Here is a 57,671-nt window from a genome sequence, read left to right as displayed (position 1 = left end):
AGGACGTGAGCGCCCGGCTCTGCAAGGACAGCGGGGAGGCGCTCGAGGTCTGCTCCGCGGGTGACGTCGCCGTGCTGGTAGACCCCGACGGCACAAGCATTCCCGTCCTGCGGCCCCAGGCCGTGGTGGACGCCATCCTGGCCAAGCGCAACCTGGGCACCACCAAGGACCTGGCCCCCATCGTCATCGGAGTGGGGCCCGGCTTCACGGCCCCCGTGGACTGCCATGCCGTGGTGGAGACCAAGCGCGGCCACTACCTGGGGCGCGTCATCCTGGACGGCTCTCCCATCCCCAACACGGGCGTGCCGGGAAACATCGGCGGCTTCACCACCGAGAGGGTCCTGCGCGCCCCCGCCGACGGGCCCTTCGAGCCCCTGGCAAAGATCGGCGACGTGGTGCATGCGGGAGACGTCGTTGCCCAGGTGGCGGGCGAGCCCATGCGCGCCACCATCGACGGGGTCCTGCGCGGCCTCCTGCAAGGGGGAGTGCCTGTTGTGCGTGGCATGAAGTCAGGCGACATCGACCCTCGATGCCAGCGCGAGCATTGCTTCTCGGCATCTGACAAGGCCCGTGCTGTTGGCGGCGGCGTGCTCGAGGCGCTGCTGGGGCTCTCGGGAAGGCTGGGGGACTAGCATGGAGAAGGACATCAAGCTGACCAAGCTGGCGGAGTGCGCAGGCTGTGGCGCGAAGGTCGGGGCAGGAGAGCTTGCCAGGCTGCTGAAGGACATCAGCGTCATCCATGACCCAGACCTGCTCGTGGGCTTTGACAAGAGCGACGACGCCGCGGTCTATCGCATCACGGACGACATCGCCCTTGTCGAGACCGTGGACTTCTTCCCTCCCATTGCGGACGACCCCTTCACCTATGGCGCCATAGCCGCCGCAAACGCCCTCTCGGACGTCTATGCCATGGGAGGGGAGCCCAAGGTTGCCCTCAACATCATGGCGGTGCCCGAGGACATGCCCAAGGAGCTGGTGCACGAGATTCTGCGCGGAGGCTACGAGAAGGTCTATGAGGCCGGCGCCTCCATCGTGGGAGGGCACTCCATCTACGACGAGGAGCCCAAGTACGGGCTTGCCGTGACCGGCCTGGTGAACCCTGCGCGCATGTTCACCAACTCGGGTGCGCGGGTGGGCGACGTCCTGGTCTACACCAAGCCGCTGGGCATCGGGGAGGTGGTCACGGCCGCCAAGGGAGGCCTTGTCGAGGGCGAGGCCGTAAGGCAGGCCGAGAAGGTCATGATGACCCTCAACCGCTACGCCCGCGACGTCATGGTCCGGCACGACGTCCACGCGGCGACCGACGTGACGGGATTCGCCATGATGGGCCACATGCTCGAGATGGCCCAGGGCGCGGGCGTCGCCATCGAGGTGGACGTGGACGCCTTCGAGCTCCTGCCCGAGGTGCGCTCCTGGGCGCGCATGGGCATCCTGCCGGCCGGCATGTACCGCAACCGTCGCTATGCCGAGTCGCAGGTGGACGTCAGGGACGTTCCGCAGGACATGGCCGACGTGCTCTTCTGTCCCGAGACCTCCGGCGGCCTGCTCGCCTGCGTCGCCGCAGACGACGCGGACGGCCTGGTGGACGACCTCGGGGCAGACGGCCGCGTGCCCAGCGCGCGCGTGGTGGGCAGGGTGGTGGAGCACGAGGAGGGAAGCCGGCGCATACGGCTGAACACGAGAGAGACTGCGAGGTAAGAGATGACGGATTCTCACGAGACCATGAGGGACCGCGCCTTCGTCGCGCGCCTGCTCGGCGAGCTCAGGGCAGGCCGCTCGTTTGCGCTGGTCTCCATCCTGGCCACGCGCGGTTCCATGCCGCGTGCTGCCGGTGCGCGCATGGCCCTGCTCGAGGACGGCAGCTTCCTGGGCACCATCGGTGGCGGCAACATCGAGTACATGGGCCAGGAGAAGGCCAGGAAGGTGCTCGCCGGCGAGGCTGGCAACACCGTCGAGTGGATCACCCACGCCAAGACGGGCATGGCCTGCGGGGGAGACGCCCTGGTCTCCGCGCGCCACTCCCTTCCTGGGGAGGAGGTGTCCCTGGAGCGCCTGTCGGAGCTTCTCGCCTCCGCCGAGCCCTTCGTGCTCGTGGAGCACTGGGGCCAGCCTGGCGACGTCCGCGTGGAGATGCTGACGCTGGACGAAATGGGCCCCATCGACCCGCGCGCCACCGCCGACACGCCCCTCTGGGACGAGGGCCAGAAGAGCTATGTGGAGCCCGTGGGGCCTGACCCCATCGCCTACATCTTCGGCGGCGGCCACGTGGGCTGCGCCCTGGTTCCGGTGCTGGAGAGCGTGGGGTTTCGTGTGGTGGTCTTCGACGACCGCGAGGGCATCGCCGTGCCAGAGCGCTTTCCGAAGGCGGAGCGCGTCATCCTCGGCGACTTCCGAAACATCGCCGAGAGGGTCAACGTCACCCGTCGTGACTACGTGCTGGTGATGTCTCACGGGCACGTCGCTGACATCGACGTGCTCGAGCAGGTCTATGCCGTGCGTCCCGCCTACGTGGGTTGCATCGGCAGCCGCGGGAAGGCGGCGTTCGCGCGCAAGACCCTGGCGGAGCGCGGCGTCTCCCGCGAGTGGCTCGAGTCCGTGCACCTGCCCGTTGGTGACGACATCCTGGCCGTCACACCGGGAGAGATCGCGATCTCCATAGCGGGCGAGATGATCCGCTGCCGTGCGGACCTGCGTCCCGTGAAACCTCATCAGCACCCCGTTCCCACCGACGCGACGCCCGGGAGGTGATGGCAGAGGGACTTTCTGAACAGAGCCACACGTCACCATGAAGCACGTTTTCGAAAAGGAGAGACGCACATGAGCCAGAACATCTCAAGAAGGAAGTTCGCCACCGCCTGTGTCGCGGCGGGGGCCGCGGCGGGCCTTTCGGCCTGCTCCGCCAATCCCCCGAAGGAGCAGGGAGGCGAGGGTGGTGCCCCAAGCGCCGAGACCAAGGCCTCCAAGCTCGTCGTGTTCGCCGCCGCATCCCTCACGGAGGCCCTCACGAAGGCATCCGAGTCGTATGAGGCCGAGAACGACGGCCTCACCATCGAGTGCAACTTCGACTCCTCCGGGACCCTCAAGACCCAGATCCAGGAGGGCGCTGACTGCGACCTGTTCATCTCGGCCTCCCCGAAGCAGATGAACGCCCTGGACGCACAGGCCAAGTCTGGCAACGACGGGCTTGACCTCGTCGACCACGCCACGCGGGTCGACCTGCTCGAGAACAAGGTCACGCTGGTGGTGAGCGCGGGCAACCCCAAGTCGGTCAAGAGCTTCGAAGGGCTCAAGGACCTGCTGGCGGCCAACGACGTCCTCCTCGCCATGGGCAACTCCGACGTGCCCGTGGGCCAGTACACCCAGAAGATCCTGGCCTACATGGGCCTGGACGAGGAGGCCCTCGCCCAGGCTGGCTGCATCACCTACGGGACCAACGTCAAGGAGGTCACCTCGCAGGTGGCTGAGGGCACCGTCGACTGCGGTGTGATCTACAAGACCGACGCCACCTCGGCCAAGCTGACCGTCGTCGACGAGGCAACCGAGGAGATGTGCGGGAAGGTCGTTTACCCGGCTGCCGTACTCAAGGGCAGCAAGTCGGCGGACGTGGCCAAGTCCTTCCTCGAGTACCTGCAGGGCCCCGACGGCTCCGCGGCATTCGAGGCCGTCGGGTTCACGCCTCTGGCAGCGAGGTAGGCAGGGCCTTGGACTGGTATCCGCTGATCAACTCGCTGAGGATCGCCGCCATCTCCGCGGCAATCGTCTTCTTCCTTGGCGTCTGGCTCGCCCGCGCGATCGTCAGGCTGCCGCACGCCTTCCGGGGCGCGCTGGACGTGGTCCTCACGCTCCCGCTGGTGCTTCCCCCGACGGTCGTCGGGTACCTGCTCCTCAGGCTGGTGGGGCCAAGGCGCCCTCTGGGGATGCTGCTCGCGGCATTCGACCTGAGGCTCACCATGGTGTGGCCGGCCGCCGTGCTCGCCTCCGTGGTGGTGAGTCTCCCGCTCATGTACCGCACGGCACGTGGCGCGTTCGAGGGCTTCGACGAGACGCTCGCCCATGCCGCGAGGACGCTGGGGAAGCCCGAGTCCTGGATATTCTGGCGCGTGACGATGCCCTGCTGCACGCAGGGCATCGTCGCCGGCGTCGTCCTCGCCTTCGCCCGCGCGCTGGGCGAGTATGGCGCGACCGCCATGGTGTGCGGCTACACGCCGGGGTCCACGGCCACCGTCTCCACCACGGTCTATCAGCTGTGGAGGACGGGGGATGACGCGGGTGCCCTGAGCTGGGTGCTCGTGAACCTCGCCATATCCGCCGTCGTCCTGCTGGCCGTGAACCTCATCGAGCGCAAGGGGGCCCGGCGACCAGCGCGGGCGGGGAGGGTGATCGCCTGATGTCTCTCGTCGTGGACATACGCAAGCGCCTTGAGTCGTTCGACCTTGACGTCTCGTTCGAGCTGCCTGCAGACCACGAGATCCTTGCGCTGCTTGGAGCCTCGGGCTGCGGCAAGTCCATGACGCTCAAGTGCATAGCGGGAATCGAGCGGCCGGACGAGGGCCTGATCGAGCTCAACGGGCGCGCCCTCTTCGACTCGGACCGGCGCGTAGACCTGCCGCCCCAGGAGCGCAGGGTGGGCTACCTCTTCCAAAGCTACGCCCTCTTCCCCAACATGACGGTCGAGCAGAACGTCATGGCGGCGGTGCGGCTCCCGGAGAGGGGTCGGAGGCGCGAGCGCGCGCACGACCTGCTTGCGGCCATGAGGCTCGAGGGGCTTGCCGCCCGCAGGCCGGCGGCCCTCTCGGGCGGGCAGCAGCAGCGCGTCGCGCTGGCGCGCGTCCTGGCCAACGAGCCCGAGCTCCTTCTGCTCGACGAGCCGTTCTCGGCGTTGGACGGGCACCTGCGCTGGCAGCTCGAGATGGAGCTGTCACGGACCCTGCGCTCGTTTCCGGGCGGGGTGCTCTACGTCTCGCACGACCGCGACGAGGTCTATCGCGGCTGTGACACGGTCTGCGTCCTGAACGAGGGGGTCTCTGACCCCAAGATGACCATGGGAGAGCTCTTCTCGGCCCCCGTGACCCTGGGGGCGGCGCTCATCTCCGGGTGTAAGAACGTCTCCCGGGCGCGCATGGCGGCGCCGGGGACGCTTCTGTGCACGGACTGGGGGGTGACCCTCGCGTGCTGCGGCGAGGTGGGCGAAGAGACGAGCCATGCGGGCATCCGTGCGCACCACCTCATGGTGGAGGGAGAGCGCGGCTGCCCTTCCGAGAACCCCCTCGCCTGCACGGTGGACCAGGTCATAGACAGCACCTTCTCGACCATCGTCATGCTGCGCACGCCCGGCGGCGGCCCCCTTCGCTTCGAGCTGGAGAAGGAGCGCTGGCGGGGCCTTGGGGTAGGGTCCGACGTCGTCCTGCATGTGGCGTCCGAGTGCGTCATGCCCCTGGTCGAGAGGGGCCGGGGAGGCGCGCGCGTTGCGTGACGCCTGCGGTCGTACCGTCAGCTACCTGCGCCTCTCCGTGACGGACCGCTGCAACTGCCGTTGTGCCTACTGCATGCCCGAGCACGGTGTCCCCATGCTCTCCCATGACGACATCCTCTCCTTCGAGGAGCTGCGCGAGATGGTCGGCGCGGCAGCGTCGCTGGGGGTGCGCAAGCTGCGCATCACGGGCGGCGAGCCGCTTGCGCGCAGGGGCATCGTGGGGCTGGTGCGCATGCTGTCGGGCGTAGAGGGCATCGAAGAGCTGGCGATGACCACCAACGCATGCGCGCTGGCGGCGCTTGCGCCCGCGCTGCGCGAGGCTGGCCTCGACAGGCTCAACGTCAGCCTCGACAGCCTGGACGAGGGCCGCTACGCCCGCATCACGCGCTGCGGGAGGCTCGAGGACGTGCTCGGCGGCCTGGCCAGCGCCAGGGCTGCGGGCTTCACCAACACCAAGGTCAATGCCGTGCTCATCGGCGGCGTCAACGAGTGCGACATCCGACCCCTGGCCGAGCTCGCGCGTGCGGGAGGCGACGGTCCCCTGGGCGTCTCGAGCGTCCGCTTCATAGAGCTGATGCCCATGGGCGAGTGCGCCGCCTGGCCGCGGGAGCGCTTCGTCTCCGTGGACAAGGTGCTCGAGGTCATGGGAGAGCTCGTGCCTGTTGGCCCCGACGGGGTCGCCGCGCTCTATGCGGCCCCGGGCTGGAAGGGCACGGTGGGGCTGATCCGCCCCATGAGCCACAAGTTCTGCTCGGGCTGCGCGCGCCTGCGCATCACGGCTGATGGGATGCTCAAGCCCTGCCTGCACTCGGGCGAGGAGATCGCCTTGCGTGGGCTGCACGGCGACGAGCTCCTCGACGCCCTGCGGCTGGGCATCTCTCACAAGCCGCTCGAGCATCACATGAGTGCGATCCTGGGCCGCGCGAGCGAGAGCGCGCGTGCCATGAACGAGATAGGGGGATAGGCCATGGCGCTTACCCATTTCAACGAGCAGGGACGCGCGCGAATGGTTGACGTGAGCGGCAAGGAGCCCACCCGGCGCATGGCGCGCGCGGCGGGCCGCATCCGCATGCGGCCCGACACGCTCGCCCTGGTGCGCGAGGGGCGCACCAGGAAGGGCGATGTGCTGCCCGTGGCCCAGGTGGCGGCCATCATGGCGGCCAAGCGCTGCTGGGAGCTGGTGCCCATGTGCCATCCCATCCAGCTGACGGGCGTGGACGTAACGTTCGCCTTCGAGGAAGGCGCCATAGCCGTGGAGGCGTCCTGCCGCTGCAAGGGAGAGACGGGTGTGGAGATGGAGGCCCTCACGGCCTGCTCGGTGGCGCTGCTCACCATCTACGACATGTGCAAGTCGCATCAGAGGGACATGGCCATGGAAGACATCCGCCTGCTCGAGAAGGACGGTGGGAAGAGCGGGCACTTCACAAGGGGGGAGAGGGCATGACAGGGAGAGACGGGACGAGGCCGGCGGCCGCGCGCGGGCGCGTGCTGGACTGCTGCATCAGCGAGCGCAAGGGGACGCGCAAGCACCACTGCGACGCCATCGAGCTCAGGGTGGGTCTGGGCATAGTGGGTGACGCCCACGCGGGCGCATGGCACCGCCAGGTGAGCCTGCTGGGCAACGAGTCCGTTGACTCCATGAGGGGCAAGGGGGTGGACCTCGCCGCGGGGGACTTCGCAGAGAACGTCCTCACCGAGGGCCTCTCCCTGTGCGAGCTGTCCGTGGGCAGCGTGCTCCAGGCGGGGGAGTGCCTCCTGGCCGTGACGCAGATAGGGAAGGCCTGTCACAACGACTGCGAGATCCGCCGCCTCGTGGGCACCTGCGTCATGCCCACCGAGGGCATCTTCTGCGTGGTGCTGCGCGGCGGCACCCTGCGCCCTGGTGACGAGATCCGCGCTCTCGATCTAGACACGCTTTGAGGAAGGCCCATGCGCCAGCTCGCGCGTGGGGGTCAACGCCATGAAAGGAGATGCGACACGATGAGACAGATCAGGACCGAGGATGCCGTGGGACAGGTGCTCTGCCACGACATGACCCAGATCATCCCCACGGACGAGGACGGCAGGAAGCGCTTCAAGGGCGTGCGCTTCCGCAAGGGCTACGTGGTGCAGGAGGAGGACATACCCGTCCTGCTCTCCATGGGCAAGCGCAACCTCTACGTCTGGGAGATGGACGAGGGCAAGCTGCACGAGAACGACGCGGCACACCGCCTGGCCGCGCTCTGCGAGGGCCCCGGCATCGAGCGCGTGGGAGAGCCAAGCGAGGGCAAGATCAACCTCCGTGCCACCCACGACGGCGTCCTCATGGTCGACTCCGAGCGCCTGCTCGCCGTGAACTCGGTGGAAGAGGTCATGGTCGCCACCAGGCCGTCCAACGCAGCCGTGAGGGCGGGGCAGCTGGTCGCGGGCACGCGCGCCATCCCCCTGGTGGTCGACCGCGGCGTGGTGGAGGCGGCTGAGGCTGCGGCGCAGGGTGCCCCCCTCATGAGCGTCGAGCCCTTCAAGCTGCGCAGGGCCGGCATCATAACCACGGGCTCCGAGGTGGCAGCGGGGCTCGTCAAGGACCGCTTCACTCCGGTGGTGGAGGAGAAGCTCGCGGCCTTCGGCGTCACCGCCAGCGAGCACGAGCTGGTGGACGACGGCATCGAGAGCATCCGGGCCGCCCTGGCCCGCCTGCGCGCGAGCGACGTGGACGTTATCGTGTGTACGGGCGGCATGAGCGTTGACCCTGACGACAACACGCCCGGCGCCATCAAGGGCTCGGGCGCGCGCATCGTGACCTACGGCGCCCCCGTTCTTCCAGGGGCCATGATGCTTCTGGGCTACTACGAAGGCGAGTTCGGCCATGCCGGCAGGACGGGCGCGCCGGGCCGTCCCGTGCTGGGGCTCCCCGGCTGCGTGATGTACAGCAAGACCACCATCTTCGACCTGGTCCTACCGCGCATCCTGGCAGGCGTCGAGCTCGCGCGTCGCGACTTCGTGGCGCTGGGCGAGGGGGGCCTGCTGTGACGGGCGCCCTGTCCTTCTCGGTGGAGGTCATCACGGTGAGCGACCGCTCTTTCCGCGGCGAGAGGGCGGACGCGAGCGGGCCTGCGCTTGAGGCGTTCCTCCGCGAGGCGGGCTATGACGTGGTGGGGTGCCGTGTCGTGCCCGACGAGCAGCCGCTCATAGAGGGCGCCCTGCGCGAAGCCGTTGGGGATGACGTGGCCCTGGTGGTGACCACGGGAGGGACGGGCTTCTCGCCCCGTGACGTCACGCCCGAGGCCACGGCAGCCGTCTGCGAGCGCATGGCCCCTGGCATCCCCGAGGCGATGAGGGCGGCGTCCCTGCGGATCACACCGCACGGCTGCCTCTCCCGCGAGGCCTGCGGGATCGCAGGCGCCACCCTGGTGGTGAACCTGCCCGGAAGCCCCAAGGCCGCCGTGGAGAACCTCTCGGCGGTCATCGACGCGATAGCCCATGGCCTGCGCATCCTGCGCGGCGGCCCCGCCGACTGCGCCGCCTCCTAGGCAAGGCCCTGGCAGGCGGGGCGCCCGCGACGCCCCGCCTGCCCATCCCCGCATCCCGGCGGGGTATACTGCTGGGGCACACCCAGGAGAGGAAGTCCCATGGCACAGAAGATCCAAGGCACGGAAGACCTGTTTGGCGGCTACATGCGTGCCTGGCAGCACATGCAGGACGTTGCCCGCGAGCTCTTTGGCTCCTACGGCTTCGACATGATAGAGACCCCGGCAATAGAGCAGGTGGATACCTTCGTCCATGGCATCGGCGAGTCCACGGACGTGGTTCGCAAGGAGATGTTCCGCGTCGTCTCGGGTGCGCTCTTCGAGAATCTCCTGGCGGCAGGCAGCGAGAGCGGCCTGAAGGCCAAGCAGCGCATGGCCATGCGTCCCGAGGGCACGGCGGGCGTGGTGCGCGCCGCGGTGGAGAACAACTTCGTGCCCCAGGGCGCGGCTCCGGCCAAGCTGTGGTACGCCGAGGCGATGTTCCGCGGCGAGCGCCCCCAGAAGGGGCGCCTGCGCCAGTTCCACCAGGTGGGAGTGGAGTGGCTGGGGGCGCCTGACCCGGCGGCGGACGCCGAGTGCATCATCATGCTCATGGAGTTCTACAAGCGCCTGGGATTCGACCTCTCCCAGCTTGAGCTGCGCGTCAACTCCATGGGTGACGAGGACTGCCGCCCCGCCTACCGCGACAAGGTGCGCGACTTCATCCTCGCGCACGAGGACGAGATGTGCGAGGACTGCCTGGAGCGCGCCCAGATCAACCCGCTGCGCTCCTTCGACTGCAAGAACGAGCGCTGCCAGCGGGTCATGAGGGACGCGCCCCTCGTCACAGACAACCTCTGCGACGAGTGCCGCTCCCACTACGAGCAGGTCAAACGTTACCTGGATGCTGCCGGCATCCCCTATGAGGAGGATCCCACGCTGGTGCGCGGCCTGGACTACTACACCCGCACGGTCTTCGAGGTCGAGGCGGTCTCGAGCGGCGTGGGGGCCATCGGCGGCGGCGGCCGCTACGATGGGCTCATGGAGCTCGAGGGCGGCAAGCAAACGCCGGGCATCGGCTTCGCCGTGGGCTTCGAGCGCATCGCGCTTGCCCTTGAGGCACAGGGCTCGAGCCTCGAGACGCCTGCCCCCAGCTGCGTCTACGTTGCCTGCGCCTCGCCCGACGAGCGCGCGGCGGCCTTCGACGTGACGCTGGCGCTGCGCCAGGCGGGAATCCGCTGCGAGGCAGACTACCAGGGACGCTCGCTCAAGAGCCAGTTCAAGCAGGCTGACAAGCTGGGCGCGCCCATCTGCGTCGTGCTGGGCTCCGAGGAGCTCGCCGCCGGTGCGGCCACGGTGCGCGACATGCGCACTCACGAGCAGGATCTGGTCCCTCTGGCAGCCCTGCCCGAAACGGTCGGGACGCGCCTGGCGTAGGGCTTCTGTCGCCCTGCGGCCCTCCGCGCCGGTCTCGTGCGGCTGCAAGTGGTCCGAACCTGCTGGCTTGCGCCCCTCTTGGCACGAAATGAGGTGTTGGCCCACCTGCACCTGCGAGGTTCTGGCAGGTGGGCCAACACGCGCTTCTGGGCTCCGCGTTGCCGAGAAGGGCGCGTTCGCTCACCCCGGCGTCACCTCTCGCCTGCCCATCGCGACTTCCCCCGCTCCGTTCACATCTTGAGTTAGTTTGCCATCAGCACGGCTCCACGGCCTGAACACGGATATTTCAAGATTGCTTAAAAGTGTTCCCCCTTTTGTGCTGATGCCTCCACCGCACCTTTCGCGCAATCTTCCATCGCCATACTGCGGCTCGAAGCCCACCGATGGAGGAAGCCCATGGGTATGAGTGCCAGCCGCGACAGGTCCAGTGAGGGGAACCGCTTTCTCGAGGCGGTGCGCAACCACGCGCTGAGCAACCCGCAGGCGATCGCCTATCAGGTGGATGGCGCATCTGACGTGAGCTATGGCCAGCTTTGGGAGCTTGCCGGCAGGATTGCCCAGGAGCTGGCCGTCGCGGCGCCAGGCCGCATGCCCGTGCTGGTGTATGGCGAGAAGTCCGCGCTCACCGTTGCCGCCTTTCTGGGCTGCTTGCGTTCGGGTCACGCCTTCGTGCCCGTCGACCGAGAGCTGCCCGCCGCCCGCGTGCGCGACATCGCCGCGCAGATCGAGGGAGCCACGTTCCTAGCCTGCGTTGACGTGCCTGCTGACCTCGTCTCTCAGCTCTCGGGCTGCGTCGTGCTCGATGCGAGGGGCGCCGTCTCCAAGGACGTCCCTGCCCCAGGGCCCGCGCCCGAGCGTTGGGTGGGCGGGGAGGACACCAACTACGTCATATTCACATCGGGATCCACGGGCAGGCCCAAGGGCATCGAGGTCTCGGCAAGCAACGTCGCCCATTTCATGGACTGGATGCAAGGCTTTCCGGTGGTGTCGGAGGGCGGGCGCGTCTTTCTCGACCAAGCCCACTATTCCTTCGACCTCTCGGAATACGAGCTGGTCGGTGCCCTCTCGACGGGCGGTTGCCTGCACGCGCTCTCGCGCGAGGTCTCCGAGGACCACCGCTCCCTCTTACGGGACCTGGCAGGCTCTGGCGTGGAGGTCTGGGTCTCCACGCCGTCCTTCGCGGACTTCTGCCTGGCTGACCCCAGCTTCACCGAGGAGCTTCTCCCGCAGCTCCGCCTCTTCCTCTTCTGTGGCGAGGAGCTGCGTCCTGCCACGGCTCGCCGCCTGCGCGAGCGCTTCGGCAGGGCCCGCATCGCCAACAGCTACGGTCCCACGGAGTCTACGGTTGCCGTGACCTACGTGGAGATAGACGACGGCATGCTGTCGGCGGGCACCCCGCTTCCGGTGGGCAGGGCACGCCTTGGAACCGAGCTGCGCATCGTGGACAGGGACTCGGGTGGCCACTGCGCGCCGGGCGTCTCCGGGGAGATCGTCATCGTGGGCGACACCGTCGCCAAGGGCTACTACAGGAACGACGAGAAGACAGCCGCCGCCTTCTTCGAGGACCGCATGCAGGACGGGGCCGCCTGCCGTGCCTACCGCACGGGAGACCGCGGGCGTATCGGCGCGGACGGCATGTTGTACTGCGAGGGTCGCTTCGACTCATACATCAAGCTCAACGGCTTTCGCATGGAGCTGGGCGAGATAGAGGGGGCGCTGGAGAAGGACCCGCTGGTGAGCAGGGCCGTTGTGCTTCCGCTGGAAAGGGATGGGCGCGTGCATAGCCTGCGTGCCTATGTGGTGCCCGAGAGGGGACAGGACCTCACGGGCATGGACCTCGTCAAGGAGCTCAAGCTGCATCTCTCGCTGCGCGTTCCCTCATACATGGTCCCGCGCTCGTTTCGCCTGCTCGAGAGCCTGCCCCTGACGCCCAACGAGAAGGTGGACCACAAGGCCCTGAGGGGGCTCTAGCCCATGGGCTTCTACACGACCCCCAGCTTCTTCGCCCTTTCGGCGCTCGTCGTCCTGGTGTCTGCGGTGCTCGGCCTGCTCGAGCTGCCCCTCATGGCGTGGGGACTCTTCGCAAGCATCGCCATGCTCGTCCTCATGTTCTGGGGAAACCTTGCCGCCGCGCTCTCCTTGGCGCTGTTCCTGTCCCTGTCCATCGGGTCCACGCTCTGGTTGCTGGGACGTCCAAGGAGCCTGTGGCGCACCACGGCGGCGGTGCTTGTCTCCATAGCGCCCCTGGTGGTCTACAAGCTTACCGTCTCGCTCTCTGGGTCGGGGCTCCTGGGTTTCGCGGGAATCTCGTATGTCACCTTCAAGGTGGTTCAGGTGCAGCTCGAGGCATATGACGGGCTGATCTCCAAGAAGGACTTCAAGCTCTGGGACTACCTCTACTTCCTGCTCTTCTTCCCCAGCTTCGACTCTGGTCCCATAGACCGCAGCCGTCGCTTTGGGGAGGACCTGGGAAGACGCATCCCGCGTGACGAGTACGCGGGCATGCTTGCCCGTGGAATCCTGCTCTTTATGGTGGGAATGGTGTACAAGCTGGTGATCGCGGCGCTCGCGTATCGCCTCTACCTGCCCTCTGCCTGGGGAGACGGGCCCTTTCTCCAGGAGCTGGGAAAGCAGCTGGCCTGCGCCTATTCCTACGGCCTCTACCTCTTCTTCGACTTCGCCGGCTACTCGCTCATGGCCATGGGGCTTGCCTTCTGCCTGGGCGTGAGGCTCCCGCGCAACTTTCGCGCGCCCTTCCTCGCCAGGGACCTCACGGACTTCTGGAACCGCTGGCACATCACCCTTTCCACCTGGCTGCGCGACTTCGTCTTCATGCGACTCGTGAGACTCCTCATGAAGAGGAGGCTCGTGAGGGGGCGCCTGCGCACCGCGCAGCTGGCGCTACTCGCGGACATGCTGCTCATGGGCCTCTGGCATGGGGTGACGGTGGACTATGTGGCCTATGGCCTCTACCACGGCGTCCTCATGGCGCTTACCGAGGGCCACCAGAAGAGCGCGTTCTATCGCAGGCACCGCAACGACCCCGCCTATCGGCTGATGTCGTGGTTCGTCACCCTTCAGCTCGTCTTCTTCGGCTTTGCCCTGTTCTCGGGGCAGATGTCCCTGCTCGTGAAAGGAGCGCTCCATGTCTGATACGCACGATGCCAACGAGGTCCTCTCCCGCGTCCTTGACCTGGTCGAGGAGGTGAGCGGCGAGGACGGCCTTGGAAGCCACCTGGACGATGACCTCTTCTCGCTGGGATTTCTCGATTCCATGGCGGCAATAGAGTTGCTTGTGGGACTCGAGGAGGAGTTTGGGGTGTCCATTGCCCCCACGGAGCTCCCGCGGGAGGACATGAACACCGTCGGCAAGATCGCCACCCAGGTGGCAGCGAGGATGTAGGTGGTGGCACGGGGACAGGTGCAGGGGTCAAGGGGCCTGGGAGCCGCTCGCCGGCTGGGACCTGGCATGCGGCTGCTGCGTGCGGTTGCCCTGGGGCTCCTTCTTCTTGCCGCTGGCTTCGTGGCGTTCGAGCGCCTGCTGCTCACGGGCATGGGGCCGGCCGACCAAACGCGCCTGTACGACTACGTCTATGCAAGCGGGAAGTCCGAGAGCAGCGGCTTCGTCACCAGTAACGCGTCTGCCGACGGCCTGCTCTGCTTCGGCTCCTCCGAGTTCTACATATCCAAGGACCTGGTCTCCATGTGCCCCCAGGCGGTCTTTGGAGAGGCCTCCCGTGGCGTGGACATGACCTACGTGGGGGAGGCGTACGACCAGAGCCTCTGGCAGGCCATCGCCGCCGGGGCATACGCCCAGAAGACGGGGAGCAAGAAGGTCGTGATCATGGTCTCTCCCCAATGGTTCTTCAAGGGTAACGGCGATCAGAGCAAGTTCAGCTCGAAGTTCAGCTACTCGCTCTACCAGGAGTTCTGCAATAACCCCAACATCAGTGACGAGACGCGCGCCTATGTTCGCCGCCGCGTCACGGCCCTAGGCGTGGACTCCTCGAAGGTGGCTGCGGCAAATGGGGACAGCCTTGCCGACAGGGTAAACGCCTTGGCCTACTACCAGGCCGATCAGCTGCAGCTGCGCTCCAAGCTGTCCAATGTCATCTCCCTCGCTCCACGCAAGAGCGCCGCGCGCACGGACGGGACGGCTGCGGGCGAGCCCGACTGGCAGGCCCTTCTTTCTCAGGCAGACGCCGAGGGCTCCTCCCGGGCAACCAATAACGACTACGGCGTGTACGACGCGTTCTGGGCAAAGAACTCAAAGTTCCTTCCGGAGCTGAACCAGAACTTCCACGAGGCGGACGACGAGTATGCTGACCTGGCGTGCTTTCTCAAGGTATGCCGCGAGTGCGGCCTTGAGCCCCTGGTGTGCATCCTGCCCGTGCACGGCAGCTGGTACGACCGTGCCAACGTGAGCCAGCAGGAGCGTCAGCTCTACTACCAACGCGTCCGTGACATTTGCAACGACAACGGCAGCGCATACGCGGACTTCTCGAGCTGCGAGTACGAGAAGTACTTCCTCTGCGACACCGTGCATCCGGGGTGGCGTGGTTGGGTGTGGATAGAGCGGGCGGTGTACGACTTCGCGCGGGGCCGCAAGAGCGGCTTCCTGGGAGGCGCGGAGGGGCTCGCGGGCTCCCAGGACGGCACCTCGAGGAAGGAGCGGTAGATGGCAACGGATGAGGAACGAGCCCTGGGGCTCGCTGGCCGGATGGGGAAGGGCATCGACTCCCTGGCGAAGAGGCGCCCGGCCTGCGTGGGCGCGGCAGCGCTGCTCTCGGTAGGCATGATGGGAGCCCTGCTCATCTGGTTTACGGTCTTCTCGGGCCTCACCGGCCCCGCGCAGTTTGTCTATGCGAGCTTCTAGGTCACATGAGGCGAGCGGCCCGCAGGTGGCACGCTCCCGCGCGAGGGGGCTTGCGCTCCTGATCGCCTGCGTGGCGTTTTGCCTTGCGCTCCCATCCGTCTCCGAGGCCCTGCGGAAGACGGGGCTCGCCCTCCATCAGGTGCCTGGCGAAAGCTCCGCGGAATCGGCGGCGGAGGACGGCGGGCAGGACGAGGAGCCGCAGGACCATGGCCTGGAGGAGCTTGGCCTTCCTTTGAATCCGTCCCTGCCGGGGCTGGAAGGTGACGGTCTCGCCCTGCGGGAGCGCATGGACGAGTTCCTGGACGAGGCCTTCCCCCAGACGGGCGTACCTGGCCTTGCCGTTGCCGTCGTGAGCGGTGACGGGGTGCTCTTCGAGCGCACTATGGGGGACTGCACGGGCGCGGACTCCAGCTTCATCATCGGCTCCCTCTCCAAGTCCATCACGGCGGCCGCCATCATGCAGCAGGTGGAGCGTGGGCGCATGGACCTGGACGCTCCCGTGACGAGCTATCTGCCGGAATGCGGCCAACCCCAGGACGTGACCCTGCGCTCGCTGCTCAACCAGACGAGTGGCTTTGGCTACTACGACTCCCTGGCGAGCGCGAAGCCGGGAGCCAGCTCGGGGAGCTTCTCGTACTCCAACGCCAACTACGACCTGCTGGGCTGCGCGCTCGAGGCGGTGACCGGCCAGAGCTATGCGGACTACCTGCGCGGTTCTCTGTTCGAGCCTTTGGGCATGAATGACGCCTCGGTGGATCCCAAGCTCGTCGGCGCCTCCACGCGGGGGCACAGGAACTGGTTTGGGCTCAATCTGCAGGACGGCTACGTGCACAGGGACGGTCCCGACGCCTGGGGAGGCCCATCCTCGGGATATGTCCGGGCAAGCCTCTCTGACATGGAGGGCTACCTGAGGATGTACCTGCAGGGAGGTGCTGGCGTGCTGAGCAGCTCCTCGGTGAGGAGCATGACCGCGCTGAGGGTGCCGGACCCACAGGGGGAAAGCTACTACGGGCTGGGCTGGACCACCTTCCACTGGGACGACGGGGAGCTGGTCATGAGCCATGACGGTCAGGTGGAGAACTACGTGGCGCGTATGGTGGTGCTGCCTGCCCGTGGGCTTGCCCTGGTGGTGCTGGGCGACGCCAGCGACTATCTTGGCGGCAACGAGGCCTTCTGGAACCTTGCGGATGGCGTCACGGCCATTTCGGTGGGCGCTGACGCCGACGCGGGCCTGGTGGACAGCGGCCATCGGGTGGGCGAGCATCTGGCGCATGATGGCGTCTACCTGCTCATGCTGGGCTCGTCCTTGTGGGGCGTGGTGAGCTGGCGACGCTGGCTCAGGCGCCTTGGCGACTCGCGCGCCGCAGGTAGAGCACGCGACCTGGTGGTGCCTGCGCTGGTGGCCCATGGCCTTGCGCCCGCCTGCCTGCTTTGGGTGCCCTCGCTTTATGGCGCTCCGTGGAGGGACTTCGCCACCTTCGTGCCCGACGCCGCCCTGGTGCTGCTGCTGACGGTGGGGCTTCTTGCCTTGGGGGGCCTCCTGCGCCTAGGGGGAGCCTGCACGCTGACTCCCTGGGCCAAGCCGCAGGTGGGCTAACACGCCGTTCTCGGCCCCTCTCGGCTGATAGCGGCGCATCTGCTCACTCCGCCAGCCGTCCCCGCGCCCCGCAACGCCCAGGTGTCCTTTGCGCCCGACCGCCCCTCTCGTGCAAAATGGCCCTGAGTGAGACGAGAGGGGAGGGGCATGGAAGGGCTGGGCGTCATATACCAGGACGAGTGGATCGTGGCGGTGGACAAGCCCCAGGGCATCCTCGTGCACGCGGACGGCACTGCGGCCCCCACGCTCACGGGTCGTTTGCGCCAGCGGCTGATGTCCCAGGGAACGCCCGCCGCCGAGCTGCAGCCCCTGCAGCGCCTGGACGTCGACACCTCTGGCCTGGTGCTCTTCTCGCTCAGGAAGGAGGCTCAGCCCCGGCTAGACGCCTTGGTGGCCTCGCATGCCCTGCGCAAGAGCTACCTCGCCGTGGTGGAGGGACGCTTCCTGGCGGGCACGCGCACCATTGACCTGCCCCTGGGCCGCGACCGCCACGACAGCCGCCGCATGCGCGTGAGCAGGACGGGAAAGCCCTCCCAGACGTGCGTGACGCTTCTGGGCGAGAGCGGGCCTCGCTCGCTTCTGCGGGTTGAGCTTCTCACGGGACGCCGCCACCAGATCCGTGTCCACCTCTCGTACCTGGGCTTTCCCTTGGTGGGAGACAGGCTCTACGGCAGGAGGCCCCGCGGCTCCCAGGCCGGCCTCATGCTGCACGCCCTCGAGGAGGAGTTCACGCACCCCCTGACGGGGGAGCGCCTGAGCCTGCGCACACCCTGGCCCGAGCGCTTCGAGAGGCTCTGGCCGGATTCGTCGGAGCTCTGGCCGGATCGCTGATGCTGGCGTTGCTACATGCTCAGCTGCCCGCCGATGCCCGCGAACAGCGTCAGGCCAAAGATGACCAGTACGGTCACCTTGTTGTTCGCCAGGATGCCAAAGAACTCCCGTACCTTGGCGCTCGGCCAGAAGTAGCGTGCCGTCCTCGTGCCCAGCGCATATCCGTCCAGCCCTGCCTTGCGTATGAACATGGCCGCGCGGAAGGCGTGGTAGTCGGAGGTGGCAACCGCCACCCGGGGATTGAAGCCGAGCCTCTCGGCCGTGAATGCCGCAGAGTACGCCAGGTTTTCCTCGGTGGTCGTCGAGAGGTCCTCGACCACGATCTCCTTGGGAGAGACGCCTTGCGCGATGGCGTAGTCCGCCATCGCGCGGCCCTCGGACGTGGGTTCGTCCGCGCCCTGGCCCCCCGAGCACACCAATAGGGTGGGGTGCCCGGTTGCCTGGGCCTTGCGCAGCAGCCTGATGCCCAGGTCGACGCGACCCCTGAGCAGAGGGGGAATGCTCCCGTCCTCGAAGACATGCGAGCCCGGCACCACCACGGCATCGGGAGTGCCGCCAAAGCGAGAGAACCAGAGCTGGTAGAAGCTGGTGTAGGTGAGGTAGCAGAGAAACGCCATGCCCAGGGCCACCATCGAGGGAAAGAGCCCCATGGTCATGTGCAGCAGCGGCGTGTTCCCAAGCTCGCGCCAGCTTGTCGCAACCATGACGAGCAGGACGATGTAGGTCAGCACGAGCGCCCCGACCGCTCCCGAGGCCAGCGCCTGCGCGGAGCGCCCCTCTCGCCGGAGCATCACGAGCATGTTGTAGATGAGGAAGACGGAGAGGGCCAGGGGGGAGAGCGCGATGGACCCCAGGATGATGGCAGCGAAGCCCGAGAAGGCAAGGTCGCCGAAGGCGATGAGCACTCCCGCAGTGAGCAGGGATAGGAGGTCGGACGCGATGCCGATGAGCCCGAAGGTGAGGAAGATGCCCGGCCAGATGGAGCGCGGCTCCCTCGCGAACAGTACCGCGAAGAGGGCGAGGAGCAGGAGGGCAAAGGGCATATGGCACGGCTTTCTCGTGGGCGTCCGGTCAATGTCAATTGAGTATAGCAACCCGCGGGGCGGCCCAACTCTTGTCCGCCCGTGCCATCCTCAGGCAGAACCTGTAATGACATTTGAGGCATACTGGCATGAGTGATGTCGGCTGGGGGGCCGGCGCAGACGAGAGAGGTACTTATGGCTGGCACCATGCGAGGCGTCTACACCAACCTTACCGAGATTCGCCGCAACGTGTTTCGCGAGGTGGCGAAGGTCTGCTATGCCATGGGTGATGACACCATCAGGTCTGACAGCGATGTGGACGACGCCTTCGACGAGCTGCCGTTCAAGATCCTGCCTGGAGACGTTGCCACCTACCGCGAGAGCGTCTTCCTGGAGCGTGCCATCATCGGGGAGCGCATCCGCCTGGCCATGGGCTTGCCCCTGCAGGGCGTGGACAAGCCCGCGCGCATCTCGGATGGCTTCAAGGAGGCCGAGACGGCAGACCTCGCATACTACGAGCCTCCCCTGATCAATGTGATCAAGTTCGCCTGCAACGCCTGTAAGGATGACGTCTACGAGGTCACCAACACCTGCCAGGGCTGTCTTGCCCACCCCTGCCGTGAGATCTGCCCCAAGAACGCCATCTCCTTTGTGGACAAGCGCGCCTACATTGACCAGGAGGCCTGCATCCACTGCGGCCTCTGCGCGAAGACCTGTCCCTACCAGGCCATCCACCATCACGTGCGTCCGTGCGCCGCCGCCTGCGGCATGCATGCCATCGGCTCTGACGAGCATGGCCGCGCGGACATCGACTACGAGAAGTGCGTGAGCTGCGGCCAGTGCCTGGTGAACTGCCCCTTTGGTGCCATTGCCGACAAGAGCCAGATCGGTCAGGTCATCTGGGCGATTCTCTCGGGCACCGAGGTCATTGCGGCCGTGGCTCCCTCCTTCGTGGGGCAGTTTGGCGGCAAGGGCAACGTGGGCAAGCTGCGCGAGGCCTTCAAGCAGCTTGGTTTCTCGGGCGTCGAGGAGGTTGCCCTGGGGGCGGACCTCTGCACCGTGCAGGAGGCGGACGACTACCTGGAGGAGGTGCCCGAGAAGCTCCCGTTCATGGGCACCAGCTGTTGCCCGGCCTGGTCGGTCATGGCCAAGAAGGAGTTTCCGGAGCACGCCGCGTGCGTGTCCATGGCGCTCACGCCCATGGCGCTCACGGCCCGCATGATTCGCACGCAGCATCCCAACGCCAAGATCGTCTTCGTGGGGCCCTGCGCCGCAAAGAAGCTCGAGGCCATGCGCAAGAGCGTCCGCTCGGAGGTGGACTTCGTCCTCACCTTCGAGGAGATGGCCGGCATGATGGAGGCCAAGGGCATCGACTACCTCTCCCTTGAGGATGACAACAAGAGCGACTTCGACGTGGCCAGCGCGGACGGGCGCAACTTCGCCGTGGCAGGTGGCGTGGCAAACGCCGTGGTCAACGCCATCCATCGCCGCTACCCGGACCGTGAGGTCAACGTGGTGAACGCGGAGGGCCTCGAAGAGTGCCGCAAGATGATGAAGGACGCCGTCAAGGGCAAGTACCCCGGCTACCTCCTGGAGGGCATGGCCTGCCCCGGCGGTTGCGTGGCGGGAGCCGGCACCCTGGCCGCCATCAACAAGACGGCGGCTGCGGTCAAGCGCTACGCCAAGCGCTCCCCGCACGTGAACGCCACCGAGAACGCCTATCGCATGCTCATCCCGATGCTCGAGAAGGGCTTCACCAAGGATGACGAGGACACCGAGGTGGCCGAGACCTTCGAGGCACAGAAGCCCAAGAAGTAGGGCCCGCTGCGATACGTAGGCAACATGAGAGCGGGGCGGCCAAGGCCGCCCCGCTCGTCTCCTATGAAGCTTGCGCTCTTGTTGTACCTAGATCAGGGCTGCTTCTCCCCCTGCACGGATGCGTAGAAGCTGGCGTGGGGGAAGACGTCCTGAATGGTGTGCCCGTTCACGAAGGGGAGGGCGAGAAACTCATCGACCGTGGGGACGAGGTCGCTGCAGTCGACGAAGTGGTTCTTCGCGTTGCGGAGGCTGGTGTCCTGTGCGCGCCATGCCTCGTAGTTGACGTCGGTCAGGTAGTAGACGTCGCTGTCTACCTTCATATAGACCGAATGGTTCTTGTGCAGGTATTCGGCCAGGTCATCGTAATTGATTTCGAGAGCCTCTGCTGCTTTCTTGCCCATATCGCGTCCTTTCGTCGAAGGAAACTGGCTCCTGACAATGCGATTTTACCGCCCCCCAACGGCCGCTATTCAGTCTGCCGCCCACCATTAGGCAAGCGTGGGCAAGTGGCATGTGGGTGGGTGACCAAGTTCGCCGGCCCTACGGCAGAACGAGCCCAGCGAGCTCTGCGGCGGTATCGGCTATGCGCGTGGCGCCGTGGGTCACCAGGAAGCCCCTGTCCCTGAAGCCCCAGCTCACGGCTATGCAGTCCACCCCCGCAGCCCGTGCGGTCTCGAGGTCCACCTCTGAGTCCCCCACATAGACGACATCTCGTGCAGCGAGGCCCAGCCCGTCCATCACGGCTAGAAGGGAATCGGGGGCGGGCTTTCGCCTCACGCCCGCGCGCTCGCCCACCACGGCGTCAAAGAGGCCGGGGAAGTGGGCCGAGACAAGCCCCTGCACCGCGGAGTCCATCTTGTTCGAGACCACCGCGCAGCCCAGCCCCCTCCGGGAGATCGAGCGAAGGAGCTCCTTCACCTGGGGGTAGGGGGCGGTGTGGTCCGTGCTGTGAAGGGCGTAGCGCTCCTTGAAGGCGTCCAGGACCTGGGATGCAAGCTCCTCCGGGCAATCTGCGGGCACGCTCAGGCGCACGAGCTCCGTCACCCCGTTTCCCAGAAACGAGCGTATCTCCCGAAGGGAGCGCTGCGGGAGGCCGTGTTGCGCAAGGGCGTGGTTGACGGAGGCGTGCAGGTCCTCGAGGGTGTCCAGCAGCGTGCCGTCCAGGTCGAATATGACTGCCTTGTAGGGCATGGATCCCTCCCGTGAACGAGATGAAGAAGGCGGTGGAGGGAGAGCCCCTGCCACCGCCTGAGTATAGGCCAGTCCCCCGTGCGCCCAGGTCACTGGAAGTGCAGCGACTCCACGGGGTCGAGGCGGGCGGCGTGACGGGCGGGGTAGTAGCCGAAGGCAACGCCGATCGCCACGCAGATGCCGCTGGCGAGAAGTACCGCCGCAGGCTCAATGACCGGGGTGACCGGGGCGCCGTTTGTCATGCCGGACGCGAGGCCTGCCAGGCCGAACGACCCCAGGTAGCCCAAGACGATGCCGATGATGCCACCGGCGAGGCAGAGGCAGACGGACTCCAGCAGGAACTGCATGGTGATGTCCGAGCGCCGGGCGCCCAGGGCCTTGCGAAGGCCGATCTCCCGGATGCGCTCGGTGACGTTGGTGAGCATCATGTTCATGATGCCAATTCCACCCACGAGCAGCGAGATGCTGGCAACGGTGGTCATGAGCACCTGGAAGGCCAGCATGGTGGAGTTGAGCTGCTGGGCTATGGACTTCATCGAGTAGACGGAGATTGCCCCGCCGAAGAAATCGCCCGACTCCTGGCCTTGCTCCTGCTGGGGCTCCACCTGGTAGTAGCGCTCCAGCCAGCTCTTGGTGCTGCTCACGAGCTCGTCCACGTCGGCGTCCTCGTTGGCGTAGCCGATCATCTGGTCTATGGTCTGGCTGCCCGTGATGCGCGCCATGCTGGTGGTGAGGGGTACGAAGACGGTGGTGCCACCGCCCATGGCGGCACCCTGCGCAGGAATGATGCCCACGATGGAGTAGTCGTCGTTGTTCATGCGGATGGTCTTGCCCACCACGTTGGCGTCAACGTCGCCGAAGAGCTCCTTCACGGTGTTCTGGTCAACCACGCACACGCAGCTCATGGAGCTGACGTCTTCCTCCTGGATGAGCCTTCCGGAGCCGGGCTTCTTGCCTATGGCCTCGAAGTACTCCGGACGGACGCCCACCACCTGGGCGTTCTTCTGCTTGTTTCCGGTGGTCACCGAGGCGGAGCCGTAGTTGTAGCCGGTCACGAACTTGTAGCCGCTCACCTTCTCCGCCACGCGGTCCGCGTCTGCCTGGGTGACGCTGTTGCCCGAGTAGACGCCAATGTAGATGGCACGCGCCTGGTTCAGGCCCAGGCTGCTCACCAGGGACTGCTTGATGCCACCGATGAGGGCGGTCATGGTGATGACGGCGCTGATGCCAATGACGATGCCCAGGATGGTGAGGAGGGAGCGTCCGCGGTTGGCGTCCAGCGCCTCCCAGGTCTCGGTGGCGAGGTCTGCGATTCTCATGTGAGCCCCCTTCCGCGGGTGGTGCTGGTGCGGATGACTTCCCGTTCCTCCTCGTCGGTGAGCAGCCGGCCGTCACGGATGTGCATGGTGCGGTCTGCCCAGCTGGAGACCTCGGGGTCGTGCGTGATGAGGACGATGGTCTTGCCCTCGTTGCGCAGCCTCTGGAAGGTCGAGAGGACCATCTCGCCCGTGGCGGAGTCGAGGTTGCCCGTGGGCTCGTCCGCCAGGATGAGCGCGGGGTCGTTCACCAGGGCGCGGGCGATGGCGACGCGCTGCATCTGGCCGCCAGAGAGCTCGTTGGACTTGTGGTCGAAGTACTGCTCGGGCAGCGAGACGGAGTTGAGGGCGCGAATGGCGCGGGCCTCTCGCTCCTGGACGGGGCAGTTGTTCGAGTAGATCAGCGGCAGCATCACGTTGCGCAGCACGGTGGAGCGCGGGAGCAGGTTGAACGACTGGAAGACGAAGCCGATGCGCGTGGCGCGAATCTCCGCCAGCTCGTCGTCGTCCATCATGGAGACGTCCATGCCCTCGAGGTAGTAGGAGCCCGAGGTGGGGGTGTCGAGGCATCCCAAGGTGTTCATGAGCGTGGACTTTCCCGAGCCCGAAGGCCCCATGATGCAGAGGAACTCTCCGCGCCGGACGCTCAGGGAGACCCCCCGAAGCGCGTGCGTGAAGCCCGCCTCCGACTCGTAGACGCGATGGATGTCGCGTATGTCGAGCACCAGATCCATGACCGCCACCTAGAGCACCATGCCTGCGGAGGCGTCGCCGTCTCCGCCACCGGGGTAGGACATGCCCATGAACACCACGTCGCCCTCGCTCAGGCCCTCGATGGCCGCCACGGTGGAGTTCTTCGCCAGGACCTTAACGGCCTTGGTCTCGAAGGAGCCCTCGTCGAGCTTGCCTTCCTTGGTGGTTGCCACGCGCACGTGGCTCGCGCCGGACTCGTCGGTGGTCACGGCGTCGGCGGGCACCAGCAGGGCGTCCTTGATGCTCTCGGTGGTGATGGTTGCGTTTGCGGTCATGCCGGGCTTGAGGCTGGGGTCGGGGTTGGGGATGAGCAGCTCGACGGCATAGGTGACCACGCCGCCAGCGCCGTAGGCGCCGCCCTGGTCCGACTCTCCCGACGCGACGGTGGCGATGCGGGTGACCGTGGCCTTGACCGAGACGCCGGGGAGCGCGGAGAAGGTCACGCTTGCCTCCTGGCCCACGGCGAGCTTGGAGATGTCAACCTCGTTGACCTGCGCGGTGACGGTCATCTGGGAGATGTCCGCGATTTGGACGAGGGGGCTGCTGCCGGCCTGCCCGCCCGCGCCCGCTGCGCTTCCCCATGCGGCGCCGGAAACGGCGTTCATGGCAACCACGCTGCCGGAGCACGGGGCGACCACGGTGCGCTTGTCCGCCTTGGCCACGGCGTCGTTGTAGTTGTCGCGCGCGGTCTCGAGTGTGACCTTCGCCTCGTTGATGGGGCCCAACAGGCTGTCGGGGTCCTGCATGGCCTTCTGCTCCTCCTCGCTTGTGGCGGAGTTCCATCTGTCTACAGCCTGGTTGTAGGCGTTATAGGCGCTGTCGAGTGCAGTCTGGGCGCTCTTGACCTGCTGGTTGGCGTTGCGCACCGCCTTGTCCAGCTCGTCGTTTCGCAGGGTGAAGAGGACGTCCCCCTCGCTTACCGTGGAGCCCTCGCTCACGCGGATGTCCTGGATGATGCCCTCGACCTCGGGCGTCACCACGGCGGACGAGAGGGGAGCGGCCTTGCCCGAGGCACCGACCGTGGAGCTGTAGTCCCCACGGCTGACCACGTCGGTGAGCACGACGCCCTTCGACGCCTCCTGGTTGGCAACGAAGCCAGAGTAGGCGCAGCCTCCCACCACGACCACGGCCAGCCCTGCCGCCACGGCGATCTTGATGAGGCGCTTGCGCCGCTTGGCCCTCTTGCGCTCCTGCGCCACGCGCACGGCCCTCTCGGCCATGTCCTCGTCGCTTGCGGCCTCCTGGGCGTCCGCGGCGGAGATCACGTCGAAGGACCCCTGGGGTGCGGCGCTCCCGTCAAATCCCTCGGGTGCCATGGGGCTGGGCGCCTTGCTTGGGCCTTGGCCTTCGGGCCGTGCTTGCCTGGTGGTGCCCTGAGGGCTGCGTTCCATGTCTGTCATGCTGTGCTCCCGTTGCCAATGGGTGAACTCTTGTCGATATAACCCGATTATCATCGGGACAGGGCAAAGCTTATATGACTATCGGCCCCTCCTAGGCGAATTCAAAATTACAGTTTTGTCACTAAGGGCCTGGCGAGCGGGGCTGGTATCATTGTTCGCCATCTGTGCCTTCGCGGTCTACGGAGGCATGGGGTCTGCTAGGGAGCCGCCCGCACACGGCACGGGGCGGCAGAGACGAGAGGAAGCACATGACCGCACACAGCATGCATACCCACAGCTGCGGAGAGCTGCGAGCGTCCGACATCGGCAAGGAGGTCACGCTCACCGGCTGGGTCTGGCACCGCCGCGACCACGGTGGCCTGATCTTCGTGGACCTGCGCGACCGCGAGGGCGTGACGCAGGTCTCCTTCGACCCCGAGCACTCCGGCGGAGGCGCCTTCCGCACCGCCGAGGCCATCCGCTCCGAGTGGCCCATCAAGGTCGTGGGAGAGGTGCGCGAGCGTCCCGAGGGCCAGGACAACGAGAAGCTCGCCACGGGTCAGGTCGAGGTGCTCGTCTCGCAGATCGAGGTGCTCAACAGCTCCAAGACCCCTGCCTTCCAGATCGAGGACCACGTCGAGGCGGCGGAGGACGTCCGCCTGCGCTACCGTTACCTCGACCTGCGCCGCCCCAAGATGATGGCCAACCTCAAGCTGCGCTCAGACTTCACCCACGCCCTGCGCGAGGCCTTGCACAGCCGCGCCTTCATGGAGGTGGAGACCCCCGCGCTGTTCAAGTCCACGCCCGAGGGAGCCCGTGACTTCCTCGTGCCCAGCCGCACGCAGCCCGGCCACTTCTACGCCCTGCCGCAGTCGCCGCAGCTCCTCAAGCAGCTGCTCATGGTGGGCGGCGTGGAGCGCTACTACCAGGTTGCCAAGTGCTTCCGCGACGAGGACCTGCGCGCGGACCGTCAGCCCGAGTTCACGCAGGTGGACATAGAGATGAGCTTCGTCGAGCAGGACGACGTCATGTCCAACCTGGAGGAGGTCTTCGCGGAGACCTTCGCCAAGATGGGCGTTGACATGCAGCTGCCCCTGCGTCGCATCTCCTACTGGGACGCGATGGACAGCTACGGAAGCGACAAGCCGGACACTCGCTTCGGCATGGAGCTCCACGACGTCACCCCCATCTTCGCCAACTCCAAGTTCAAGCTCTTCGCCAGCGCCGCCGCCGACGAGAGGCTCTTCGTGAAGGCCATCAACGCCAAGGGCGCCGGCGCCTGGCCGCGTGCCAAGATCGACAAGCTGGCAGACGTCGCCTGCGGCTTCGGCGCCAAGGGCCTGGCCTACATAGCGTTTCGCGAGGACGGCAGCGTGACCAGCCCCATCGTCAAGTTCTTCTCGGACGAGGAGATGGAGGGGCTGCGCGTCGAGATGGGCGTGGAGCCTGGCGACCTGGTGATGTTTGCCGTCGAGAGCCGCCTTGTGGCAGATGAGATCCTGGGCGGCATGCGCAGCCACATGGCGCAGGCCCTGGAGCTTCCCCGCGAGGGGCATGACTTCCTCTGGGTGGTCGACTTCCCGCTCTTCCACTGGGACGAGGACCGCAAGGCCTTCGCCGCGGAGCACCAGCCCTTCACGCAGCCCCTCGAGGAGGACATCGAGCTTCTGGGCAGCGACGACCGCGAGAAGGTCCTCTCCATGGGGTCTCACACCTACGACTTCGTGATGGACGGCTACGAGGCCGGTGGCGGGGGCATGCGCATCCACAACGCCAAGCTTCAGATGAGCGTCCTGGAGAAGCTGGGCTTCACCGAGGAGGGCGCGCGAGAGCAGTTCGGCTTCCTCATGGATGCCCTCGAGTTTGGTGCGCCTCCCATGGGGGGCTTCGCCCTGGGGCTGGACCGCGTGTGCATGCTGCTCACCGGCTCGGACTCCATCCGCGAGGTCATGGCCTTCCCCAAGACCAGCTCCGGCAGCGACCTCATGAGCGCGGCTCCCAGCGAGGTGGGAAGCCGCCAGCTCAAGGAGGTCTCCCTGAGGCTCCTCTAGGGCCTGCGGCTCTCTTGCAGGCGACACGGTGATGGGATGGGACGGGACGGGCGGGCCGTCCCGCCCCTTTCTGATGGAGGTGGGCATGGATCTTCTCGCGGTTGGGCTGGGAGGCCTCCTGGGCAGCGTTGGGCGCTGGCGGCTGGGCGTATGGCTGAGTGACCTGCTACCTGGCCTTCCCGCGGGCACGCTGGTTGCAAACGTCCTGGCTGCCCTGCTCATTGGCTTCGTGGGCGGGTTGGGGCTGGCGGGCGGGATGCCCGAGCGGCAGCGCCTCTTCTGGGCGGTGGGGCTCTGCGGCGGGCTCTCCACCTTCTCCACCTTCTCGAGCGAGACCTTGCAGCTGCTGCTGGCGGGAAGCTGGGCGGGTGCCTTGGGCAACGTGACGGCAAACCTGCTCAGCTGCCTCTTGGCCGTGGCGGCGGGGATGTGCCTGGCACGGCTCGTGTCCGCGTAGCGTCGAGGGCGTTTGGGTATACCAGACGCATCTGAGGCCGCGCCATGGCGCACAAGCGAAAGCGAGACATCATGTCCGAGAAGAACCTCGAGCTTTACGTCAAGACCACCTGCCCGTACTGCCACAAGGTGCTCTCCTTCATGGAGGAGAACGGCATCGAGCTCCCCCTCCGCAACATCGAGACCAGTGACGCGGACCGTGACCGCCTCATTGAGGTGGGCGGCAAGCGTCAGGTGCCCTGCCTGTTCATCGACGGCAAGCCCCTCTACGAGTCCAGCGACATCATCGACTTTCTGGGCCAGGAGTTTGGCGTGAGCGCCAAGGGCGGGGAGGCTTCCGAGATGCCCTCTGGCTCCAGCTGCACCATCGGCGGCGGCTGCAGCTTCTAGGCTGGCGTCTCCTGCAGGGCAAGGCCGCCGAGAGACCGCCTCCAGCGTCTCTCGGCGGCCTGCTCCTTTGTGCCTTTCCTATGCGGCGGAGCCCAGGCTGAAGCTCAGCAGCACGGGGTTGTGGTCGCTGTAGGCAAAGCCCGTGTCTATGTTCCAGGCGCGCGCGGACACGTTGTCAGAGACGACGAAGCCGTCAACCGTGACGGTGTAGGTGACGCCGGGCTGGTAGGGGATGTCATCGCCGCGGCAGCTGGCGACCTCCTCCAGGTTGTCCGGGCGGACCACCGAGAAGCCCTCGGGAACGCTGTCGTCCTCAAGCGTGGACACCCAACCGGGCACCTGCTGCTCGCTGGGATAGAGCTCTAGGGAGCCGCAGAGAGCGTGGTTCCAGTCCCCGCCGGCAATGACGTAGTTTCCCTTGGAGCGCTCGGAGACGAGCACGTCGGTGAGCATTGCCAGCTGCTTGGCGCGCATGCTGCCGCCCGCGTCGTAGGCGGACATGTGGCTGTTGACGAGCACGAGTTCGTGTCCGTCCGAGACGGGCAGGCGCGTGACCTCGAAGCAGCGGTCAAGGTCGAAGAACTTGGTGGGGAAGCTCTCGTCTATGGGATAGCTGCGCCTCACGGAGGAGCTGGCGCGCACTCCCGTGAGGGTGAGGATGCCCGAGTTCACCTTGCCGTGCGGCTTGGTGGGGGGGTAGGCGAGGAACCCCGAGTGGAAGTTTGAGGCGAAGATCGACTGGTAGCTGGGGAAGGCCTTCTCGAAGGCGTCCTTCTGGTTCACGTGCCAGCTGCGGTCCGAGTCCGTGTCCACCTCCTGGAAGAGCATGCAGTCTGCGGGCGCGCCGCCGTTGACCGTCTTAAGGACGTCGATGCCGCCCTGGGTGCAGGCCTGCACGGACTCCTGGCTTGCTGCCACGGAGCTGCTGCCGCGTGTGGGGGTGCCGTCTGCCATGGCGCCCTCGTCCATGAAGAAGGTGTAGTCGGGCGTGTAGGCCCCAAAGCCAATGTTGTAGGTGGCGGCGGTGTAGGTCTGCCCCGCCTGGAGCTCGTTTGCCACGCTGGTCTCAGGTCCCTGCTCGATGGTGAGCAGGAGCTTGTCGGCGATGCGCGTGTAGTGGCTCTCGAGGTAGATGGCGTATCCGCCGAAGGCCGCACCGGCCACCACCGCCAAGGCCAGCACCGTGCGCATCAGGTAGACAAGAAAGGTCGCGAGGGGGCCCCTCCTGCGGCCTGGACTGGTGTGTGCGCCAGATACCTGGTGTCGAGCTGAGCGCGCCATGTGTCTCTCCTCTGTCATCAAGATGCTTCATCACAGCTTAATTTGCCTTGGACGTTGGCGCGGCGTGCTTTCGGCAAGTGCGTGGCCGATGCTGCCGCGGCTGTGCCGGCCGCCCCGCGGGCTGCGCTGGGCGGCCTGAACTCGGCGGGAGGTTCGGGCAACAACAAGCTGCGCACCTCTCAGCAAAGCCCCAGCTGGGTGGCATTGGCCAGAATCTTGCTGTCATTTATCGAGCAAATGCGACAACAAAACCGAGAGGCCACACGTTCTCCCAGTTAGCTGACGCCTGTCAGAAACTTGCTGTCATCGGCGCCGCGTGGCTTGCTAGCGCGTGCGGCCCAGGCGTATGCGCAGGTACTGCAGGGCAAGCAATGCCATGAGCAGCGCCATGGACGTGAGGTAGGCCAGGACCGCCCCGAAAAAGCCCACGGTGGGAATCAGCGCCAGGCTGAGGACGACTGCCGAGGCAAGTGCCACCAGGAAGGCACGGACGATGAGCCCCTGGTACCTGAGCACGGTGATGACCTGGTAGAGGAAGTCTACGAAGGCCGCCATGCCTCCTGCGAGGACCATGAGGTAGAGCTGCGTGCGATAGGGGCCGAAGTCGAGGCCGTACAGGACGCCCATCAGCGGTATGCCCACCAGGGCGTTGAGGCCCAGGGTCGCTGCTGCTATCGTGGCCGCGGCCAGCGCCATGGCGAGCGTGACGAGGTCGAAGCGCCTGCGGTGCCTTGGGTCGGCCCATATGTTGGCAAGGCGCACCAGCTGCGGCTTGTACACCAGTCCCAACGTCATGGCTATGGCCTGGGACGGGAAGTAGATGGCGTTGAAGTAGAGCTGGCTCTCGTAGGGCAGTACTCCCTCCATGACGAACTTGGGCACGGCCTCGATGAGGGCGAAGAGGAACTGGCCCAGGAAGGCGGGGGCGCATTCCACGAAGAGCTCATGCAGCTCCACCAGCTCGAAGCTGCGCGAGCGCGGCGTCTCGAAGTAGGCGAGGGGCACGCTCACCAAGACCAGGCTGGCCAGGCTGGCTGCGGCAAGGGCCCTGCTTGCGAGGGCGACGTTTCCGCTGAGGAGGAGCGCCAGGACGAAGCCCACGATGCCAAGGCCGCAGCGCAGCGACTGGGATATTCCCGCCAGCCAGAGCTTGTCGCACTGCTGAAGCCGCCCCTCGAAGACGTCCGCCAGGGCGTCCGTCGCGCGAAAGACGCTCACGGGCCAGAAAATGGAGAGCATCTCGGCGCTGTAGCCGCGAAGCGCGGCGTAGGCCCAGCAGCTGGCCAGCATGAGCGCGCAGCTGAGCAGGCGCTGCAGCTGGTAGGCGGCAAACGAGTCCGACTCGTCCACGTCTGAGACCTGGTAGGTGCGGATGCCGTAGGTGCCCACGAACTGCAGGAGGCTTGCCACCACGAAGGCCATCGAGAACATGCCGGCCCTCTCGGCGCCAGCAAGCTGCGCGCAGACGATTGCGAGCAGGGGGAAGAGAGAGCCCCACAGCGCCAGGCCCAGGCTGTTGAACAGGTAGTCCCTGTGGGTCCGGTGGGCGGCGTAGCGGGCGGTCTGGTCTGCGAGCGAGCCGGACCACACGGCCGAGATGAGGCGCTCCCACCAGTTGTTGGCAAGCTCCGCCACGACGGGCGTGCGATGCTGGCCGGGACGTGCGCTGACGCGGTGGGACATGAGAAACCCTTTCGGCAGGTCAAACGGTGGCGTGCGAACTTGGATTGTAGGCCTGCGGCGTGGTGGTATGGCGTTGGGGCCGGGCACTTTGCCGCCGGGGCGTCAGGTGACAACGACGCGGCGCGGCAGCGGCATTGCGCCCAGAGACAACAACGTGTGCCACTCTCGGCAAGTTCCCAGCTGGTGTAGACGAGCTCATGTCTTGTTGTCACATTTGGGGCCTATTTGACAACAAGACGATGCTTGCGTCGCAAACCAGCAGCCAGCGGATTCGAGGCGGTGTCTTGTTGTCAGAGCCCCTCGCCCGATCGGTGGGTGAGCGTCGGCGCGGCCACAAGGTCCCAGCTGGAGAGAGGCCCGAGGGGCACGAAAGTCCACCCGTCAGCCACCTGCCGCAGTGCAGGGGCCGCTCCCTGGCGCCCGTGAAGATTGGGTTTCGCGAGCTGAGGGACACCACTGCCGCACAGCGAGGCGGCTATCGTATAAAGAGCTGTTTGTTATGACGGCGCCAGGCGCGCCGCCCAAGGCATGGCAAGGAGGTATCGTGTCAGGGCAGATTCGCTCAAACGACAAGGTCGGCACCGGTCAGACTGGTGCTCGCGGGGTGGCCCAGGACGAGCTGGCTCAGGCCCGCTCCATGCTCTCCCGGGTGGACATCCCGGATGCCCTCAAAGAGAACATGGCCCTCTTCCTGCGGCTTGTCCGCAAGGTGCTCGGCGAGTACGGTACGGAGCTCCTCTCCGCCTTTGATTCCCTTCTCGCAGACGCCATCAGGGCAAACGCCGACGAGGTCCTCTCCACCGAGGCGGAGCGCGCGGCCTTCGCCGACGCCGTGTCACTCATAGACGCCCTTCCCTCCGAGCAGGCCCGCCTGGTCATGCGGGCCTTCACCGCCTACTTCCACCTGGCCAACATCTGCGAGGAGAACTATCGCGTCTCGTCCCTGCGCGCCCGCGAGCGCGCGGTTCCCACCACGGAGGCGGTAGACCCCATCAACGACCTAACGGTTGCCTACAACCAGCTGGTGGAGGAGTGCGGTCGTGCCAAGGCCCTGGCCCTCCTCGGCCGTCTGGAGTTCCATCCCGTCTTCACCGCGCACCCCACCGAGGCGCGCCGCCGCGCCACCGAGGGCAAGATCCGGCGCATCTCCCTGCTCCTGGAGGAGCGGCTCCAGCTCGCCGGCATCGAGCTCGCCGAGAACGAGCGCCGAATGCTGCAGGAGATAGAGGCGCTACTGCGCACCTCTCCCATTGCCATCAAGAAGCCCACTCCCGTCCAGGAGTCGGACACCATCATCGACATCTTCGACAACACCCTCTTCGACATGGTGCCTGCGGTCTACCGCCGCTTCGACGACTGGGAGCTGGGCGAGAAGGCCGGCACCGTCGCGCCCGTCTGTCCCGCCTTCTTCCACCCCGGCAGCTGGATCGGAACCGACCGCGACGGCAACCCCAACGTCACCGCGAAGGTGAGCCGCCAGGTCTCGGAGAAGTTCCGCGTCCACATCCTGGAGCGCCTGCGCGACGAGACCAAGCGCGTGGGCACCAACCTCACCCTGGACGACGGATTCACCAGGCCCTCCCGCGACCTGCTCAACCTCTGGAGCCACCAGGTCGAGATGAGCGAGGCGCTCTCGGCTTCCGCCGAGCGCGTCTCCCAGAGCGAGCTGCACCGGGCGACCATGATAGTGATGTCAAACCGCCTGCAGGCAACCATCGACCGCACCACGGACATCATGTACGCAAGCGCCGAGGAGTTCATCGCGGACCTGCGCTGCGTGCAGGCCTCCCTTGCCGCCTCGGGCGCCGTGCGCTGCGCCTGGGGCCCGCTGCAGAAGCTCGTGTGGCAGGCGGAGACCTTCGGCTTCCACATGGTGGAGATGGAGTTCCGCCAGCACTCCCTCGTCCACGCCCGTGCCCTCGCGGACATCCGCGAGCACGGTCGCTGGGAGGAGCGGGGCCGACTTGACCCCATGACGGTGGAGGTGCTCGAGACCTTCCGCGCCATCGCCTCCATCCAGCGCCGCAACGGCGTCAAGGCCGCCAGGCGCTACATCATCTCGTTCACCCAGAGCGCGCGGAACGTGGCTGACGTCTACGAGCTGGCCCGCCTCGCCTTCGCCCATGAGCAGGACGTGCCCACCCTTGACGTGATCCCCCTGTTCGAGCAGGTGGAGGACCTCGAGAACGCCGTGGACACCCTGAACCAGATGCTCCTCCTGCCCGATGTCCAGCGCAGGCTGGCCGAGTCGGGCCGCAGGATGGAGGTCATGCTGGGCTACTCCGACTCCTCCAAGGACGCGGGGCCCACCTCGGCCACGCTCGTGCTGCACGCCGCGCAGGAGCGCATCGCCCGGTGGGCCGAGGACAACGGCATAGACCTCACCCTCATGCATGGCCGCGGGGGCGCCGTGGGCAGAGGCGGAGGCCCTGCCAACAGGGCGGTCCTCTCGCAGCCGAAGGGCTCTGTCAACTGCCGCTTCAAGCTCACCGAGCAGGGCGAGGTCATCTTCGCCCGCTACGGCAACGCCACGCTGGCCCGCAGGCACGTGGAGGAGGTGGCGGGCGCCACGCTGCTGCAGAGCTCGCCCTCCGTGGAGTACGTGAACACCGAGGCGACGGACAAGTACGCCGACGTCGCCTCCGCGCTCGACCGCAGCTCTCGCGAGCGCTACCTGGACCTTCTCAACGCAGAGGGCTTCGCCGAGTGGTTCTCCACCGTGACGCCCCTGTCCGAGATAGGCCTCATGCCCATAGGCAGCCGTCCCGCCAAGCGTGGGCTGGGGGCAAAGTCCCTGGCGGACCTGCGCACCATTCCCTGGATCTTCTCCTGGTCACAGGCGCGCACCAACCTTGCCGCGTGGTATGGCCTGGGCAGCGCCTGCGAGTCCTTCGCCGACCTGGGACGCCTGAGGGAGGCCTACGCGGAGTGGCCCCTCTTCACCACCTTCATCGACAACATAGAGATGTCGCTGGCAAAGACCGACGACCGCATCGCCCGCATGTACCTGGCGCTGGCCGACCGAGAGGACCTCAACCGGAAGGTCATGGACGAGATGCACCTCACGCGCAGGTGGGTCCTGGCCATCACGCGCCACGAGTGGCCCCTGCAGAACAGGCGCGTGCTGGGGCCCGTGATTCGCATGAGACTCCCCTTCGTCAACGTGCTCTCGCTCGCCCAGGTGCGTGCGCTGGATGCGCTGCGCAACAAGGGGCAGGACCTGACGGCGGAGGAGCGCGAGGGGCTCACCTACCTCATCCTGTGCACCGTCTCAGGTGTGTCTGCGGGCCTCCAGAACACCGGGTGATGATCCATTCGGCCGTTGGTCTGCTCCAATGCGCCGCTTGTGGGGTCGGAACGCCGCTGGCGGGCCGACCCCTTTTGCGGTGGAAAAATATGTCAACTTCGGTTGCCTTTGGTTGGGACAGAACTATACTGGGCCTGTTAGATTGCGGAAACTCAGCCCATGACCCATGGAAATCGGGAGGGTCATGGGGTCTTGGAGAGGGGGTGGCGGACGAGATGCATGAAGACGGCATGGACGATGAAGCGGCGGTGGGCACGAGTGGCGGAGCCCAGCTCCCCCTTTCCATGGTGAGCGAGGGCCAGACCGTCCTGGTGTCTCGCGTCAGGGGCAGCCAGGAGCTCAGGCAGCATCTCGCGGAGCTCGGCTTCGTGCAGGGCGCCAGCGTCAAGGTGGTCTCGCGCGTCAACGGGGACGTGCTCGTGAGCGTCAAGGGCGCCACCTTTGGCATAGGCCGTGACATGGCCCAGAAGATTGCCACCTGCTAGGGGGTTATGAGGTCGCTGCCTTCGGGCGGCGAAGGAATAGTGAGGAGGAGAGCAAGTGTCAACGCTTCGAGAGGTGAGGGTGGGGCAGAGCTGCACCGTCACAAGGCTGGCGGGTGTCGGGGCCATCAAGCGCCGCATCATGGACATGGGCCTGACCAAGGGGACCGAGGTCCTCGTTCACAAGGTGGCGCCGCTGGGTGACCCCATAGAGGTCACCGTGCGTGGCTATGAGCTCACGCTGCGCAAGGACGAGGCCGAGTGCATCGAGGTCGAGGGCATCCACTAGGCCCGCGACGTCATTCGACTGTGTCGAGAGGGAGTCGCGAGGCTCCGTTTTTTCGACCGAACAAGTTACTTTTATCTAACAAATGGTACACGCAAGGCAGCAAATAGTGAACCATGGGTAACCCGCGGCCGGGCGGGCTACCGAGCAGAAAGGCAAGGAATGGGCGACAAGATTAACATTGCCTTGGCTGGCAACCCCAACTGCGGCAAGACCACGCTGTTCAACGAGCTCACGGGCTCCAACGGCTATGTGGGCAACTGGCCGGGCGTCACCGTCGAGAAGAAACAGGCGGACTGGAAGGCGGACAGGAATGTCAGCTTCGTAGACCTGCCGGGCATCTACTCCCTCTCCCCGTATTCCCCCGAGGAGGTCGTCTCGCGCGACTACGTGATCAACGAGCGTCCCGACGCCGTGATCAACCTCATTGACGTGACCAACCTCGAGCGCAACCTCTACCTCACCACCCAGGTGCTGGAGGCGGGGCGTCCCGTCGTGGTGGGCCTCAACATGTGCGACCTGCTCAAGGAGCGCGGTGACGTCATCGACTCCGCCAAGATCTCCTCCATGCTGGGCGTGCCCGTCATAGAGGTCTCGGCCCTGCGCAACACCAGGGTGGACGAGCTGGTGAAGGCAGCGATTGACGCTGGCAAGTCCGGCTCCGTCAGCTCTGGGGCCAAGTGCTTCTCGCCCGAGGTGGAGGACGTGCTGGGCGAGATCGCCGAGGCCCTCGCGGGCAAGTGCGTCCCAGAGCTCGTCCGCTGGTACTCGATTAAGGTCTTCGAGCGCGACGCCGAGGCAATCAAGCCCCTGGGGCTCTCCGCCGCGGAGCTTGCCACCCTCGAGGAGCTCATCCGGGCCATCGAGGAGGACCGCGACGACGACAGCGAGTCCATCATCACCTCCGACCGCTACGACTGGATCGCCACGGTCATGGACGCCTGCGTCAAGAAGGCCCCCAAGAAGCTCACCACCTCGCAGAAGATCGATCGCGTCGTCACCAACCGCGTGCTGGGCCTTCCCATCTTTGCCGTGGTCATGGTGCTGGTGTACTACATCGCCATCTCGACCATCGGAACCGCTTGGACCGACTGGGTGAACGACAACCTCTTCTCCGATGGCTTCTTCCTGAGTGGCCAGTCGCAGGCCGCCTTCGACGAGGCGAAGGAGGAGTGGTCCTCCAACCACTACGACGACCAGATTGACGGCTACATCGCCGCCGCGGAGAAGGCTGGCGTCGACACCGAGGGAGTCGCGGACGCCATCGCGGCCGAGGATCCCAGCGAGGAGGACGAGGCCGCGATCGCCAGCTTCCAGGAGGCTGCCAAGAAGGCCAAGGTCGTCGCTACCGACGTTCCCGTGCACGACGAGGACGGCAACTTCGTAGACACCGACGACGAGGCCATCACCAAGGAGACGAGCGGCGGCGAGCCCGAGCTCGAAGAGGGCCAGGAGCTCCAGGTGATCGACAGGGTGGACGCCGCGGACTTTGCCGCCGCCCTCGAAGGCAAGGCCGCCGAGCCTGACGAACACGACTTCGGCAGCTTCGTAGACTCCATCCCCACCGCCGCGACCAACGCTCTCGATGCGGCCGGTGCCTCCGACCTCGTCAAGGGCCTCGTGGTCGATGGCATCATCGGCGGCGTGGGCTCGGTCCTGGGCTTCATTCCCCAGATCTTCGTCCTCTTCGTGATGCTCTGCTTCCTCGAGGACTGTGGCTACATGAGCCGTGTGGCCTTCGTCATGGACCGCGTCTTCCGTCGCTTCGGCCTCTCCGGCAAGTCCTTCATCCCCGTGATCGTCTCCTCCGGCTGCGGTGTGCCCGGCGTCCTCGCCACCAGGACCATCGAGAACGAGCGCGACCGCCGCATGACGGCCATGCTCACGACCATGATTCCCTGCTCCGCCAAGCTGCCCATCATCGCACTGGTCATGGGCGTGCTCGCCGGCGGGTCCGACATGTGGTGGGTCGCCCCCATGTTCTACTTCATGGGCATCGTCGCAATCATCGTCTCGGCGATCATTCTGAAGAAGACCAAGCCCTTCCAGGGCGAGCCCGTCCCCTTCGTGATGGAGCTCCCCGACTACCACTTCCCCAGCATCCGCTCCTGGGCCCTGCACGTATGGGAGCGCGTCGCCTCCTACGTGAAGAAGGCCGGAACCATCATCTTCGCGGCTGCCGTGGGCATCTGGTTCCTCTCCAACTTCGGCGTCGCGGGCTGGGACGGCGGCGACGGCGCGTTCGGCTTCCTCTCCGGCATGGAGGCCGTGCCCGAGAACTACATGGATTACTCCATCCTCGCCGGCGTGGGCGGCGCCCTGGGCTGGATCTTCCTTCCCCTGGGCTTTGGCAACTGGCAGGCGACGGCTGCGTCCATCTCTGCCCTGATCGCCAAGGAGAACCTGGTCTCCACCTTCGGCGTGCTCTACGGCCTGGGTGACGCCACCGAGAACTCCGTCTCCATGTGGCAGGGCTTTGCGGGTATGTTCACCCTTGACGGCACGCTGCACGTTGGTGCCATGTGCGCCTTCGTGGCCTTCAACATGCTCTGCGCCCCGTGCTTCGCGGCCATGGGTACCATCCGCCGCCAGATGAACTCTGCGGCTTGGACCACCTTTGCCATTGCCTTCGAGTGCGTCTTCGGCTGGGTCATCGGCCTCTTCATCAACCAGTTCTACGAGCTGGTCGTCTTCGGGAGCTTTGGCGTCTGGACCGTGGTGGCCTTCGCCCTGCTGGCCGCCATGCTCTTCCAGCTCTTCCGCCCCATGCCCAAGTGGGACGCGAAGGACGAGAAGATTCTCTCCAAGCTTACCGAGGACGTCGCCAAGTCCTAGAGCCCAGCCCCTCTTGGCTGCCCGTGCAAGAGGGTGCGCAGGATCTTGGGTTCAAGATCGGTGACGGGCGTGCCACCTGCCCAGCGCGGTGGCACGCCCCTTTTGGCACGTACGCAACGAGGAGGTGTGCTCCATGAGGGGGTCCCAGGCAAATGCCGGCAGGGAAGAGGCGCCGCTGGGGCTGCCCCTTGAGCCCCTTCTGGGCATACGCCTGCTGCTGTGCGATGGGAGCTTTGGCCTGAACGGCCTCCAGGACTGGCTCGACTTGGGTCCGCACCAGCTGCTTTTGGGCTACTGTCGCGGAGGCTCGCTGAGCCTGGTCTGCGAGGGCCGCCGCCTTGAGCTTGGCCGCGGCTCGGTCTTTGCCTGCAGGAGGCCTGCCGTGGGGTCGGGCGTCTTCTCGGGGGCGCTGGTGCTCCTCTCCCTGGACGAGCTCACCGAGCCGGCCATGCGCACCCTGGCAGGCTTTGGGGTGGACATCGACCTCCTCTCGGAGGTCGTCCATGCGGGGGAGCCGCTGCAGAACCTGGGGGCCTATCCTGCCCTCGCACACGTCTTCGCCGAGATGAGCTCGCCCCCGTTGAGCGCCGAGCTGGGATATCTGCGCCTCAAGGCCATAGAGCTCCTGAGCGCATCCTGCGCGCTGATCGCCCCGCGGGCCCGGCAGGCAGCTGCCGCGCAGCTTGGCGGGGAGCCCTCGGACAGGCGCAGGAGCCACGACAGGCTGGCGCTCGAGGCGCAGGCCCTCATGATGCGTGACCTCAGCCAGCCCGTGACCATCTCCATGCTCGCCAAGGCCACGGGAAGCTCCCCCACGGTGCTGAAGCAGGCGTTCCGAACGGTCTTCGGCGTCCCCATCTATACCTGGTATCGCTCGTATCGCATCCATCAGGCAGCAGAGCTTCTGATTTCCACCAACTGCTCCATCGCCGAGGCGGCTGCAGCGGTGGGCTACTCCAACCCCTCCAAGTTCTCGAAGGCCTTCGTGGACTGCATGGGGCAGACTCCCAGCTCATGGCGCAAGCAGATCTGCTAGGAGGCCTTCTCTCTCGGTGGCGCTTCTTGGGGGCCCACATTTAAGGGCGTCCGATTGGAGCTTTGAAGTCTCTTGGAGTTGTGGGCGCCCAGGGGCTCCCTTACTTTTTAGGGAACGTTCACCGCATCGCGAGGGTGCAGGTTCCTGCGCCCCGCCTAGGAGAGGGGTTCTCATGGCTGTTCATCACGCTTGGTGTGCCGTTGCCGGTGCCGCCGTCGCCGGGGCCGTTGCCGGCCTTGCCCAGACGGGCCTTCTGCACAAGGCCGCAGTTGCCGTCACCACTACGGGCATGAGGGTGTCCGACGCAATCAACGCCGAGTCCCAGTCCATCGTCGATGACGCCAACGACGCGGCCGCAGAGGCCCGCCGCCAGGCGAAGATCGACTCCGCGGTCCGCGAGCGCCTCGCCGTCGAGGAGGAGCGCATCCGCCAGGAGGTCACGGCCAAGGTGGACGCCGAGGGCGTCGAGGCATAGCGCAGCGCCCACATGCATTACACCATAGTCTCCGATCTGCCCGGCCGTCTCAGGCTCAGATGCGCTGCGGGCCTCTTCGACGAGGAGGAGGCACGCGGCGTCTCGTATGCCCTGATGCGTCGCGAGGGCGTCCGCCATGCCGAGGTGCATCCCGCCAACGGGTCCATTCTGGTCTCCTTCGAGCCAGCCTATCGCCAGCGGTTGCTGGACGCGGTCTCTGGCCTGGACGTGCTCGACCTCCCGCGCGAGCAGGTGGGCATGGAGCCCTTCGCCGGGCAGATAGAGCTTGCCGCAGAGAATAACCGCTTTGCCACCTCCCTTGTCAGGCTTGTGGCTTGCAGGCAGCTGCGCAAGCTCCTTTTGCCCGCGCCCATTCGCATGGCGTGGACGCTGCTGTGCTCCCTGCGCTTCGTGCTGGATGGCCTCCGGCATCTCGCCCGCGGGGAGCTCACCGTTGAGGTGCTGGACGCAACGGCGATAGTCGCCTCCCTCCTGCGCGGGTCCTTTGCCGAGGCAGGTACCGTGATGTTCCTCCTGAACGTCTCGTCCCAGCTGGAGCGGCACGTGCAAAGCCGCGCCCACTTGGCCCTGAAGGAGGGGATGGTCACTCGTCCCGCTGCGGTCTGGGCCATCCAGGACGGCAAGGACGTGCGTGTCTCCATGGAGGACGTGCGCCTGGGCATGCTGCTGCGCCTGGGCGCCGGCTCGGTCCTTCCCGTGGATGGCTGCGTGGTCAGTGGCGAGGGACAGATCGACGAGGCCCCCATGACGGGGGAGAGCCGCCTGGTTTCCAAGCGCCCGGGGTCCACCGTCTATGCGGGAACCGCCCTCGAGGAGGGTGACCTGGTGGTGCGTGTCACGGCGGAGCCGGGGAACTCTCGCATAGATGGCATCGCCACGCTGGTCGAGGAGTCTGCGGGCCTCAAAGCCACGGTCCAGGGCAAGGCCGAGAAGCTTGCCGACCGCCTCGTCCCCCTCAACCTCCTTGCCTTCTTTGGCATCCTCGCCCTCTCGCGCAACGTCGAGAAGGCCATGGTCGTGCTCATGGTTGACTTCTCCTGCGCCATCAAGCTCTCCACGCCCGTTGCGGTCATGAGCGCCATGAACGAGGCCGCAAGTCGCGACACGGTGGTGAAGGGCGGCAAGTACCTTGAAGCGTTCGCGCGGGCAGACACCATAGTCTTTGACAAGACGGGCACCCTGACGCATGCGACGCCCAAGGTGGAGCGCGTGCTGAGCTTCCACGGCTGCGAGGGCGAGGACGAGCTTCTTCGCTATGCGGCCTGCATCGAGGAGCACTTCCCCCACAGTATGGCTCGCGCTATCGTGGCCGAGGCGGACCGCCGCCAGCTCGGCCATCGAGACGAGCTGCATGCCAAGGTGGAGTACGTGGTGGCGCACGGCATTTCCACGCTGATAGACGAGAGGCGCGTCATCATTGGCAGCGGGCACTTCGTCTTCGAGGACGAGGGTGTTCCCAAGCCTGCCGGCCTTGACGAGCTCCTGGAGCGCGAGGCCCCCACGGCGTCAGTCGTCTACATGGCCTTTGACGGCATTCTGGTGGGGGCCATCTGCATCTGCGACCCCTTGCGCAAGGAGGCGCGCTCCGCCCTCTCTCGCCTGCGCGGCCTTGGCGTGAAGAACATGGTCATGCTCACGGGAGACTCCGAGAGCTGTGCCGCCCACGTGGCGTCTCAGCTGGGCATCGACAGCTACCATGCCCGGGTCCTGCCCGAGTTCAAGAGCTCCTACGTGAACGAGCTCAAGGCGGCCGGGCACACCGTGATCATGGTGGGGGATGGAATCAACGACTCTCCGGCCCTTGCAGCGGCGGACGTCTCCGTTGCGATGTCAGACGCCAGCGACATCGCCCGTGCGGTGTCAGACGTCGCCATCCAGGATTGCTCGCTTGAGTCCCTGGTCACCATGCGCGTGCTCTCGCAACGCCTCATGGCGCGCATTCGCACGGACTATCGTCTCATAGTGGGCTTCAACAGCTCGCTGATCGTTGCGGGCGTGGCGGGTCTCATGCCGGTCGCAACGGCAGCCTACCTGCACAACGGCTCGACGCTGGCGGCCGTGGCGCTCAACACGCGCCGCCTGCTGCGTGACTGAAGCTGCCCGCCGGGCAACTGAAGCCCCTCAGGAAAAAACATCCTGAGGGCCTTGGGCGCAAACGCCCAGTTGAATTATGGAGATGCCACAGGAAAATTCTTCCTGTGGCATCTTGCCCAGGCAAAGAGGTGCCTTCGCCTCTCTCCGCTGGCGGCAGATGCCGCTCCCGACACAATTTGCCTACGTTCAGGCAGATAACCTTTGGCCCTAAAGTTAGCTCGTATACACTCTATGTTTGAGTAAGTTTGAGCTAACAGGAGCGGCGTAAGGCGCTGGGTCGTCCCGCTCTGGAGCGGAGGCGGAATGTCTGACCAGGTGTACCTGAGGGTTGACGCGCTGCGCAAGAGCTATGGCTCGGGAGGCGCGCGCCTTGAGGTCCTCAAGGGCGTCTCGGTGGAGGTCGAGCGCGGGGAGGTCTGCGTGCTCTTTGGCCCCTCGGGTTCGGGAAAGTCCACCTTCCTCAACCTCCTGGGCGGGCTGGAGCCGGCAGACAGCGGCAGCATCGCCGTGGCTGGCCAGGACATCTGCCAGCTCAGCGGCAGGCAGCTGGTGGAGTACCGCCGCCGCGAGCTGGGCTTCATCTTCCAGTTCTACAACCTGGTGCCAGACCTCACTGTGCGGGAGAACATCGAGGTCTGCCGACAGCTCTCCAAGAACCCGCTGCCCGTTGACGAGCTCCTGCATTCCCTTGGGCTTTGGGACCATCGCGGCAAGTTCCCCAACCAGATTTCCGGTGGCCAGCAGCAGCGCTGCTCCATAGGCCGCGCGCTGGTGAAGAACCCCGGCCTGCTGCTCTGCGACGAGCCCACAGGAGCTCTGGACTACAAGACCTCCAAGGAGATCCTCGAGCTCATGGAGGAGGTCAACCGCAAGTTCGGCTGCACCATGGTCATCGTGACGCACAACGACGCCATTCGCCACATGTCCCACCACATCCTGCGCCTTCGCGATGGCGAGCTGGTGGAGGACGAGAGGAACGAGCACCTCGTCCCGGCGTCAGAGCTTGAGTGGTAGGGGTGCCCATGTCTGCCCTCGATAGGCGCCTCCCGCGCGAGCTCGTGCACAACCTAGGCAGGTACCTGGGTCTCTTCCTGCTCATCGGCCTGACCGTCTCTATGATATCGGGCTACCTGGTGGCCGCGCGCTCCACGCAGCGCGTCATAGCCCAGACGCGTGCCAGCTCGAACGTGGAGGACTTCTCCTTCACCACGCAGTTCAAGCCGAGCCAGGATGACCTGCGGGCCGTTCAGGACCTGAGGAGCGGCTGCAAGGCGTACGAGAGCTTCCACTCCGACGTGAAGGTCACCCTCGTGCGCGACGGCCAGAAGAGGGAGGCAACCATCCGCCTGGCCAAGAATCGCACGGACGTGAACAAGGCCAGCTACCTTGCGGGGGAGGCTCCCACGCGCGACGACCAGATCGCCCTCTCTCGCTGCTTCTGCGAGAACAACGGGCTTGCGGTGGGCGACAAGATAACGGTCTCGGGCCGCGAGCTCACCATCTCCGGGCTTGTGTCGCTGCCGGACTACCAGGCCCTGGTCAAGAAGAACTCCGACCTGATGTTCGATTGCACCGGCTTCTCGATGGCGCAGCTGACGCCAACGGCGTTCGATGCGCTGGCGGGACCCGTGACCTATCGGTATTCGGTGACGCTCGATCCCAAGCTTGAGCTCAAGGACCGCAACGACTTCGAACTCAGGGTTGCCGAGAAGCTCGACGAGCGCGGGGTGACCCTCACTGAGCTGCGCGACAGCAAGGACAATACCGCGATGAACTTCGCCGAGGACGACCTCGAGGGCGATCAGGTCGGGTGGATCTTCATCTGCGGCATCATCCTGGTGATATGCGCCTTTGTGTTCGTCGTGTTGACCAACGCCTCCATCGAGCAGGAGAGTGCGGTCATTGGCACCCTGCTGGCCTCAGGGTATCGCAAGGGAGAGCTGGTGGCGCACTACATGGTCCTGCCCACGCTGGTGGGGCTCGCGGCGGGAGCCGTGGGTAACGCTCTGGGGTACGGGTTCCTCGTGGAGTACATGAGCGGCCTCTACTATCATTCCTACGACCTGCCCACCTACGTCACCTACTTCTCCATGGACGTCTTCCTCATGACGACGGTGGCGCCCGTCGGCATGCTGATCCTGGTCACGCTGCTGGGGCTGCTGCGCAAGCTGGGCCACACGCCCCTGGCGTTCCTCCGTCACGAGCTGCAGGCACGCACGCGCAGGGCGAACCTTGCGCTGCCAGAGCGCTGGGGCTTCACCTCGCGCTTCCGCCTCCGTGTCTTCCTGCGCAACTTCTCGCACTTCGCCCTGCTCTTCATGGGCATAGCGCTGTCCGTCCTGCTGCTGCTCTTTGGCCTGTGCATGCTCCCCATCGTGCGCAACTTCTCGGGCAAGATGGCGGCCAACGTGCCTGCGCAGCACCTCTACCTGCTCAAGGCCCCTCTCGAGATAGACGTCTCATCTGAGGACGCGCAGGCCGCCCGTGCGCTCGACGAGCTGCAGGACTACGAGAGGCCCGAGGACGACCTTCCTGAGGACCGCTACCTTTCCCTGCTCATGAGGGCGTCGGCGCTCTCGGGAGACGCGAGGATCGCGGCGGGCCACCCCGTCAACACCAGCAGCAACTCCGAGAACGCCCTGGAGCACGCCGAGAAGTTCAGCGTCCGCTCGCTCGAGCTGCCGCGCCTGCACTCCGACTCCAACGAGGAGGTCTCCCTCTACGGCATAGACGTGGGCTCCGAGTACTGGAAGATGGACGTCTCGGGTGGAAAGATCGTCGTTGGTGCGGGCCTCGCCGAGAAGTGCGGCCTGCATGTGGGGAGGCAGTTCACCTTCACCAACCCGCGCACGGGGGACAGCTATGTCCTGGCGCCGGACGTCATCGCCGGCAACGACACGGACATGAACGTCTACATGAGCCGCGAGAACTGGTGCCAGATCTTCGGCAAGGACGCGAGCTACTTCAACGGGTACGCGTCAGACGTGCCCCTCGCCCTGAACGAGCGCTACCTCGCGTCAGAGATGACCCCGCAGCAGATGGACATGATCGCGGTCCAGCTCGAGAGCTCGATGTCCGACGTCATGGGGATGCTGCTCTGGCTGGCCATACCGATCTCCATCATCCTCATCTACCTGCTCACCAAGACGGTCATAGACCGTTCTGCCCGCTACATCTCGTACATGAAGGTGTTCGGCTATCGCGACGGGGAGATCCAGGCCCTGTACCTTCGCTCGATCACCGTCACGGTGCTCGTTTCGCTGATCGCGTCGGTGCCCCTGGTGATCGCCGCGGTGGGTCAGCTCATGGTGTACGTGATGTCGGACTACGCGGGAAACATGCCCTTCGTGTATCCCTCCGAGACCCTGCTCGAGGTGATGGGCATCGTGGCGGCGACCTACTTCCTAGTTGCCTGCGTGCACGTGTGGCGCATCAGGCGGGTGTCCCTTGCCGAGGCGCTTAAGGTCCAGGAGTAGGGGGCTGCCACCTCTCTCCCAAGGAAGCGTGAGGGCCCTCAGGAAATTTTTTCCTGAGGGCCTTGTCTACATATGACCAGGTGAATTATGAAGATGCCACAGGAGAATTTTCCCTGCGGGCCTCATGCTCATGCGCGCGTCTGTCCGACCGACCCATCCGAGATGGCGATCTCCAGGTTGAAGCGGTCGATGAGAGACGGGATGACCCCGTATTTCGTGATGCTGTAGCCCGCCGCATAGCTTGCGATGCGTATTGCCTGGTCGAGGCTGGAGCCATAGAGCAGGTACGAGGAGAGCGCGCTGATGAAGGCGTCGCAGGCGCCCGTGTCATCCACGGCGCGGAAGTTGCACGCTGGATAATAGCGCTCCTCGTCGCGGGCGCAGAGGAGGCAGCCCCTGTCGCCAAGGGTCACGATCACGGCACGCGGCCCCCTCTCCAGCAGGCTTCGGGCCTTCGTGCGCAGGTCGCCCGTGCCGGGGAGGATGTCATCGAGCTCCCGCTCGTTGGGAACGAGGTAGTCCACGAGCGCGAGAATGTCATCCGGAAGCTCCGAGCACGACGAGGGCTTCAAGATGGTGGGGATGTTCCGCTCGCGGGCCATGAGGCAGGCCTCCCTCACGGCTGCCAGCGGTATCTCGGTCTGCACAAGGCAGAGCCGCGCGTCCTCGAACTCTGCGGCGCGGTTGCGGATCTCTGACGCGGAGAGGGTCGAGTTCGCCCCGGAGAGGATGGAGATCATGGACTCGCCCCGCTGGTCCGTGAAGATGAGCGCCTTGCCGGTTCCCAGGTTCTGGACGCGGTGCACCCCCGTGCTATGCACGCCCCAGCGCTTGAACTCCCGGTAGAAGGAGTCTGCGTCCAGGTCGCAGCCCACGTTGCCCACTACGGCAACGCGATGCCCCAGCTTGGCCACGCCCACGGCCTGGTTCGCCGCCTTGCCTCCCGGGCAGGTCTGGCTCTCCTTGGCGCTCGTGGTCACGCCCCCGCGGGGGAGCGTGGGCATGAGCATGTAGCTGTCGGCGTGGAGGCTGCCCACCACCAGGACCTTCTCGTTGCCCTCACGAGAGGGCACGGCGACCGTGCTGGAGTTGTCCAGCTCGAAGCTCTGCTCGAAGGGGGGCGGCTCCTCCTCCCCCTCGATGGCCGCGAGGAGCTTGTCGCAGAGGAACGACCCGTAGTCCGCATTGTGGATGGAGCAGGTGGATATCTCCACTCCGTCAAGGTTCACCAGGGTCGAGGTGTTGTCGTTGCAGAGCGAGACGAGTGACACGTCCAGGGGGATCTGGTGGCGCAGCGTGCCCATCAGCTGCGAGAACTGGGTGGCGCTGCGGAAGTGCGACGAGACCACCGCAGTGACCTCGTGGGTCGCCACGGCCTGGGCCAGGTCCCGGCCGACCTCCTCGAACACGAGCTCCTGCCGGAAGGCGATGCCATGCTCCTCGAGGCAGCGCCTGTATCCCGCGAGGAACTCCTCCGTGCGGCGCCCGCGCGAGAGCAGGCAGCCCAGCCGCGTGTGCCCCAGAGAGACGAGCTCCAAGCACATGCGATACGCGGCGTTGAAGTAGGGCTGCAGCAGAGACCCCTCCCCGCCGTACACGCCGATGGGCAGGCAGGAGACGCCATGCTTCTCCAGCTTGGGAAGCAGCGCCGCGCTCTGCTCTCCCACCTGCTCCCAGATGACGCCCGCGCAGCCGCTGGCGCAGGCCGCATCGATGTTCGCACGCTCCTGCTCCAGGCTCGAGTAGCTGTCGAAGACGGTGACGACGTATCCGCGCCCCTGGGCCGCGCGGATGATGCCGTCCAGCATGGAGTCCGACGAGACGGGCTCCCTCAGCACGACGCAGATGGTCCAGCTCGCGTTTTGCTTCGAGGCGTTGGATGAGTAGGGGACGTAGTGATGCTGGCGCACCGTCTCGAGCACCTTCTTGCGGGTCCTCTCGCTGATGCTCTCGTCCTTGCGGTTTATGACCTTGGACACCGTTGCGGGCGAGACCCCAGCCAGCCGAGCGATTTCCTTGATGTCCAAGGGGGTCTCCCGTCCGTTCCGTGGCAAAGCCGTGTGGCCTGCGTGCCTCAACGCCCACCAGCAAAAAAATACCGCTGGCACTTCGGGGCGCCCGAGTCGCCCCTGGCCAATATACCATGTGCGAAAAGGAAAGAAAATGTTTTAGGAAAATGTTTTCTTAAATCCAAGCTACTGGTTCGCGAAAGGCTGGAAAGCATGAGGGCATGGGAATTCGAGCGACGCATCAGGGACAACCAGATTCCGCGCGTCCTCGCGAACGACAACGAGGTCCTCTGGGAGGAACAGGCCACGGACGTGGACGACCGCCTTGATGCGGCCGTAAAGATCTACTGGGGGTCCCAGGTCCCCGGCTCGCTCGCTCGCGAGGTTCTCGCGGTGGCAGCGATCCAGGCAACCGAGAACCTGGGAATGAAGGTCGAGAACGCCGACCGCCTGCTGATGGATGGCTTCACGGCCATCGCCAGCGATGACATCGTGGGCCTTCACCGCGCGACTCATGCGCTCTACGAGGGCTGTCGCAACGCGAAGGTGGACCCGAGCTCCGACTACTGGAAGTTCGGGCTCTACGACAGCTTCGAGGACTACGCGCGCGCGGTGAGCATCCCCGAGCCGACCAGCCTGGACATGGGCGACGACCTCCTCGACCGCATCCATGCGGGCTGGATGTGCCAGATCATAGGGGGTGCCTACGGCACCTGCGTGGAGGGCTACACCACCGACAACATCAGGAAGGCGTACGGTAACGTGGAGGGCTACGTGCGCAAGCCCAACACCTACAACGACGACATCACCTACGAGCTTGCCCTCCTTGTCGCCTACGAGGGTAAGGGCAGGGAGACCACCAACCACGACATCGCCTACGAGTGGATGAGCCGCATCGGCTTCGGCTGGTCCGCCGAGGACATGGCTCTGCGCAACCTGCGCTGCGGCATCATGCCGCCCGAGAGCGGCCGCTTCAACAACCCCTACCGCGAGTGGATCGGCGCCCAGATGCGTGGGGCCATATGCGGGCAGATATATCCCGGCAACCCCTTCATGGCCGCGCAGGCGGCCTTCCACGACGGCGAGATCTCCCACTGCCACAACGGCATCCTGGGAGAGGTCTTCAACGCCCTGCTCTGCTCCATGGCGTTCTACGAGAGGGACGTGCGCAAGCTGGTGGAGGACGCCATCGCGCTCATCCCCTCGGACAGCCAGTACCACCACGTGGTCAGCCTCGCCCTCGAGCAGTGCCGTGCCAACGACAGCTGGCTCGATGCCTGGCGTCCCTGCGAGAAGGAGCTGGAGCGATACAACTGGGTCCATGCGTACCCCAACGCCGCCATCGAGGTAATCGCCCTATGGTTTGGAAACGGCGACTTCCTGCGCACGCTCGAGATCTGTGGTGGCTGCGGACAGGACGTGGACTGCGTCGCCGCCCAGGTCATGACCGTGTGGGGCACCATGTTCGGCTTCGAGGCGATACCCAGCTACTGGGTCGAGCCCTTTGGGGACCGCCTCGACACCTACGTGCGTGACATGAAGGTGTTGAGCATCCGCCGTCTGTCCGAGCGGACGGCTGCTGTGGCACGAAGCCTTGCGGAGTAGAGACGATAGGTAGGTCCCGCCACGCAGGGTCAGATTCATCGCGACAAGGAGAAGGGGCAAGGCAATGCAGGAGAAGATGAGCAGAAGGCAGTTCCTGGCGGCAAGCGGTGCGGGCTTCTTGGGCCTGGGGCTGAGCGCCTGTGGCGCGCAGACTGGCGCGGAGAAGCCTGCGGGCGCGGACGGCGATTCCAAGAAGCGCATCGTCTACGTCATCAACGGAACCCTCGGGGACAAGTCCTTCTTCGACTCCGGGGACAACGGCATGAAGCTGATCTCCGACAAGTACGGGGACAAGTTCGTGACCGACGTTCGCGAGATGACCTACGACACCTCTGTCTGGGAGTCCACGGCCCTTGACATTGCCTCCGAGGGCTGGGACATCATGATCATGGGCACCTTCGACATGGTCGATTACGCCGACAAGATCGCGACCCAGTACCCTGACACCAAGATCTGGTTCTTTGACGAGGCATGGGACTTCTCCGCAAAGCCGCACGACAACGTCTACGGCATGCTCTACGCCCAGAACGAGGGTTCCTACCTCGTGGGCATGGCGGCTGCCTATGCCAGCAAGACCGGCAAGGTGGCCTTCATGGGCGGCATGGAGAACAAGGTACTCCAGGACTTCTTCGTCGGCTACAAGCAGGGGGCCATGGCCGTCAACCCCTCCATCGAGGTCGTCGCGGACTGGACGCAGAGCTTCAGCGACTCCACCGTGGGGCACGACCATGCCAAGGCCCTCTACCAGCAGGGCAACGACGTGATCTTCTCCTGCTGCAGCAGCTGCGGCCTAGGTGCCTTCGATGCTGCGGTTGAGATGGGCGAGGGCCACTACGTGATTGGCGTCGACGGCAACCAGGGCGAGTACTGGAGCTCGCAGGGCCAGGCCGACAAGGCCGCCTGCACCCTCACCTCCATGCTCAAGAACGTGGACGCCAGCTTTCTCGAGGCTGCCGGCCAGGAGCTCGAGGGCAAGCTGCCCTACGGCAAGCTGGAGACCTACGGCCTGGACAAGGACGGCGTGGGCTTTGCCGTGACCGACACCACCAAGAAGGTCCTCAGCGAGGAGCAGATCGCAGGCATCGACAAGGCCCGTGAGGAGATCATCGCCGGCACCATCAAGGTGGACACCGCCTTCTAGCAGCCCGAGAGGCCGCGGCCACCGCCTCACCGCCGACCGGGGCAGACGGCGGTGGCCGCCATGCGCCTCGCATGCGGGCAGATGTGAGGAGATGACCCCGTGGACGAAGACTTCCTCAGGCTCGAGCACATCACAAAGGTCTACGACAACGGCATCATGGCCAACGACGACGTGAACTTCTCCGCCCGCAAGGGCGAGATCCATGCCATCTGCGGCGAGAACGGCGCCGGGAAGTCCACGCTGATGAAGCAGATATATGGCGTGGAGCAGCCCAACGAGGGCAGGATCATCGTGCGGGGCAGCGAGGTCAAGCTCAGCTCCCCGCAGGTGGCCATCTCCCATGGCATCGGCATGGTGTTCCAGCACTTCATGCTGGTGCCGTCCCTCACCGTCGCGGAGAACGTGACGCTGGGCATAGAGCCCAGGGCGGGCCTTCGCTTCGATGCCGGGAGGGCCATGGCAATGACGAGGGAGGTCTGCGAGAAGTACGGATTCGACGTCGACCCGACGGCCCGCATAAAGGACCTGACGGTGGGCGTCAAGCAGAAGGTCGAGATACTCAAGGCCCTCGTCCGCGGTGCCGAGATACTGATCTTGGACGAGCCCACCGCCGTGCTCACGCCCCAGGAGACCGACGAGCTCTTCGCGCAGCTGAGGTCGCTCAGGGAGTCGGGGCATACCATCATCTTCATCTCCCACAAGCTGGGCGAGGTGAAGTCCCTCTGCGATCGCCTGACGGTCATCAGGCGCGGCCACACCGTTGGCACCTATGACGTGAGGGGGGTGAGCGAGGCGGACATCTCCCGCCTCATGGTGGGCGTGGACGTGGACAGCCGCATCCCCAAGGCGCCCTCGCGGCCGGGCGAGGCCGTGCTCGCCGCCAAGAGCCTGGTGCTGTTCGACAGGGACGGCAAGCGTGTGGTCAACGACGTCTCGTTCTCCGTGAGGGCCGGAGAGATCGTGGGCATCGCGGGCGTCGAGGGCAATGGCCAGGCACCTATCGTGGACGCCATCACCGGGTTCGGTTCCTCGGGCTCGGGCAGCCTCACCATGCTGGGCGAGGAGCTGTGCGGCAAGAGCGTCCGCGAGCTGCGCGACCGCGGCCTGGCGTACATCCCCGAGGACCGCATGGCCCTGGGCATCGCCGCCAACCTCTCCATCAAGGAGAACATGATTGCGGACAAGCTCGGCCTGGCTCGCTACAACAAGGGCCCCCTGCTTGATGCCGAGGCGATCAGCGAGGACACCAATGCCTGGATAGAGGGCTTCTCGGTCCTATGCGACGGTCCCGAGCAGAGCGTGGGCATGCTCTCGGGGGGCAACATCCAGAAGGTGGTCGTGGCCCGGGAGCTCACGGGCAAGACCAACCTCATCGTCTGCGACCAGCCGACGCGCGGCATAGACGTGGGCGCCTCCGACTCCATCCGTCGCCGGCTGGTGCAGATGAGAGATGACGGGAGCGCGATACTGCTCGTCAGCGCCGACCTCTCCGAGCTCCTGAGCCTCTCGGACCGCCTCCTGGTGGTCTTTGACGGCGAGGTGTCCGCGTACTTCTCCGACGCGGGAGAGGTGACCGAGGAGGAGCTGGGCTACTACATGCTCGGCGTGAGGAAGATGAGTGACGAAGAGGTGGGAGGTGCGTACATTGTCTAGCGAAAAGGCGTGCGCCAGGCTGCTGAGACACCTGCGCTCCCTGAGCGTCCAGTCGAAGCACGAGATGCTGCGCATGGCCGTGGCCATAGCCATCGGCCTGGCCGTGGCCGTGATCCTTGTTGTGCTCACCACCGAGGACGCCGGCCAGGCGCTGGCCTACTTCGTGGCGGCGCCTTTCATGGGAACCGCCTACTTCTCGCACATGGTCGAGGTCATCATCCCGCTGGTGATGACGGGCTCCGCAGTCTGCGTCATGTTCTCTGCGAACCAGTTCAACCTGGGGCTCGAGGGGACCATCTACCTGGGCGGCCTTGCCGCCGCGCTGGCAGGCGTCTATCTGGTGCCAGACCTGCCCGTCCTCTCTCCTGTGGTCTGCATCCTTCTGGGCGGCCTCGTGGGCTTCTTCGTCATGGCCATTCCGGCGTTGCTCCAGTACAAGTTCAAGGCCAACATCGTGGTCTCCACGCTGATGATGAACTACGTCTGCCTCTACGTGGGGCTCTTCTTCCTCTTCAGGGTGTTCAAGGACCCGGCCTCGAGCCAGCATACCCTTCCCATAGGCCCCTGCGCCCACCTTCCCGTCCTGTTTGCCGGCACGAGGATTCACGCCGGCCTGCTCCTTGCGGCCGCGGTGGTGGCGGCAAGCTACCTGCTGCTCTACAAGACGAGGATGGGCGCGGGCCTGCGCATGGTGGGGCAGAACCCCAAGTTCGCCCAGTGCATGGGTCTGGGGGTCTCTGGACTGGCGCTTGCCTCGCAGTTCATTGGCGGAGCCATAGGTGGCATGACCGGTGCCGTGCAGATGCTGGGGCTTTACGACCGCTTTCAGTGGACCTCGCTCATGGGCTGGGGCTGGGACGGCGTCACCATGGCCATCTTCGCCCGCAACAATCCCAAGTACCTGCCTCTAGCCGCCATATTCCTGGCCTACTTCAGGACGGGAGCATGGGTCATGTCGTTCAAGGCCGGTGTGCAGATAGACCTCGTCTCGGTCTTCGAGGGCGTCATGGTCCTCTTCCTCATGGCCGAGAAGTTCCTCTCGGGCACCTACCGGAAGATGGTGTTCGCAGATGCCGACCGCAAGCGCCAGGAGCGCATGTCCAAGGGTGAGGAGGCAGTGGCATGAGCCAGTTTCTCTTGGCCCTGGGGGGCATATTCTCCAACCCCAGCTTCTACTTCACGGTCCTGAGCACCACCGTCCCCATCCTCTTGGCAACCTTGGGCTGCGCTATTGCCGAGAGTGCGGGCAGCACCAACATGGGCATGGAGGGCATCATGCTGATGTCCGCGTTCGCAGGCGTCATAGGCTCGGCATACACCGGCGTCATCTGGGCGGGCCTGCTCTGCGCGTTTGCCGTGGGCGTGGTGATGGGCCTGATGGTCGCCTATTTCGCCCTCTACCTCAAAGTGGACATCATCCTGGTGGGAATCGCCGTCAACCTCATAGGCTCGGGCCTCTCCGCCTTCCTCATGTACGTGCTCACCGGAGACCGTTCGGCCACCACCTCGCTTCAGAGCGGCACGTTGCCCACCATCGTTCTCCCTGGCGTGGAGTCCATCCCCTTCCTGGGGGCCGTCGTCTCCAACCAGAGCGTCCTGGCATGGGTGGCCTACCTTATGGTGCCTGTGCTCGCCTTCCTCCTCAACAAGACCACCCTAGGGCTGAGAATCAGGAGCGTGGGCGAGCAGCCTGACGCCGCCGCGTCGGTGGGCGTGGGCGTCAACAGGACCAAGACCGTGGCCTTGCTGATTTCTGGGCTTCTGGGAGGCCTGGCGGGGGCATACCTCTCCATGTCCTACCTTCCGTACTTCACCAAGGGCATGTCTGGCGGCAGGGGCTTCACCGCCCTGGCGGCCACGGCTATGGCGCACAACACGCCGGTGGGGTCTTTGGGCACCTCGCTCCTCTTCGGCTTCTTCTACGCGCTCTCCACCTACGCGAGCTCACTGGGCATCCCCGACCAGCTCGTCGCCGCGCTGCCCTACCTTGCCACCCTGGTGGGCCTCGTGGCCTTCTCCATTGGCGTCCAGCGCAAGGAGAGGGCGCGCTCCTGCGGGGTGGCCGCGGATTCCGTCGCGCTTCCCTAGGGCCAGGACGCCTTTTCGTCAACGGATGGATCTTCGAGAGAGTGGGTGTGACATGGAGCGTAAGAAGGTAATCCTCGATTGCGACCCTGGGCATGACGACGCCTTTGCGATCATGCTCGCCGTGCAGAACCTGAGTGTCCTGGGCATCACCACGGTGGGAGGTAACAGCCCCCTCGAGAACGTGACGCGCAACGCGCTGAAGGTGCTCGAGGTCATCGGCCACGCGGACGATGTGCCAGTCTTCGCGGGGCACAGCTGTCCCATGGTCGCGCCTCTGGTCACTGCCCCCATGTTTCACGGGGAGAGTGGCCTGGACGGGCCTGTCCTGCCAGAGCCCACGCACGTCCCTCGGGAGGGGCACGCCGTCGATTTCATCGTTGACACCGTCATGTCTGAGGATGACGTCACCCTCGTCGCCACGGGCCCCCTCACGAACATCGCGGCCGCCATCAACCGTGAGCCGCGCATCGTGGGCCGCGTTCGTGAGATCTGCATTATGGGCGGTTCGGTCACCTTTGGCAACTGGACCCCTGCGGCGGAGTTCAACATCTACGTTGACCCCGAGGCCGCCGCGCGCGTCTTCGAGAGTGGCATGCACGTGAAGATGACGGGGCTCAACCTTACGCGCCAGAGCGGCTTCGACGAGGGCATCATTCGCCGCTTCGACACCCTGGGCACAAGGGCGGGAACGTTCGCGGGTGACCTCACGCGGTTCTTCATGTCTGCAGGACGCAAGATAAACGACCCGACCGTCGCCTGCATGCACGACGCCTGCGCCGTCGCGTGGCTGATCGCTCCAGAGCTCGTCAAGAGCGCCCCCATGCATATCGACGTGGAGCTCTCCGGCACGCTGACCCGCGGCATGACCGTGTGCGACTATCGCCACCTCTGTGGCCCCGTGCCCGGGGTGGACGTGTGTCGCGAGGCGCAGACGCCCTACAAGGGCAAGCTGCCCAACGCCGAGGCCGCGCTCGAGCTGGACTACGAGGGATACGTTGACCTGGTGTGTGACACGCTGGCCAGGTACAACTGACGGCGCTGGGGGGTGACGTGCATGCGCATTCTCAACTTCGGGTCTCTCAACATAGACTTCGTGTATGACGTTGACCACTTCGTGCGCCCTGGCGAGACAATCTCTTCCCGTGCCTTGGGAACCTATCCCGGTGGGAAGGGCCTCAACCAGTCCATCGCCCTCGCTCGGGCAGGTGCCTCGGTGGTCCACGCCGGGCAGGTGGGGGAGGACGGCCGATTTCTGGTCGAGCTGCTCGAGGAGAGCGGTGTGGACGCAAGCCTGACGCGGGTGAGCACGGAGCTTCGGACAGGGAACGCCATCATCCAGCGGGATGCCGAGGGCAACAACTGCATCATCCTCTATGGGGGTGCCAACCAGGACATTTCTTCCGAGCTTACCGACGAGCTCCTGTCCCAGATGCAGCCGGAGGACTGGCTTCTCCTGCAGAACGAGGTGAACGGGCTCGCGCATATCGTGCGGGCAGGCAAGGCACGTGGCATGAAGGTCGTGCTCAACCCATCTCCGGCCAACGAGGCGCTGGAGGAGGTAGACCTGGCCGCCGTGGACCTATTCGTCCTCAACGAGGTCGAGGCCGCCCAGCTGGCGGGGCTCGATGAGGCCGCAGATGCGGGCGAGCTCGTGGGCGCCCTCGGGAGGCGCTTCCCCACGGCGGAGATAGTGTTGACCTTGGGGGAGGAAGGCTCCGTGCTTGCCAGCGGCGACGTTTTGCTGAGGCAGGAGGCCTTCTCGGTCCCCGTCGTGGACACCACTGCCGCTGGCGACACCTTCACGGGGTACCTGCTGGCAGGAATGCTTGCGGGCGAGCGGCCTGAGGTGTTCATGCGCCGCGCATCCGCCGCCTCGGCCCTCGCCGTGACGCGTCCGGGCGCTGCCGTCTCCATCCCTCGTTCAGATGAGGTGGACGAGTTCATAGCGCGGCTCTGAGCTTGGCGTGCGGTCATTTTTCCGTGCGATTGCGCCTCGGCATCGTCCAAAACAGAGCGAAGGCCCTCAGGAAATTTTTCCTGAGGGCCTTGCCTACATATGACCAGGTGAATTATGAAGACGCCACAGGAGAATTTTCCTGCGGGTTTTTAGTCTTTGTACAGGCTTGGAAGTGGGTTCGCCGTGCCCGGCGGTAGCGCTATAATACGAACACGCGTACTGTTTTATGGTGGCCTGGAGAGAAGAGACGAGCTTGTCGCAGGCGAGCGAGATACTTGATCGGCTCATGGACGAGCTCTCCAGACGGGAGGGCAGGGTCATCTTGGGTTTGGGCTATGCCGCGGAGCCGATTCTGCGTACGGGCCGCGAGCTCCTGACCCAGAGGGCCGAAGACGAGGGCCGCCGCAGGCGCATCAGGGAGATGCGCTCCCTCGCCGCTGGCCATGGCTGGCAGGGCTATGGCTACGGCGGCTCCCGGCTCTTCTTCGAACAGGCTCGCCTCATGGAAGACTATGAGGATGACCTGCCGTTTTCTGGTGCCTTCGACTGCTACTACCCCACCTACGAGGATATGTCGGAACGCGTTCTGCGCGGCTACTTCAGCTGGCGGACGCGCCTCAGAAGGGGCGAGCTTCCCGAGGCGCGGCTTTCCTTCCTTTTCGTCTACGTGTACGAGCTTCTTTGCGGCGTGGGCGTGCCACAGGGGCCTGATGGCCTGGCAGAGCTCGGGCGCGTGAGGGAGAGCTATGCCTCCCTTCCGGGGATGCGTCCCCTGGAGCACCACCTTCGCAGCTGGATGTTGGACTATGTCGTCTACTTTGGCCTCGACCCGCAGCTCCTTGGGGGAGCTGCGGACGAGGACCTGGGGTTTTCCGCCGCGGTTCTCTGCCTGAGGTCTGCCGAGGGCGCCCTGCTTCGTGGTCCCGACCCCGGCGTCTGGCCGAGCGCACCCGGGGTGCCCTCGGCCCATGAGTTGCTTGGAGCTATGGCACGTCTCTCCCGGTATCGCATCGAGCGTTCCAAGCTGCTCTCCCAGCAGGAGGAGCTGCTCGAGCAACTCGCTGCCGCGGTGTTCGCCCGCCTGGTCGATCACTGTCGGCGCCGTCGCAGGAGGGGGTTTGTGGACGGGCTTTTCGGAGAGGCCTGCAGTGAGTTTCACCCCATGTTCGCCGCAGCGGTGTTCTACGCGCCCGAGGAGCATCCTGACGCCGACGTGAGCCTCCCTGGGGGCGTGACCTACCGCTGTCGGGAAGGACGCTGGAAGGTGGAGAGGCCCTGCCGCTCCCACGAGACCAGCGTCGAGCTGGGAGACGTCCTGCATGCCCTGGATCGCACGCTGCGCGAGCGCCTGGGGGGACTTCCGGCCCTGAAGGAGCGCCCTCTGCCCAAATACCTGCAGAGGATCATCTCCCAGGAGACGGACTCGTTGCTCCGGCGCAGAGCGGCAGAGGAGGCGGCGCGGGTGCGCATAGACCGCACGCGCCTCTCGGGCATCCGCAATGCCGCCCTGCGCACCAGGGAGGCGCTGCTCACCGACGAGGAGCGCGAGGACGAGGCGAGGCCAGGGCCCCTTGCGCCCGCGCAGGAGGAGGCTGCGGCCGGGGAAGGGCCGCTTTCCGGGCTTCAGCGGCGCATCCTGCGGGAGCTCCTGGACGGGCGCCTGGACATGAGCGCCTGGGAGGCGGGAGGCACCTTGCTGTCCGTGGAGCTCGACAGGATCAACGAGCAGCTCTTTGACCTGATAGGGGATAGCGTCCTTGAGTTTGCGGGGGATGAGCCCCAGATCGTGGAAGACTACCGCGAGGAGATACGGGAGGTTCTCTCGTGAGCGAAGCCAGAAAGACCGCGCAGGCCGCACCCAAGGTGCCCAGGCGCATAGCCACCGTCCTCGTCAACTCCCTCAAGGGCGGCGTGGTGCCGCGCATCGGCCTGCCCTACATTACCGTGGGCCGCGAGGCAGAGATCTCGGCGCTTCTGCGCGACCTTGAGATAGTGGCCGATGGCGGAGCCTCCTGCCGCTTTGTGGTGGGCCGCTACGGCAGCGGGAAGAGCTTCCTGCTGCAGACCATGCGCAACCATGCCATGGGCAAGAACTTCGTGGTGGCGGACGCGGACCTCTCGCCCGAGAGACGCCTCTCGGGTACCAAGGGTCAGGGCCTTGCCACCT

General features: G+C 65.8%; 50 protein-coding genes (2 of these 50 running past the window's edge). 41 read left to right on the top strand and 9 right to left on the bottom strand.

Going from position 1 to position 57,671, the window contains the following annotated elements:
- The 19 genes from yqeB to CZ375_RS05870 form a co-directional block, all read left to right on the top strand.
- Positions 1 to 632: the 3' portion of a selenium-dependent molybdenum cofactor biosynthesis protein YqeB gene (yqeB, locus tag CZ375_RS05960; RefSeq protein ID WP_077598343.1), read on the top strand. It extends 163 nt beyond the left edge of the window; only the last 632 of its 795 coding nucleotides appear in the window; the start codon falls outside the window, past its left edge; the stop codon is at positions 630 to 632.
- A 1-nt stretch (position 633) separates the two neighbouring features.
- Positions 634 to 1,698: a selenide, water dikinase SelD gene (gene selD, locus CZ375_RS05955; protein WP_077598342.1), complete on the top strand. Its 1,065-nt coding sequence runs from the start codon at positions 634 to 636 to the stop codon at positions 1,696 to 1,698.
- Between the two features lie 3 nt (positions 1,699 to 1,701).
- Complete coding sequence (locus tag CZ375_RS05950; protein ID WP_077598341.1) at positions 1,702 to 2,748, top strand: XdhC family protein; 1,047 nt, start codon at positions 1,702 to 1,704, stop codon at positions 2,746 to 2,748.
- Between the two features lie 69 nt (positions 2,749 to 2,817).
- Entirely contained in the window at positions 2,818 to 3,693 is an 876-nt protein-coding gene (gene modA / locus CZ375_RS05945; RefSeq protein WP_077598340.1) for a molybdate ABC transporter substrate-binding protein, read from the top strand.
- Between the two features lie 8 nt (positions 3,694 to 3,701).
- Positions 3,702 to 4,388: a molybdate ABC transporter permease subunit gene (gene modB / locus CZ375_RS05940; protein ID WP_077598339.1), complete on the top strand. Its 687-nt coding sequence runs from the start codon at positions 3,702 to 3,704 to the stop codon at positions 4,386 to 4,388.
- The gene (locus CZ375_RS05935) at positions 4,388 to 5,473 is read left to right on the top strand and encodes a sulfate/molybdate ABC transporter ATP-binding protein (protein ID WP_077598338.1); all 1,086 of its coding nucleotides are present in this window, start codon (positions 4,388 to 4,390) and stop codon (positions 5,471 to 5,473) included. The genes modB and CZ375_RS05935 overlap by 1 nt, the downstream gene beginning before the upstream one ends.
- Entirely contained in the window at positions 5,466 to 6,437 is a 972-nt protein-coding gene (moaA, locus tag CZ375_RS05930) for a GTP 3',8-cyclase MoaA (protein ID WP_077598337.1), read from the top strand. The genes CZ375_RS05935 and moaA overlap by 8 nt, the downstream gene beginning before the upstream one ends.
- Before the next feature lie 3 nt (positions 6,438 to 6,440).
- Positions 6,441 to 6,917, top strand: a complete 477-nt coding sequence (gene moaC / locus CZ375_RS05925; protein WP_077598336.1) for a cyclic pyranopterin monophosphate synthase MoaC — start codon at positions 6,441 to 6,443, stop codon at positions 6,915 to 6,917.
- Positions 6,914 to 7,393 (top strand): MOSC domain-containing protein, encoded by a 480-nt coding sequence (locus tag CZ375_RS05920; RefSeq protein ID WP_077598335.1) that lies wholly within the window; start codon positions 6,914 to 6,916, stop codon positions 7,391 to 7,393. Before moaC ends, CZ375_RS05920 begins: the two co-directional genes overlap by 4 nt.
- A gap of 60 nt (positions 7,394 to 7,453) precedes the next feature.
- Complete coding sequence (locus CZ375_RS05915) at positions 7,454 to 8,482, top strand: molybdopterin-binding protein (protein WP_077598334.1); 1,029 nt, start codon at positions 7,454 to 7,456, stop codon at positions 8,480 to 8,482.
- A complete protein-coding gene (locus CZ375_RS05910) occupies positions 8,479 to 8,982 on the top strand; it encodes a MogA/MoaB family molybdenum cofactor biosynthesis protein (RefSeq protein ID WP_200799707.1) in 504 nt (167 codons plus the stop codon). Before CZ375_RS05915 ends, CZ375_RS05910 begins: the two co-directional genes overlap by 4 nt.
- Before the next feature lie 99 nt (positions 8,983 to 9,081).
- Positions 9,082 to 10,395 (top strand): histidine--tRNA ligase, encoded by a 1,314-nt coding sequence (gene hisS, locus CZ375_RS05905; protein ID WP_077598333.1) that lies wholly within the window; start codon positions 9,082 to 9,084, stop codon positions 10,393 to 10,395.
- Positions 10,396 to 10,791: 396 nt separating this feature from the next.
- On the top strand, positions 10,792 to 12,366 hold the full coding sequence (gene dltA, locus CZ375_RS05900; protein ID WP_200799706.1) for a D-alanine--poly(phosphoribitol) ligase subunit DltA: 1,575 nt from the start codon (positions 10,792 to 10,794) through the stop codon (positions 12,364 to 12,366).
- Between the two features lie 3 nt (positions 12,367 to 12,369).
- Entirely contained in the window at positions 12,370 to 13,548 is a 1,179-nt protein-coding gene (dltB, locus tag CZ375_RS05895; RefSeq protein WP_077598331.1) for a D-alanyl-lipoteichoic acid biosynthesis protein DltB, read from the top strand.
- A complete protein-coding gene (gene dltC, locus CZ375_RS05890; protein ID WP_077598330.1) occupies positions 13,541 to 13,798 on the top strand; it encodes a D-alanine--poly(phosphoribitol) ligase subunit DltC in 258 nt (85 codons plus the stop codon). Before dltB ends, dltC begins: the two co-directional genes overlap by 8 nt.
- A 3-nt stretch (positions 13,799 to 13,801) precedes the next feature.
- Entirely contained in the window at positions 13,802 to 15,073 is a 1,272-nt protein-coding gene (gene dltD, locus CZ375_RS05885; RefSeq protein ID WP_234966906.1) for a D-alanyl-lipoteichoic acid biosynthesis protein DltD, read from the top strand.
- Complete coding sequence (locus CZ375_RS05880; RefSeq protein WP_077598328.1) at positions 15,074 to 15,271, top strand: hypothetical protein; 198 nt, start codon at positions 15,074 to 15,076, stop codon at positions 15,269 to 15,271.
- A gap of 25 nt (positions 15,272 to 15,296) precedes the next feature.
- Positions 15,297 to 16,868, top strand: a complete 1,572-nt coding sequence (locus tag CZ375_RS05875; RefSeq protein ID WP_234966905.1) for a serine hydrolase domain-containing protein — start codon at positions 15,297 to 15,299, stop codon at positions 16,866 to 16,868.
- Positions 16,869 to 17,015: 147 nt separating this feature from the next.
- Positions 17,016 to 17,699 (top strand): RluA family pseudouridine synthase, encoded by a 684-nt coding sequence (locus CZ375_RS05870; RefSeq protein WP_077598327.1) that lies wholly within the window; start codon positions 17,016 to 17,018, stop codon positions 17,697 to 17,699.
- An 11-nt stretch (positions 17,700 to 17,710) separates the two neighbouring features.
- Here the strand turns inward: CZ375_RS05870 and CZ375_RS05865 are convergent, their stop codons facing one another.
- Positions 17,711 to 18,742 (bottom strand): YdcF family protein, encoded by a 1,032-nt coding sequence (locus CZ375_RS05865; RefSeq protein WP_077598326.1) that lies wholly within the window; start codon positions 18,740 to 18,742, stop codon positions 17,711 to 17,713.
- 174 nt (positions 18,743 to 18,916) lie between these two features.
- Here CZ375_RS05865 and CZ375_RS05860 point away from each other — a divergent pair, with 174 nt between their 5' ends.
- A complete protein-coding gene (locus CZ375_RS05860) occupies positions 18,917 to 20,539 on the top strand; it encodes a 4Fe-4S dicluster domain-containing protein (protein WP_077598325.1) in 1,623 nt (540 codons plus the stop codon).
- Positions 20,540 to 20,631: 92 nt separating this feature from the next.
- Here CZ375_RS05860 and CZ375_RS05855 read toward each other — a convergent pair whose 3' ends face one another.
- From CZ375_RS05855 to CZ375_RS05835, 5 genes are all read right to left on the bottom strand, one after another.
- A complete protein-coding gene (locus tag CZ375_RS05855) occupies positions 20,632 to 20,940 on the bottom strand; it encodes a CDP-alcohol phosphatidyltransferase (RefSeq protein ID WP_077598324.1) in 309 nt (102 codons plus the stop codon).
- Positions 20,941 to 21,079: 139 nt separating this feature from the next.
- Positions 21,080 to 21,730, bottom strand: coding sequence for an HAD family hydrolase (locus tag CZ375_RS05850; protein ID WP_077598323.1), 651 nt, complete (start codon positions 21,728 to 21,730; stop codon positions 21,080 to 21,082).
- Between the two features lie 89 nt (positions 21,731 to 21,819).
- Positions 21,820 to 23,049: an ABC transporter permease gene (locus CZ375_RS05845; RefSeq protein WP_077598322.1), complete on the bottom strand. Its 1,230-nt coding sequence runs from the start codon at positions 23,047 to 23,049 to the stop codon at positions 21,820 to 21,822.
- Positions 23,046 to 23,780 carry an ABC transporter ATP-binding protein gene (locus tag CZ375_RS05840; RefSeq protein WP_077598778.1) on the bottom strand — a complete coding sequence of 245 codons (735 nt, stop codon included), beginning with the start codon at positions 23,778 to 23,780 and terminating at the stop codon, positions 23,046 to 23,048. Before CZ375_RS05840 ends, CZ375_RS05845 begins: the two co-directional genes overlap by 4 nt.
- Positions 23,781 to 23,789: 9 nt before the next feature.
- Entirely contained in the window at positions 23,790 to 25,199 is a 1,410-nt protein-coding gene (locus CZ375_RS05835; protein WP_234966904.1) for an efflux RND transporter periplasmic adaptor subunit, read from the bottom strand.
- A 248-nt stretch (positions 25,200 to 25,447) separates the two neighbouring features.
- Here CZ375_RS05835 and aspS point away from each other — a divergent pair, with 248 nt between their 5' ends.
- The 3 genes from aspS (at position 25,448) to CZ375_RS05820 (ending at position 28,075) form a co-directional block, all read left to right on the top strand.
- Positions 25,448 to 27,229, top strand: coding sequence for an aspartate--tRNA ligase (gene aspS, locus CZ375_RS05830; RefSeq protein ID WP_077598320.1), 1,782 nt, complete (start codon positions 25,448 to 25,450; stop codon positions 27,227 to 27,229).
- Positions 27,230 to 27,314: 85 nt separating this feature from the next.
- Positions 27,315 to 27,686 (top strand): fluoride efflux transporter CrcB, encoded by a 372-nt coding sequence (crcB, locus tag CZ375_RS05825; RefSeq protein WP_077598777.1) that lies wholly within the window; start codon positions 27,315 to 27,317, stop codon positions 27,684 to 27,686.
- Positions 27,687 to 27,757: 71 nt separating this feature from the next.
- Positions 27,758 to 28,075: a glutaredoxin family protein gene (locus tag CZ375_RS05820; protein WP_077598776.1), complete on the top strand. Its 318-nt coding sequence runs from the start codon at positions 27,758 to 27,760 to the stop codon at positions 28,073 to 28,075.
- 78 nt (positions 28,076 to 28,153) lie between these two features.
- Here CZ375_RS05820 and CZ375_RS05815 read toward each other — a convergent pair whose 3' ends face one another.
- Both CZ375_RS05815 and CZ375_RS05810 read right to left on the bottom strand, forming a co-directional pair.
- The gene (locus CZ375_RS05815; protein ID WP_077598319.1) at positions 28,154 to 29,356 is read right to left on the bottom strand and encodes an exonuclease/endonuclease/phosphatase family protein; all 1,203 of its coding nucleotides are present in this window, start codon (positions 29,354 to 29,356) and stop codon (positions 28,154 to 28,156) included.
- A gap of 324 nt (positions 29,357 to 29,680) precedes the next feature.
- The gene (locus CZ375_RS05810; protein WP_077598318.1) at positions 29,681 to 31,039 is read right to left on the bottom strand and encodes a lipopolysaccharide biosynthesis protein; all 1,359 of its coding nucleotides are present in this window, start codon (positions 31,037 to 31,039) and stop codon (positions 29,681 to 29,683) included.
- Positions 31,040 to 31,643: 604 nt separating this feature from the next.
- Between CZ375_RS05810 and CZ375_RS05805 the strand changes: the two genes are divergently transcribed.
- The 9 genes from CZ375_RS05805 (at position 31,644) to CZ375_RS05765 (ending at position 45,051) form a co-directional block, all read left to right on the top strand.
- Positions 31,644 to 34,346, top strand: a complete 2,703-nt coding sequence (locus CZ375_RS05805) for a phosphoenolpyruvate carboxylase (protein ID WP_234966937.1) — start codon at positions 31,644 to 31,646, stop codon at positions 34,344 to 34,346.
- 230 nt (positions 34,347 to 34,576) lie between these two features.
- Complete coding sequence (locus CZ375_RS05800) at positions 34,577 to 34,831, top strand: FeoA family protein (protein WP_077598775.1); 255 nt, start codon at positions 34,577 to 34,579, stop codon at positions 34,829 to 34,831.
- A gap of 55 nt (positions 34,832 to 34,886) precedes the next feature.
- Positions 34,887 to 35,117, top strand: a complete 231-nt coding sequence (locus CZ375_RS05795) for a FeoA family protein (protein ID WP_077598316.1) — start codon at positions 34,887 to 34,889, stop codon at positions 35,115 to 35,117.
- A gap of 159 nt (positions 35,118 to 35,276) precedes the next feature.
- Complete coding sequence (locus CZ375_RS05790; protein ID WP_077598315.1) at positions 35,277 to 37,949, top strand: ferrous iron transporter B; 2,673 nt, start codon at positions 35,277 to 35,279, stop codon at positions 37,947 to 37,949.
- 133 nt (positions 37,950 to 38,082) lie between these two features.
- Positions 38,083 to 38,985, top strand: a complete 903-nt coding sequence (locus tag CZ375_RS05785) for a helix-turn-helix transcriptional regulator (RefSeq protein ID WP_077598314.1) — start codon at positions 38,083 to 38,085, stop codon at positions 38,983 to 38,985.
- A gap of 172 nt (positions 38,986 to 39,157) precedes the next feature.
- On the top strand, positions 39,158 to 39,460 hold the full coding sequence (locus CZ375_RS05780) for a DUF1490 domain-containing protein (RefSeq protein WP_077598313.1): 303 nt from the start codon (positions 39,158 to 39,160) through the stop codon (positions 39,458 to 39,460).
- A 12-nt stretch (positions 39,461 to 39,472) separates the two neighbouring features.
- Positions 39,473 to 41,575 (top strand): heavy metal translocating P-type ATPase, encoded by a 2,103-nt coding sequence (locus CZ375_RS05775; RefSeq protein WP_077598312.1) that lies wholly within the window; start codon positions 39,473 to 39,475, stop codon positions 41,573 to 41,575.
- 303 nt (positions 41,576 to 41,878) lie between these two features.
- Positions 41,879 to 42,589 carry an ABC transporter ATP-binding protein gene (locus CZ375_RS05770; protein WP_077598311.1) on the top strand — a complete coding sequence of 237 codons (711 nt, stop codon included), beginning with the start codon at positions 41,879 to 41,881 and terminating at the stop codon, positions 42,587 to 42,589.
- A gap of 8 nt (positions 42,590 to 42,597) precedes the next feature.
- On the top strand, positions 42,598 to 45,051 hold the full coding sequence (locus CZ375_RS05765; RefSeq protein ID WP_077598310.1) for an ABC transporter permease: 2,454 nt from the start codon (positions 42,598 to 42,600) through the stop codon (positions 45,049 to 45,051).
- 128 nt (positions 45,052 to 45,179) lie between these two features.
- On the opposite strand, the gene CZ375_RS05760 is transcribed toward CZ375_RS05765, so the two are convergent.
- Positions 45,180 to 47,078, bottom strand: coding sequence for a PfkB family carbohydrate kinase (locus tag CZ375_RS05760; protein ID WP_143803084.1), 1,899 nt, complete (start codon positions 47,076 to 47,078; stop codon positions 45,180 to 45,182).
- 195 nt (positions 47,079 to 47,273) lie between these two features.
- On the opposite strand from CZ375_RS05760, the gene CZ375_RS05755 reads away from it, so the two are divergent.
- The 9 genes from CZ375_RS05755 to CZ375_RS05715 form a co-directional block, all read left to right on the top strand.
- On the top strand, positions 47,274 to 48,665 hold the full coding sequence (locus CZ375_RS05755) for an ADP-ribosylglycohydrolase family protein (RefSeq protein ID WP_077598308.1): 1,392 nt from the start codon (positions 47,274 to 47,276) through the stop codon (positions 48,663 to 48,665).
- 64 nt (positions 48,666 to 48,729) lie between these two features.
- Positions 48,730 to 49,806, top strand: coding sequence for a substrate-binding domain-containing protein (locus CZ375_RS05750; protein ID WP_077598307.1), 1,077 nt, complete (start codon positions 48,730 to 48,732; stop codon positions 49,804 to 49,806).
- A 99-nt stretch (positions 49,807 to 49,905) separates the two neighbouring features.
- The gene (locus CZ375_RS05745) at positions 49,906 to 51,459 is read left to right on the top strand and encodes an ABC transporter ATP-binding protein (RefSeq protein ID WP_077598306.1); all 1,554 of its coding nucleotides are present in this window, start codon (positions 49,906 to 49,908) and stop codon (positions 51,457 to 51,459) included.
- Positions 51,452 to 52,585, top strand: coding sequence for an ABC transporter permease (locus CZ375_RS05740; protein ID WP_077598305.1), 1,134 nt, complete (start codon positions 51,452 to 51,454; stop codon positions 52,583 to 52,585). Before CZ375_RS05745 ends, CZ375_RS05740 begins: the two co-directional genes overlap by 8 nt.
- Positions 52,582 to 53,547, top strand: a complete 966-nt coding sequence (locus CZ375_RS05735) for an ABC transporter permease (RefSeq protein WP_077598304.1) — start codon at positions 52,582 to 52,584, stop codon at positions 53,545 to 53,547. Before CZ375_RS05740 ends, CZ375_RS05735 begins: the two co-directional genes overlap by 4 nt.
- Positions 53,548 to 53,599: 52 nt before the next feature.
- The gene (locus CZ375_RS05730; RefSeq protein ID WP_077598303.1) at positions 53,600 to 54,580 is read left to right on the top strand and encodes a nucleoside hydrolase; all 981 of its coding nucleotides are present in this window, start codon (positions 53,600 to 53,602) and stop codon (positions 54,578 to 54,580) included.
- Between the two features lie 21 nt (positions 54,581 to 54,601).
- On the top strand, positions 54,602 to 55,504 hold the full coding sequence (locus tag CZ375_RS05725; RefSeq protein WP_077598302.1) for a ribokinase: 903 nt from the start codon (positions 54,602 to 54,604) through the stop codon (positions 55,502 to 55,504).
- Between the two features lie 253 nt (positions 55,505 to 55,757).
- Entirely contained in the window at positions 55,758 to 57,332 is a 1,575-nt protein-coding gene (locus CZ375_RS05720) for a TerB N-terminal domain-containing protein (RefSeq protein WP_159438384.1), read from the top strand.
- On the top strand, positions 57,329 to 57,671 hold the 5' portion of the coding sequence (locus CZ375_RS05715; protein ID WP_077598300.1) for an ATP-binding protein. The gene runs 1,013 nt beyond the window's last position; 343 of the gene's 1,356 nt are visible here — the first part of the coding sequence; the start codon lies at positions 57,329 to 57,331; the stop codon falls past the right edge of the window. The genes CZ375_RS05720 and CZ375_RS05715 overlap by 4 nt, the downstream gene beginning before the upstream one ends.

The sequence above is a fragment of the Olsenella urininfantis genome, assembly GCF_900155635.1.
In the GTDB taxonomy this organism is placed as follows: Bacteria; Actinomycetota; Coriobacteriia; order Coriobacteriales; family Atopobiaceae; genus Olsenella_G; species Olsenella_G urininfantis.
Note: the sequence above shows the minus strand (reverse complement) of the source record. Positions and strands in the feature narration are given on the sequence as shown.

Coding starts and splice junctions, on each gene's coding strand:
- CZ375_RS05840 (WP_077598778.1), bottom strand. CDS start 23,780: ATGGATCTGGTGCTCGACATACGCGACATCCATCGCGTCTACGAGTCG.
- CZ375_RS05920 (WP_077598335.1), top strand. CDS start 6,914: ATGACAGGGAGAGACGGGACGAGGCCGGCGGCCGCGCGCGGGCGCGTG.
- CZ375_RS05855 (WP_077598324.1), bottom strand. CDS start 20,940: ATGGGCAAGAAAGCAGCAGAGGCTCTCGAAATCAATTACGATGACCTG.
- aspS (WP_077598320.1), top strand. CDS start 25,448: ATGACCGCACACAGCATGCATACCCACAGCTGCGGAGAGCTGCGAGCG.
- CZ375_RS05935 (WP_077598338.1), top strand. CDS start 4,388: ATGTCTCTCGTCGTGGACATACGCAAGCGCCTTGAGTCGTTCGACCTT.
- moaC (WP_077598336.1), top strand. CDS start 6,441: ATGGCGCTTACCCATTTCAACGAGCAGGGACGCGCGCGAATGGTTGAC.
- CZ375_RS05725 (WP_077598302.1), top strand. CDS start 54,602: ATGCGCATTCTCAACTTCGGGTCTCTCAACATAGACTTCGTGTATGAC.
- CZ375_RS05770 (WP_077598311.1), top strand. CDS start 41,879: ATGTCTGACCAGGTGTACCTGAGGGTTGACGCGCTGCGCAAGAGCTAT.
- CZ375_RS05730 (WP_077598303.1), top strand. CDS start 53,600: ATGGAGCGTAAGAAGGTAATCCTCGATTGCGACCCTGGGCATGACGAC.
- CZ375_RS05850 (WP_077598323.1), bottom strand. CDS start 21,730: ATGCCCTACAAGGCAGTCATATTCGACCTGGACGGCACGCTGCTGGAC.
- CZ375_RS05735 (WP_077598304.1), top strand. CDS start 52,582: ATGAGCCAGTTTCTCTTGGCCCTGGGGGGCATATTCTCCAACCCCAGC.
- CZ375_RS05755 (WP_077598308.1), top strand. CDS start 47,274: ATGAGGGCATGGGAATTCGAGCGACGCATCAGGGACAACCAGATTCCG.
- CZ375_RS05800 (WP_077598775.1), top strand. CDS start 34,577: ATGGACGATGAAGCGGCGGTGGGCACGAGTGGCGGAGCCCAGCTCCCC.
- crcB (WP_077598777.1), top strand. CDS start 27,315: ATGGATCTTCTCGCGGTTGGGCTGGGAGGCCTCCTGGGCAGCGTTGGG.
- dltB (WP_077598331.1), top strand. CDS start 12,370: ATGGGCTTCTACACGACCCCCAGCTTCTTCGCCCTTTCGGCGCTCGTC.
- CZ375_RS05845 (WP_077598322.1), bottom strand. CDS start 23,049: ATGAGAATCGCAGACCTCGCCACCGAGACCTGGGAGGCGCTGGACGCC.
- dltC (WP_077598330.1), top strand. CDS start 13,541: ATGTCTGATACGCACGATGCCAACGAGGTCCTCTCCCGCGTCCTTGAC.
- CZ375_RS05880 (WP_077598328.1), top strand. CDS start 15,074: ATGGCAACGGATGAGGAACGAGCCCTGGGGCTCGCTGGCCGGATGGGG.
- CZ375_RS05785 (WP_077598314.1), top strand. CDS start 38,083: ATGAGGGGGTCCCAGGCAAATGCCGGCAGGGAAGAGGCGCCGCTGGGG.
- CZ375_RS05750 (WP_077598307.1), top strand. CDS start 48,730: ATGCAGGAGAAGATGAGCAGAAGGCAGTTCCTGGCGGCAAGCGGTGCG.
- CZ375_RS05835 (WP_234966904.1), bottom strand. CDS start 25,199: ATGACAGACATGGAACGCAGCCCTCAGGGCACCACCAGGCAAGCACGG.
- CZ375_RS05810 (WP_077598318.1), bottom strand. CDS start 31,039: ATGTCCCACCGCGTCAGCGCACGTCCCGGCCAGCATCGCACGCCCGTC.
- dltA (WP_200799706.1), top strand. CDS start 10,792: ATGGGTATGAGTGCCAGCCGCGACAGGTCCAGTGAGGGGAACCGCTTT.
- CZ375_RS05950 (WP_077598341.1), top strand. CDS start 1,702: ATGACGGATTCTCACGAGACCATGAGGGACCGCGCCTTCGTCGCGCGC.
- CZ375_RS05870 (WP_077598327.1), top strand. CDS start 17,016: ATGGAAGGGCTGGGCGTCATATACCAGGACGAGTGGATCGTGGCGGTG.
- CZ375_RS05915 (WP_077598334.1), top strand. CDS start 7,454: ATGAGACAGATCAGGACCGAGGATGCCGTGGGACAGGTGCTCTGCCAC.
- CZ375_RS05815 (WP_077598319.1), bottom strand. CDS start 29,356: ATGGCGCGCTCAGCTCGACACCAGGTATCTGGCGCACACACCAGTCCA.
- selD (WP_077598342.1), top strand. CDS start 634: ATGGAGAAGGACATCAAGCTGACCAAGCTGGCGGAGTGCGCAGGCTGT.
- CZ375_RS05780 (WP_077598313.1), top strand. CDS start 39,158: ATGGCTGTTCATCACGCTTGGTGTGCCGTTGCCGGTGCCGCCGTCGCC.
- CZ375_RS05820 (WP_077598776.1), top strand. CDS start 27,758: ATGTCCGAGAAGAACCTCGAGCTTTACGTCAAGACCACCTGCCCGTAC.
- CZ375_RS05860 (WP_077598325.1), top strand. CDS start 18,917: ATGGCTGGCACCATGCGAGGCGTCTACACCAACCTTACCGAGATTCGC.
- CZ375_RS05775 (WP_077598312.1), top strand. CDS start 39,473: ATGCATTACACCATAGTCTCCGATCTGCCCGGCCGTCTCAGGCTCAGA.
- modA (WP_077598340.1), top strand. CDS start 2,818: ATGAGCCAGAACATCTCAAGAAGGAAGTTCGCCACCGCCTGTGTCGCG.
- CZ375_RS05765 (WP_077598310.1), top strand. CDS start 42,598: ATGTCTGCCCTCGATAGGCGCCTCCCGCGCGAGCTCGTGCACAACCTA.
- CZ375_RS05865 (WP_077598326.1), bottom strand. CDS start 18,742: ATGCCCTTTGCCCTCCTGCTCCTCGCCCTCTTCGCGGTACTGTTCGCG.
- hisS (WP_077598333.1), top strand. CDS start 9,082: ATGGCACAGAAGATCCAAGGCACGGAAGACCTGTTTGGCGGCTACATG.
- CZ375_RS05790 (WP_077598315.1), top strand. CDS start 35,277: ATGGGCGACAAGATTAACATTGCCTTGGCTGGCAACCCCAACTGCGGC.